Raw genomic sequence first — 55146 nt, 5'->3', positions numbered from 1 at the left:
TGCGCTGGAACTGGCCATGGTGACGGTTTCCAAATTGAACGCCTGTGACTACTGCGTCTCGCATCATACTCCACTGTTGACGGTTGCAGGTCTCAGCCCCGAAGGCGCGGCGCGTTTGCCAGATGTCGACAACCACCCCGAACTGGACGCGTGCGACAAGGCCGTCGTGCGATACGCCGAGGCTGTAACGACACGATCAGGCCGTATACGCGACGCCGAGGTTTCCGGCCTGCGGGACTGGTTCAGCGATGCCCAGATTGTCGAGTTAACCTGGCGCATCGCATTGTGCGGTGCATTCAACCGGTTCAACGATGCGCTTCAGATCCAGATCGAACCAGAGGTTGAACCGGTTTCGGCCTAGTATCCGCGCCAGATCCAGCCGCCACCAAAAATGCGGCTGCCTTCCGAGGCATAGAAGACGCAGGCCTGACCGGGCGAGATGCCTTCTTCGGGTGTCAGCAATTCAACTTCGGCAGTGGTGTCGGACAGCGGTCGAATAATGGCCTCGCGCGGGGGGCGGGTCGAACGGACCTTGACTGAAAGGTGCCATTCTTCGCGCGAAGTGAAGGGTTCATCGCCCAGCCAGTTGATCTCACGCACGGGAACGACACGCGTTGCCAGCATCTCTTTGGGGCCGACGACGACCTGTTTCTTGTCCACGTCCAGCTTGACCACATAAAGCGGCTCGCTCAGGCCGCCGATGCCCAGGCCGCGCCTTTGGCCGATCGTGTAGTGGATCACACCGTTATGCTGTGCCAGTACGTGGCCATCGGCATGAACAATCTCGCCCGGTTCCGCAGCACCGGGGCGCAGCTTTTCAATGACGCTGGCATAGTTGCCGTCGGGCACAAAGCAGATGTCCTGACTGTCGGGCTTGTCCGCCACAGACAACCCATATTGAGCCGCCATTTCGCGGGTCGCGTCTTTTGAGGGCAAATGACCAAGCGGGAAGCGCAGGAAATCAAGCTGTTCCGGCGTTGTCGAAAACAGGAAATAGGATTGGTCCCGGTTGGCATCTTCGGCGCTGTGCAGTTCCGGGCCGTCTGGCCCCATTTTGCGCTGGATATAGTGCCCGGTGGCCATACAGTCGGCCTCAAGATCCTTGGCGGTTTCCAGAAGGTCCTTGAATTTTACCCGCTCGTTGCAGCGAATGCAGGGGACGGGTGTTGCGCCTGCCAGATAGCTTTCCGCGAACTCATCGATCACCGCGTCTTTGAAGATGTTTTCGTAGTCCAGAACATAGTGGGGAAACCCACGCTCTTCTGCCACGCGGCGCGCATCGTGGATATCGATCCCGGCACAACACGCCCCTTTCTTGGCCAGAGCCGCGCCATGGTCATAGAGTTGCAGTGTCACCCCCACCACATCATAGCCCTGATCGGCCAAGTAGGCCGCGACGACAGAGCTATCGACGCCCCCTGACATGGCCACAACCACCCGCGTTTCCGACGGCGGTTTGGCAAAGCCAAGCGAGTTCAGCGGGGTCTCGGTGTCGAGGGCCATTGGCGGTTCCTGTCCGGGTTAAGAAAGACCGGCAGAATATAGGAAAATTCTACACACTCTCAAGAGGCGGTTTCATACGACCTTAAGTAGGCTGGCGTCAGCTTTGATGCAGCAAAAAGGGTAAAGCGATGTATTTGCACAAAGTGGAAGGGCCAAGGTCTGTTTCTCTGCCGGACGGGTCCATACTGACGCGCGCCGATCTGCCGCCAACAAGCACAAGGCGGTGGGTGGCCTCACGCAAGATTCTGGTCGTGCGTGGGGTGCTTTACGGGCTGATCAGCCTGTCTGAGGCAAAACAGAAATACGGCATAAGTGACGAAGAGTTCAACGGCTGGGTTTCCCTAGTCGCGGAACACGGTGTCGAGGCTTTGAAAGCCACGGCCTTAAAAAAGTATCGACAACCTAAAGGAGAGCGAGAATAAATGATTCAACGCTAACGTCAGATTAACCATTCTTGGTCAGGTTTGATTTTAATTGGAATTATTGACCCGAATTGGAGCAGTGAAAATGCGTATACTTCTTGTCGAGGATGATCCGACCACGTCTAAAAGCATCGAACTGATGCTGACGCATGCGAACCTAAACGTTTATGCAACGGATCTTGGCGAAGAAGGTATCGATCTGGCAAAGCTCTACGATTACGACCTGATCTTGCTGGACCTGAACCTGCCGGACATGAACGGGCATGAAGTGTTGCGCCAGTTGCGGATTTCCCGGGTGGAAACACCGATCCTGATCCTTTCGGGCGCAGATGATACGGACAGCAAGATCAAAGGTTTCGGGTTTGGCGCGGATGACTATCTGACCAAACCCTTCCACCGCGAAGAACTGGTGGCCCGCATTCATGCCATCATCCGCCGGTCGAAAGGGCATTCGCAGTCCATCATCCACACAGGTCGCGTGGCCGTAAATCTGGACGCCAAGACCGTTGAGGTGGACGGAAAAACCGTGCACCTGACAGGAAAAGAGTACCAGATGCTGGAATTGCTCAGCTTGCGTAAGGGTACGACTCTGACCAAGGAAATGTTTCTGAATCACTTATACGGCGGCATGGATGAACCTGAGCTGAAGATCATCGACGTCTTCATCTGCAAACTGCGCAAAAAGCTCAGCAATGCAACCGGTGGTGAGAATTATATCGAAACCGTTTGGGGGCGGGGCTACGTGTTGCGCGACCCGCAAAGCAACACTCTGGACGAGACGCGAATGGCGGTCGGCCTCTGATTTGAACCGTTTGTGTCGCTGGTGGTCCAGGGCGGCACATTGCACTCACGGCTCAGCACATCTGGACCTGGCCATGACCTCGCCCTATCACTGAGGTCCAAGAACGCGTGACAGGGCGAGGCCATGAGCAATTCCATTCCCATATCAGACCTGACGGATGATGAGGCGCGTGCCGAACTGGCGCGGTTGGCGGACATCCTGTCGCGAGCCAACACTCTGTATCACGCAGAAGATGCGCCCGAGTTGTCGGATGCGGATTATGATGCCCTCAAACGCAGAAACGCCGAGATCGAGGCGCGTTTCCCCCACTTGAAACGTGCTGACAGCCCAACAGAGCAAGTCGGTGCCAAACCGGCGGACGGGTTTTCGAAAGTTACTCATGCCGTCCGAATGATGTCACTGGGCAACGCGTTCGACGATGGGGACATTGCCGATTTCGACACCTCGATTCGCAAATATCTGGGCCTTGATGCAGGCGCGCCGCTGGCTTTCACAGCCGAACCCAAGATTGACGGCCTGTCTTTGTCCTTGCGCTATGAGAGCGGACAGCTGGTTCAGGCCGCAACGCGGGGCGACGGTGAAGTTGGCGAGAACGTGACGGCCAACGCCTGCACTGTCTCTGATATTCCACAGCAGATTGAAAACGCGCCTGACGTTCTTGAGGTTCGGGGTGAGATTTACATGTCCCACTTTGATTTCGAAGCCTTGAACACGCGACAAGCCGAACGGGGGGGCAAACCCTTTGCCAACCCGCGCAATGCGGCGGCAGGGTCGCTGCGCCAGCTGGATTCGGAAATTACCCGATCCCGCCCATTGCGTTTCTTCGCCTATGCCTGGGGTGAACTGTCAGAGCCTTTGGCGGATACCCAGATGGGAGCAATTGAGCGTCTTGCGACGCTTGGGTTCCCCACGAATTCCTTGACGCGCCTATGTGCCACGACTGAGGACATGATCGCTCATTACCGGGATATCGAAGCGCAGCGTGCGACTTTGGGGTATGACATCGATGGGGTCGTCTACAAGGTAAACGATCTGTCTTTGCAGGTACGTCTGGGTTTCCGCTCAACGACGCCAAGATGGGCAATTGCGCATAAGTTCCCAGCCGAACTGGCCTGGACCAGATTGGAGGCGATCGACATTCAGGTTGGTCGAACAGGGGCGCTTAGCCCCGTGGCACGGTTGCATCCTGTAACGGTTGGCGGAGTGGTAGTCTCCAATGCCACATTGCACAACGAAGATTACATCGCAGGGCGCGATGCCAAGGGCGGCGCGATCCGTGAAGGAAAAGATATCCGAGTGGGCGATTGGGTTCAGGTTTATCGCGCTGGCGATGTGATCCCCAAACTGTCGGATGTCGACTTGTCCAAACGCCCCGCCGATGCACGCCCTTTTGCCTTTCCGACACATTGCCCCGAATGCGGGAGTGATGCGATCCGCGAAGAAGGCGACGCGGTTCGACGGTGCACCGGCGGCCTGATCTGTCCCGCGCAGGCCGTTGAAAAACTAAAACATTTCGTGTCGCGCAAAGCCTTTGATATAGAAGGGCTGGGCGCAAAACAGATTGAAATGTTCTATGGGGATCCAACCCTTCCGATCAATGCGCCAGCTGATATTTTCACGCTGGAACAGCGGGACGCAGCCAGTCTGACGCGGTTGAAAAACCGGGACGGGTGGGGCGAAACATCTGCCAGGAACCTGTTCGAAGCCATTGATGAAAAGCGGAAAATTCCCTTTGCGCGCTTGTTGTTCGCACTGGGCATTCGACATGTTGGTGAAGTCGGTGCGCGCGATCTGGCGCTTTTTTACCGCGATTGGGATGCGATGGCACTCGCGTTGGACACTGCGCGCCCGGCCGCGCTGGCCCAACGGCAGGCCGATGAGGCGGAAGATACAGAGCGTACGGCAGCGCAGCTTGAAGGGCGTCGCGCGCGCGTGAAAGAAGTGCGGGACGCAGCCACCGCGGAGGCCAATGTCGCAGCCGACGCCAATGCCGCCTGGGCAGAGCTGATCGGCATCGACGGTATTGGCGCAACGCTTGGCCTTTCATTGTCGGACGCATTTGCCAATGAAGAGGAACGACGGGCTTTCGACACGCTGCGCAACGAATTGACGGTTATCGCCCCCGACGCGCCAGCCTCGGACAGTCCGGTGGCGGGTAAAACCGTAGTGTTCACCGGAACGCTGGAAAAGATGACCCGCGCCGAAGCCAAAGCGCGAGCCGAGGCGTTGGGCGCTAAGGTTTCCGGCTCTGTCAGCAAGAAAACCGATATTCTGGTCGCGGGGCCCGGGGCAGGGTCAAAGGCGAAAAAGGCGGCGGAACTTGGGATCGAAACTTTGGACGAGGATGGCTGGCTTCAGCTGATAGAAGGCGCATGAGCGGACGCCCCGAACAGCTTTTCCCGCTATTTGCGGGGCTGGAAACGTTGGATGGCGTCGGCCCCAAGACGGCACAGGCCATGGCGCAGACCGGGGTGGAATCCCCGCGCGATGTTCTGTTCAGCCTGCCTTATGCCGTGGTGGATCGGCGCAGGCGGGATACAATTCAGGGGGTGGACCTGCCAGCCACTCTGACCGTGGAAGTGACAGTCGGCCCGCACAGGCCGCCTCACAACAAGGGAGGGGCTTATCGCGTTCATGTCGAAGACAGTCAGGCCGATTTCCAGCTGGTCTTTTTCCACGCACGTGGTGAATATCTGAAAAAAGTTTTGCCGCAAGGATCTCGCCGCGTGGTTTCCGGCAAGTTGGAACTGTTCGACGGCATGGCGCAGATGGTGCACCCTGACCACATGCTGCCCGTTGAACAAGCCGGAGATATCCCGGAATTCGAACCGGTCTACCACCTGACGCAAGGGCTGACCCAGAAAACAGCGTTCAAGGCCAGCCGCAGCGCATTGGCACGCGCACCCAAGCTAGAGGAATGGATCGATCCGGCGCAGGTGTCACAGCAAAACTGGCCGAGCTGGTCTGCGGCCATTCACGCCGGTCACAATCCGCGCGGCGCTGATGATGTCGCGCCGTTTGCCCCTGCGCGTCAGAGATTGGCGTATGACGAATTGTTTGCGCATCAGCTGACGCTCGCTCTGGCCCGGCAGCGAGAGCGCAAGTCGCGGGGGATAGTCAGCGTGGGAACCGGGGCACTGCAATCTAAAGTGCTGGCAAGCCTTCCCTATCGCCCGACTGATGCACAAACGCGCGCTATTGATGAGATTTCGGCTGATATGGCGTCTGACGCCCGAATGAACCGACTGTTACAGGGCGACGTCGGCGCCGGTAAGACGCTGGTGGCCTTCATGGCGCTTCTGATCGCCGTTGAGGCAGGCGGGCAGGGCGTGATGATGGCCCCGACCGAAATTCTGGCACGCCAGCATCTGGAAGGGTTGCGCCCACTGGCCGAGCAGGCCGGAGTGGTTCTGGAACTGCTTACCGGACGTGATAAGGGCGCGGAGCGGCGTGCCAAGCTTGAGGCACTTAAACAAGGCGATATTCACATTCTGGTTGGCACACATGCAGTGTTTCAAAGTGATGTTGAATTCAAGGCGCTGAGATTGGCCATCGTCGACGAACAGCACCGGTTTGGCGTGCGGCAGAGAATGGAATTGTCGGAAAAAGGCAAGGGGGCCGATGTTCTGGTAATGACCGCCACTCCGATCCCACGTAGTCTTGCGCTGGCGCAATATGGCGACATGGATGTTTCGGTGCTGGATGAAAAGCCTCCGGGGCGAAAACCGATCAAAACGGCGATTGTCAACACACAGCGCATGGACGAAGTCATCGCCCACCTGCGGCGAGCGATTGATGAAGGGCGACAGTGTTACTGGGTGTGCCCTCTGGTCGACGAATCCGAAGTTTCGGACCTGACGGCGGCCGAGGAACGCTTCAAACGTTTGCGGGCCATTTTAGGCGAGGGAGTGGTGGGACTGGTTCACGGACAGATGCCACCCGCCGACAAAGACGCCGCGATGAGCGCGTTTCAGAACGGGCAAACAAAGGTCCTTGTTGCCACGACGGTGATCGAGGTCGGCGTGAACGTACCCAACGCAACGATCATGGTCATTGAACGGGCCGAGATCTTTGGGCTGGCGCAATTGCACCAGTTGCGGGGGCGCGTCGGGCGCGGGGATGCGGAATCCACTTGTTTGCTGATGTATCAACCACCGCTCAGCGACGGAGGGCGCAAGCGGCTGGAGGTTCTGCGCGAGACAGAAGATGGCTTCCGAATCTCGGAAACTGACCTTGACATGCGAGGCGCGGGCGATCTGATCGGGACTGCGCAATCCGGGTTGCCAAAATTCCATATCGCGGACCTGGAACGTCAGGCAGGATTGATGGCCGTCGCCCAATCCGATGCGCGGGCGCTGCTAACGACCGATCCCAAACTGACCTCTGACAGGGGACGGGCCGCACGCGTACTGTTGTGGTTGATGAAACAGGATCAGGCGATCCGTTTGATTTCAGTGGGTTAGCTGTAATGTTCTTCAAAGTTCACAAATGTTCTCAAAAAGTTCTTTACCTACATCAAAAAATATGAGAACAAAAGGTCAACAAAGGATTAAAGCTCTGACCGGAGGTGACCGTATGCTGACCCAGATCAAGACCGCTTTCAGCCGCGCGCAATCGACCATCCTGCAGGATGCCGTTGGCGTGTTGTCTTTGGTCGTGATGCTGATGGTGGCCCTTCACCTGCCGGTTGGTTTCTAAGCCTTTCTGCCTGCGATCTCGTGCCGAAAAATCCGCGCTGTCATCCCCATTTCAGTCAAGGGTGACCTGCCTGTCCCAAACCCCTTGAGGGGCCATGCCTCGGCCCCGCGCGGTACACCGGACCCCACGCGAGACACGCAATACCTGCCGCCGCCCTTTCGCCCGGAAAGCGCGGCGGCTTTTTTTACAATTGGCCGGTTTTGAAGATTTCCAACAGCGCGGACAGGACTGAGTTGGCAGCAACCGAGGCCAAAATCATCCCCATAACACGGCTGACGATCGCCGCGCCTGAATGGCCGATCAGCCGAATGATGGGCTCGGCCAATAGCATCAGTACAAACGCAACCAGCAATACAGAAAGCATGACAAGCGCTGTGATACCCTGATCAGCGATACTGTAACGGTGGTTGTCGGTCAGGATAACGATTGCCAGCATCGCGCCAGGGGATGCCAATGAAGGCACGGCCAGCGGGAATATCGCCGGGTTCTGCTGGTGATACGCGTCTTCACGATCTTCTTCGGCTTGCCGTTGTTCGACCTCTTGTTTGCTTTCACCAAAGATCATCGTCAGGGCAAACAGAAACAGGATAATGCCGCCAGCGACCTGAAACGAATTCAGCCCGATATCCAGCGCTTCGATCAGCACCTGACCAAATACAAGGAAAAACAGCAATACGGCAGCACTTATCACGGCTGCTAACAGCGCTGTCCGCCGCCGGCCTGCCGCGTCCAATCCCGCAGTAACGGCGATGAAAACGGGAATTGTTCCAATCGGGTCGATAACGACCCAAAGCGTCACGAAATGCTCGAGCAAATTATTCAAACCCATCCCTCCTGAAATCTTGGCAGAGGGTAAACGGGTTTCCGCCAAATAGCTATAATCAGGCGCAGTTTGCCTGTTCAGCCTTCGCCATGGCCTCAGCCGTGGCATCCAGTACCAGCAGGATCGACGCATGGCGGTTCTTATAATCCCGAGCAGGCATCAGCACCTCAAGCCCGTCAAACGGTGCATCGGGTGCAGGACCGCCATTCTTGAGCATGGCCGCCAACTGATCACGCGCAGCTTCGACCTGCGCCCGCGACGCTCCAATTATTGCATCCCCAACGACCGAGGCAGACGCTTGCCCCAAAGCACAGGCCTTGACGTCCTGACCAAAGGCACTGATCTGACCGTCGCGAACCTTGATGTCGACAGTTACACTCGATCCGCATAAAGGTGAGCGTTTCTTGACGGTTGCATCAGGATCTTCCAGTCGCTCAAGATGCGGAATATCCGCAGCCAGCGCCAGAATGCGCCCGGAATACAGCTTAATCAGGTCGTTCTCGCCGCTCATGGCTTTCCCTCGTCGTGTGTTACCCATACATAGTGGCCAGCCCACCGGATGCAAAAGGTTTTTCAGATGTCTGACCCAGTCGTGTTTGACCCCTCTAAATTGAGATTTAATGAGGCGGGTCTGATCCCGGCGATTGCGCAGGATGAAGCATCAGGCGAGGTTCTGATGATGGCCTGGATGAACGTGCAGGCGGTTGAAAAGACCCTCGAAACCGGGCGGGTAACCTATTGGTCGCGCTCCCGGCAGGCCTTCTGGATCAAGGGCGAAACCTCGGGCCATGTGCAGGAACTGGTGGATTTCCGGATCGATTGCGACCGGGATTGTCTATTGGTTCTGGTCCGTCAAACCGGTGCAGCCTGCCATACCAACCGACGAACCTGTTTTTTTACCGCCGTTCGGGATGGGGTCGAGGCTAAACTGATGGCGCCAATGGAGTAGGGGTCAAAGCCCAACCATTCGGCGTATGTCGCCCGGGCTAGCCCCTTCGGCCCGGTATTTTGAGATCGCGCGGGCATCATCGCGTTTGGCCAGCCGTTTGCCTGCATCATCGCGGATCAGGTCGTGGTGGAAATACTCGGGTGTCGGCAGGTTCAGTAACACCTGCAACAGAACGTGGATGCGGGTCGCGTCAAACAAGTCCCGTCCCCGTACCACCTGTGTTATACCCTGAGCCGCGTCGTCAAGTACGACGGACAAATGATACGACGTCCCCATGTCACGGCGGGACAGAACAACATCACCTATGGTGGTAATCAACTCATCAGGCGAAAAGGTGATAATGCCGGTTTCGCCGCCGGGACCCGAACCCAGCTCAAGAAACTGATACCTGTCGGGGTTGTGGACCGCCTGACACGCCTTGACCACGTCCAATCGCAATGGGTCCTGAGTTGGACGAGGAAGTTCCGATAAATCTTTGCCAACAAACCTTTTTCGACAAGTCCTAGGGTAAACAAGCCCGTCGGGTCCAAGCATGGGTGCGCCTTCCTGCGGCGCACTGGTTGCAGCGGCGATATCTTTGCGATTACACGTGCATGGATACAAAAGACCCTGCGCCCATAGCTGATCCAGCGCCTTGTGGTAAAAGCCCAAACGATCCGATTGGCGCATCACGGGCTCCGGCCATGTCAGCCCCAACCATCTGAGGTCGTGGTAAATCTGATCCTCCCATAGCCGTCGCGAGCGGGATTGATCGATATCCTCAATTCGCAGCAGGAACCGGCCGCTTTCAGAAGCAGCCCGATCGCTGGCAACCAACGCAGAATATGCGTGCCCAAGGTGAAGGGGGCCTGTTGGGGATGGCGCAAAGCGCGTTACGAGAGTCACGCTTTTTCTAATACATACACGTCAGAGTTAAGGTTGATACCGGGCAGGTGGGGGCCGTGTTCACGAAATAACAAACGTGCGGCCCCCATGTCGACCCAATCCGTCAGACGGCAGGTGAATTTATGGTCCGCCAACGCATGATCGTTCAGCGAAAAGCCAAGCAAACCACCCTTGGGCAACGCGTGCATCAACAAATCCAGTGTCTCGGGCGGGGCAGCACCTTTTCCGATCACTCCTATGGCAGTAATCATCGTGTACTCCCCACGCTTCAACGGCGCGGGCTTGGCGATATCGAATCCGGTCAGTGTTCGATAAACGCCCTTGCTGGCGGCTTCCTGAAGCATGTTCTCTGTTGGGTCCATCCCATCGATGACTTCAAAGCCAACAGCGCGCAGAGCAAGCCCCGACAACCCGGTGCCGCAGCCGTAGTCCAGAATTGGGATCTGCGGCTTCGGTGCGAAAGACCACAAAGCCGCTGCTACACGGCCCGGCGTGGCGTAACCGTGTTCACCAACTTCCTTTTCATAGGTTGCAGCCCAGTTCTGATAGTGCGCTTCAGTCGCTTCAGGCGTGCCGAGGTTGTATGTGCTGTTCAGAAACGTGTCGTTCATTCCAGCATGCTAGGCCGAGTCCGCATTACGCGTCCAGTCAGCAATGTTCCAACCAGGTACTCCATTCAGCTTTGGCCCGGTCGGTATAGGCCTTGTACCGGTCTTTACGACCCCGACGCCCGCCTTTCAGGCCATCCACGGGGCGAAACAGGCCGAAATTCACGTTCATCGGCTGAAAGGTCTTGGCCTCGGCACCACCCGTAATGTGGTGAATCAAAGCACCCATTGCGCTGTCTTGCGGAACAGCGGGCAGGTCACGCCCCAAAATCTGAGCAGCGGCAAACCGACCAGCCAGCAACCCCATCGCGGCGCTTTCTACATAGCCTTCCACACCCGTGATCTGTCCAGCAAACCGAATGTTGGGTTTGGATTTCAACCGCATTTGCGAATCCAGAAGCGTGGGAGAGTTGATGAACGTATTGCGGTGAATGCCGCCCAACCGGGCAAAGCTGGCATTCTCCAAGCCAGGGATCATACGGAACACGTCGGTCTGGGCGCCGTATTTCATCTTTGTCTGGAAACCCACGATGTTAAACAAGGTGCCCAATGCGTTATCGCGGCGCAACTGCACCACTGCATGTGGTTTCACGCCGGGCTCATGCGGGTTGGTCAGCCCGACCGGTTTCATCGGACCATGGCGCAGCGTTTCGCGACCGCGTTCGGCCATAACCTCGATGGGTAGACAGCCGTCGAAGTAACCTGCTGCCTCGCCTTCGTGAAATTCGGTTTTTTCTGCTGCCAGAAGCGCGTCTATGAAGGCCTCGTACTGATCCCGGTCCATCGGGCAGTTCAGATAGGCCGTCCGCTCTTCTTCAGTCTCGCCCTTGTCGTAGCGTGATTGCATCCACGCTTTGCTCATGTCGATGCTTTCGGCATAGACGATCGGTGCGATGGCGTCGAAAAAGGCAAGTGCGTCAGACCCTGTCTCGGCCTGGATGGACTGACCCAGCGCGGGCGACGTCAGGGGGCCGGTCGCAAAGATCCACTGGCCATCGCTGGGCAGGGTCGTCACTTCTTCGTCGGTTACCGTCACGCGTGGGTGGGCGCGAAGTTTTGTGGTCACACTTTCTGCAAACGGGTCACGGTCCACAGCCAGCGCGCCACCGGCTGGCAGGCGGTGTTCATCGGCTGTTGTCATGATCAACCCATTGGCGGCACGCATTTCCCAATGCAGCAGACCCACTGCGTTCTGCTCATCATCATCCGAGCGGAACGAGTTCGAGCACACCATTTCCGCCAGATTGCCGGTCTGATGTGCAAAGGTGCCGATGGTCGGACGCATTTCGTGAATCACAACATCCACGCCCATTTCAGCAGCTTGCCAGGCCGCCTCTGACCCGGCCATGCCGCCGCCTACAATATGCAAAACTTGTGTCATGCGATGCCACATAGGGCAGACCACAATCGGGCGCAACTGAGGCAAAGCGGTTTCACGAATTTTATGGAAGGGGTCTTGGGGTCGCCGCTGCGGGATTGTCAGCGCTGGTGAGAGAGACCAGCTGGAGGGACCTTCCGCCCACGGCGACCCAAAAGTGTCCTGAGGCCTTGGCCTCGACCCAGCTTTGCCACAGTGTCGCCCTTTTGGAAAGTGCAAAATTCAAAACAGTGGCGAAAAATGTGCAAAACAATTGCATTATTGGGACCAATTTGGGGGACGTTTTTCGATAAAGGCTGAAATGCCTTCTTCTGTATCCCGATACAGCATGTTCTGCGCCATGACGTCACCGGCATAGGCATAAGCCTGATCCAGCGGCATAAGAAGCTGTTGATAAAACGCCTCTTTACCGATTTTGACAGCGGATCCCAGCTTGGAAGCAACCAGTTCTGCCAGCGCATTGGCTTCGTGTTCAAGACGCGTCTCGGGGACAACGCGGTTGACCAAACCCAAATCGGCAGCACGTTCGGCTGATATGAATTCACCAGTCGTCAGCATTTCAAATGCCTGCTTTCTGGGGATATTGCGGCTGAGGGCCACCATGGGTGTCGAGCAGAACAAACCGATATTGACGCCGTTCACCCCAAACCTTGTGCCTTCCGCGGCGACGGCCATGTCACAGGTGGCTACCAGCTGACACCCGGCGGCGGTTGCAATGCCGTGGACCTGTGCGATGACGGGCTGGGGTAGGGACTGGATCGACATCATCACTTTCGCGCAGCGCGAAAACAGGTCATTGAAATAAGCTTTGCCACCATCTTCGGACTGGCGTCCGGCCGTCATCTGTTTCAAGTCGTGCCCGGCGCAAAAAACCTTACCCTGACCCGCCAGGATCACAGCCCGGATCGACGTGTCTTCACGCAACGTGTCCAGTTCAGCCTGAAACGCCGACAGCATCTCGTCACTCAGCGCGTTCAGCCGCTCTGGGGCGTTCATTGTAAGCCGTGCAACAGCGCCGGTGTCGTTACGTTCCAGAATTGCCATCTTGCCCTCCGATCCCATGTTGGGCCAACTCTAGGTCGGTATGAGCAGGAGGGAAAGCATGGCTTTGGCAATGAACCGGGACGAACTGTCACAATACCTAAAGGAGGTTTTCCCGCAGGTGCATAAAGACTTTGTCGTCGAGGACCTGACCGAAGATACAATCACCATGCGCCTTGTTGTGAAGGATCAGCATCTGCGGCCGGGGGGTACGGTTTCGGGACCATCCATGTTTGGGCTGGCTGATGTTTGTGTATACGCGATGGTTCTGGCGCGAAAAGGGCGTCAATCCCTGGCGGTCACAACGAACAGTTCCCTGGATTTTCTACGCAAACCAGCAGGCAACACGGACATGATTGCTATATGTCGCCTGCTGAAACTGGGCCGGACTTTGGCCGTCGGTGACGTACTTATGTATTCCGATGGCGCGGAAGACCCTGTTGCCAGAGCGACGATGACCTATTCCCTGCCACCTGCAGGGTCCGCGGCCGCGAAATTCGGATAAAAAAGACCGGGGACAAGCCCCGGCCCAGGAAGAGGTCCCAATAATGGGACTGGGGATCAGTTATATCTGCCAAAAATGGCGCTTTACCTCGCGGCGCGCATCATGGCGTGTCAGACCGACGTCTTTCAGCAAGCGGTCATCCAGATAACTAAGATTGACGCGGCTACGGCGACGACGCTCCCATTGAGTGACCGCTGCCGCAAACCGCACGGCCAGTGCAGCGGCCAGAGGCAGCCGGGGGCTGTCGGTCAGCAGCAGAAGGGCGGGGGTGTGCATTGTGCGTGTCATCTCGGAATTCCTTTCAATTGTATTGACACAAATCAGTTGTACTTGGTACACGTGACTGATACATTCGAAATTGTGTCAAAAGCAAAGGAAGAATTGTAATGGATACAATTTGGCCAGAGGCGCTACCGAAATCCAAAGGACCGAAATACACTCTGGTTGCTGACACAATTCGAAAAGCCATAGATAACAAATCTTTGGAAGTGGGCGTCAAACTTCCTCCGGTGCGCGAACTGGCGTATCGCCTGCAAATAACGCCTGGTACAGTCGCGCGCGCCTATACAATCCTGACAGATGAGGGGTTGTTACAAGCCGAAGTCGGGCGTGGTACATTTGTTGCGCCGCCAAAATCGCCCATTCTTGACGACGTTTGGGCGCGGCAACTGCATCTTCGGGACGACAAATACAATGCCAATGTAAGTCTGTTCAGCCCTAGGTTGGCAGATATGGGGCAGGTGTCCCTGATCCGTGAATGTCTGAAAAAGGTGTCGCAAGCCGATCCGGGTTTGTTTCTGAATTACCCGACGCGTGACGCGTACCAGCCCGTGCGACAGGCGGTTGTGGACTGGTTGTCAGACCTTCCGCTGGGCGCACTGACCCATGATGATATTGTGTTGACACATGGCGGCCAGAACGGGCTTTGCGTTGTGTTTCAAACGATCCTGCGCGGGCCCAAACCTGTCGTACTGGTCGAGGACCTGTCTTATGCCGGGTTCCGTCGCGCAGGCGAACTGATGCGCGCGGAAGTGGTCGGTGTGAAGATGGACAGATGGGGTGTCGATCCGGCAGCGTTAGAACATGTTCTGCGCCACACGACAGCGCAGGCCGTCTGCGTGTCGCCAGAAGTTCAAAACCCAACGGGCGCACACACACCGTTGGAGCGGAGGAAAGAGATCGTTGAGATTGCCCGTCGCTTTGATTTGCAGATCATTGAAGATGATTGCTATCGCATGGGCGATGCCCGAGAGCCCAGCTTTCGGGCACTGGCGCCTGAACGGGGATGGCATGTGTCATCAATCTCGAAGATTCTGACACCGGCATTGCGTGTGGGTTTTGCTATCGCCCCCAGAGAAAAAAGTGTGGATCTGCGCCGGTCCGCTGAATACGGATATTTCGGATTGGCCCAGCCCTTGGCGGAATTGACCCGCCTTCTGCTGTCCGATCCGCGTACGCGTCAGATCGCCAAGGATGTGCGCACGCGGATGGGGGATTATCTACGCGTTGCTGTCAATACCCTGGGTGGGTTTGATCTGAACTGGGCCCCGGACGTTCCCTTTGTCTGGCTGAGCCTTCCGTCTGGCTGGCGGTCGGCTGCATTCAGTCGCGCGGCCGAGCGGGAAGGGATACAACTCCGATCCGCCGACGAGTTCGCGCTGCGCGATGGGCGCGCGCCGAACGCGGTACGTATTGCCATGAATGGTCATGTGTCACTGGAACGGTTCGAGGACGCGATGCAGCGCCTGCGTGTTCTATTGGACAATCCGCCTGAACAAATCAGCGTTTGAATATGGGGTAATATAATACCTATTTTCTAAGTATTTGGTTTTACGTGCATAAATAAGACTAATGCCGCTTGACCTGCGTGCAGGCACCTCATAAAACCCGTCCATCGAATTCGGGCCGCTCCGCTGGGGCGGTCTTTCACATCAAACAGGACTATCCTGCCATGAAAACCTTTTCTGCAACACCTGCAGACATCGACAAGAAGTGGATCCTGATCGACGCCGAAGGCGTTGTTCTGGGCCGTCTTGCTTCGATCGTCGCCATGCGCCTGCGTGGCAAGCACAAAGCGTCGTTTACTCCGAACATGGATATGGGCGACAATGTCATTGTGATCAACGCTGACAAAATCCAGATGACCGGCAAGAAGCGCGAAGAAAACTTCTACTGGCACACTGGCCACCCGGGCGGCATCAAATCGCGCACCAAACAGCAGATCCTGGATGGCGCACACCCCGAGCGTGTTGTCTTCCAGGCCGTCAAGCGTATGCTGCCAGGCAACCGCCTGTCGCGCCAGCAGATGACCAACCTGCGTATCTATGCCGGTGCCGAGCACCCGCACGAGGCCCAGGCCCCCGAAGTTCTGGACGTCAAGTCCATGAACAAGAAAAACACCCGGAGCTAATGACCGATGGTTGATCAGATCAATACTCTCGAAGAGCTGAGCGCCGTCGCAGGCGTTGAAACCGTGGCCGAAGAAGTGATCGTACGTGAACCCGTACGTGACGAGCTGGGCCGCTCCTATGCCACTGGCAAGCGTAAAGATGCTGTTGCCCGCGTTTGGATCAAGCCGGGTTCCGGCAAAGTCACCGTAAACGGCAAAGATCAGGACGTCTATTTTGCACGCCCCGTTCTGCAGCTGATCCTGCGCCAGCCGTTCCAGGTTGCCGGCGTAGAAGGTGAATTCGACGTTGTTGCAACCGTCAAAGGCGGTGGCCTGACCGGTCAGGCCGGTGCGGTTAAGCACGGCATCTCGAAAGCGCTGCAACTCTATGATCCGAACCTGCGTGGCGCACTGAAAGCCGCTGGCTTCCTGACCCGCGACAGCCGCGTTGTGGAACGTAAGAAATTCGGTAAGCGCAAAGCCCGCCGTTCGTTCCAGTTCTCGAAGCGCTAACGCTGAACGACAAAAAAACTCTTGTAAAACAAACGGCTGCAAGATTTTGCGGCCGTTTTTTATTGTTAGCAGATTGTTAGCAGCACACTGATATCATTGACGTCTTGGTTTAGCGAAATTAGCATAATTTTAGCGTTTGCAGCATTGGAGAAACGGGCAGGGCGTGGCTTACTACAAAAATAGACAAGAACACTACGATGGTGCGCTCTTGTTGTTTCAACGCAATCTAGACGTAGCCGTTCCCAACTCAAAAACACATCGCGCTGCAAGCTGGTACATGCGGCTAAAGATAGCTGGGCAAAAAGGCTACTACACCCGCAGCACTAGGCGCACGAAGTACGAAGAAGCGTTTGTTCATGCACAAGCTGAGTTCTTGCGTTTGCAGCAGGCTGCAAGGATGGGACACAGCTTAGACGAATACACTTTTGAACGACATTGGAACGATTGGTATGAGCGCAACGTAAGTAATGAAACTTGGGCTGAAGCACGCGCACGCTGGCACAAGATGTATTTTAATCGTTACTTCAAAGACTATTTTTCCAACAGCGACGGAACTTCAAAACTTCTCAACGAAATCACCCCGCAGTATGCGCATGGCTATTGGGATTGGAGAAAGTCGTATTGGACAAGAGACGAGGCAAAAAAGCTACTCAGCTACAATCCAAAAAGGCGAGGTAGCAAAACTCGTGGCACAGCAAACGCCAAGCGTTTACCCGCATTGAAAACGCTGCAAATGGAGCAAAACGCTCTTAACCAAATCTTCCATGATGCCTTTGAGAAGGGCCGCATGCAGCAAGTGTTTAAACTGCGTGTTGCGAAAAAAGGAGAAGCACCAAACAGGCGTCCGGCCTTTGATAGTGAGAGAGAACGGAAGATGTTATCTCAGAACTTTCGACGCTACAGAGAATGCAAAGGTCGGTTTGCAAGTACGGGTTTGAACAAATGGCATGTCCTGCACCGTGCCCAACTCTCATACTTCGTTTTGTTCCTAATGCACAGTGGGTTGCGTGTTGGTGAAGCGCGAGAAATGAAGTGGGTCGATGTGCAACTTAATGAAGAAGTAGATGGGGAAGATGAGCGTATTGCTGAGGTGCGCGTGAGCAAAGCTACGAAAAAGGGAATAACGCGGCTCGTTCAAACTCAGCCCGGCGCAAACGAAGCGCTTATTAAATGGAAAGAACTTTCGCCGCACACCTCTGAAAGTGATTGGGTTTGGTTTGGTCAACAACTTGATGCTGACGGCAAAGCAAAACAGATTGGGGATTTAAACAAGAGTTTTCAACGCGTTCTGCGAGAGATTGAAATTGACGATAGGGAAGGTGGTTTACTTTTTGACAGGGACGGTGACAGGCGCAGCTTATACAGCTTGCGCCACACCTATGCGACAGTACGGTTGGAGAAAGGCGATGTGAACGTTTACGACTTGGCGCTGAACATGGGGTGTGAGGTTAAGCAGATCGAAAAGCATTATTCCCATGTCACATCTAAGTCGCGCAGGTCACAGATCACTCAGACAAAACGGAAAAAGCGCAAAGATGCAGCAGATTCTGGGGCTGCTATGCAAGATGATGCGTTCTTAAAAGAAGCAAGTAGGCGTTACAATGCAGGCGAACTGACTAAAGAAGCGTTTTTGGAAATTGCAAATTCTTCGCAAAAGAATTCAGTATGACCAACAACCACTACCGAAAAAGATCTTCCCTTTTTTTCGACCTGTGTACGTTCGCGTAGTACACAGTACCCGAGCGTATTGCACCAGGTCCTCGGCTGTTGGCTAGGTAAGTACCAAAACTAAAGTAATTCTTGTTGGACCTTTTGCCGTCTTCATTGATGTTGTTCGGATCAAGATTCGGGCCGCGATGTGTTAGTTTGCGATCACCATCAATGTAAACTTCAATGACGCCGTTGCCACTGTCACTCCAATTCACAAACATTTCGACACGGGTCCATTTACCTTTAACAGTCGGCATTTCAACGATTTTCTTAACCGCGACCCCGTCACAGTCGTGGTTTTCCCGCGTGCCTACGCTCTTGAAGGTAACCAAAAACAGAGCGTTTCCGTGACCGGGGCGAGTCCAGTGTCCCACTGCAGCATGTGGGCAGCGTTCTGATTTCCATTGCGCAAAGATATTCCACGCCGATTTTTGCTGCCCTTGTGTTGGATAGCTTTGAGGAATCAAAATATCAAAGCCGTACCAGACAGGACTGGGTTGTGGAAAAGCGCTGTAGAATGATTTTCCATTTTTCTTTTCTCTAAGCTCGCTTCGCACGCTGCCGTAGTCGCAATCCCCCTTGCCGCTGCTATCTGGAAGTTTTTTGGATTTGCACTCGCCGCCGTAGATTGAGAATGAATGCACATACTTTGCGTCGATACCCTCAACCTTTTTGAGTTTTTTGTATGACTTGGGAAGATTTTGTTGTTTCTGTTTGAAACTGTCGAAGTCAACGTCTGCGGTGACTAGTGTCGGGCTGAATAAGGCAAGGGCTGCAGAAATGAGAAATGCTCGAATAAACATATAACATCCTGATATTATGTAACAATGATGCTAGCTGAAACATATGAACTAGCAAACCTATTTTTTGTGAGATTGAGCAGAGCAAAAGAGCTTTGCGGTTCATTCAGTTTTGAGCTCAGAGCACATTTTGGGGAGCTACAAGTGAGAGGATTCACAGGTAGAGAAAGCGTGCAAAATGACTGCAATCAACCGCCGGTTAGTACGAGCGTGTGGTGTACAGATGATGCTATACCCGCTGTTAAACATAAAGATGATTTTTGGGCGTTTGTAGAAGCTGGCCGTAAGCTGGGTGATTTGCACGTAAACTATGAGAGTGCGGAAATGCATCCAGTTACAATTGCTGAGGGCGACCTGCGCTTGGCTAATATAGACGATCCCGTAAGCTACTTCCGTGTCGAGCAGATGCGTTATGGCGGTAAACGCGGCAGTGACAAGACAACGCTTCACTACAACAACAACATCACGCTCGTCGACATACCGCTTGCGGCATATGAATATGTTGTAAATGGCAAGCCAGCGTTGGATTGGGTTGTTGAGCGGCAGCGTGTGAAAACCGATCCCAAAAGCGGAATTGTGAACGACGCGAACGATTACGCGAACGAGACAATGCAAGACCCTGCTTATCCGCTAAAACTGTTTCAGCGTGTCATAACGGTAAGTTTGGAAACGATGAAATTGGTGCGGAGTTTGCCTAAGCTGGAGCTAAAGGAAGTCTAAGGCGATTGTGGTATAACGATCATCAAGAACTCTGACATAGTTGATCGGCGATTAAGTCCGAGCCGACTTGCCTAAAGCAGTTCTATCGCGTTGCGAAGCTTGCTTTCGTTGTAGTCAATGTAGCGTTGAGTGGTGCTAATGTCTTTGTGTCGGGCAAGTGCTTGTATGACCCGGACGTTTACCCCCTTGTCAGCAAGCTCGGTCAAAAACTGTCGGCGGCCACTGTGGCTGCTGGCACCTTTGACGCCTGCAAGTTCGTAAAACCGAGCAAACAGGTTGACGATGGTTTGAGCGCTGAACCCGCCGCGCTTGGCGCTAAAAATTAGCGCTGCTTGCGGATTCTTGATGTGGCGAGGGTAGGTGGCAGCGTATTTGGCGAGGATTTTGGCAAGCCGCTTGCTTACTAGCACGGTGTTTGCTTCGTCGCCTTTGGTTTGTCCCGCTACTAAGAACAGCGTGTCGCGCACTTGTCCTTGTACATCGTATACGTCGCCAACTTTCAGTCCTGCTATCTCGCACGCACGAAGACCGGCAAAAAAACTGAGTGCAAAAATTGCACGGTTTCTTGACTTGTACCGATGTGCGTCGATTACCGCATATACGCGCTTTCGTTCTACCTCTGTCAGTAACTTGGCTTGTTTCATAACTCACCTAAAATGTGTGGTTTCGTTGTAATGTATTGTAAATTCACACATTTTGGCGGACGACCGAAAATTTAACTCAAGTTAAGCCTTTGGCCGCAAATGGAAAATTTCAGAAATATTAGAGATTATACAATTCATAACATTTTCGGTTTTGGCGTTTTTGCCGGAACGACGGACAAAATGCTGTGCTGTTCCTGCAAGTAAGCTTCCAAGCTGGCTATCACCTCTCGCAGTGTACCGATTTCTGAATCGACTATGCTGCCTACGTGCTTTTTGCGTAGATGGGTCAGCGCAAGTTTGATCTGAGCAGTTTGGAGACAAGCAATGGCTGCTTGTGCGCTGAGATCACTGTTGCTGTTTTTCTGGACGGCAAACCAGCTTCGGCTTCGTCGGCACCAGTCCTGGCTGAAGTCCTCAGCAGATTCGACCAGAGCTTCAGCTTTAAGATCAATGTAAATTTTCTCCATCAGTAACATATGGGTTCTCCTTGATAATTTGGGTTTTGTTGAAAAAGGTTTTTATGTTGATGCTCTGCATCAACAGCCGGCACTGTTCATAGCTTCGCTCTCGCTTCGCATTCACAGCATCAGCCTTTTTGGGTTTTCAGGCAAAATGTCTGAAAAAAAATTTCAGTTTGTTTGAAGGGCTTTATTCTGAGCAAACAGATCGCGCCTGTCTTTGGCACGATCCAGTTGCGCGGCTTTATTCGTCGCTTAACAGGCTACACTCACCAAACCTTAAAGGAAGAGCAGGTTTTGCTATCATCTCTATTACTGGGCATCATACGCACGCGCTGGAGCTGGTGTAGCGAAGCTAAACCCAGCGCGATGACGGGTACTGCAATGCAGCGCGTCGGTCCGTCTCACTAAAATTCACGCATTGCTGCGCTACAACCACTACGACAACAATAAACGCAGTTCCGCATAGGCAGCGCGTTTTAGGCATCCTGCGCGCGATGGCAGGGTAGATTGTTGAAGCGGACAACTGAAAAGTCCGTTTGCTACCGTCTCACATCAGAACGGGTTCACAGCACAATAATATCCGGCGTGCTAACCTTTCGATCAGTTTGTAACGAAGGAAGGCTTGTGCCTTAGCTTCTTAATGTATTTACCACGTTCAGGCAGAAGGGGCGTGATTACCGGAATATTTCGGCTTTTTGGGCCTACTCGGTTCAGCAACACGCACGGGCTTCGTAGGTGGCTTGGGATCAAGCTCAGTTTCACGTTTCTTAGCCTTGCGTCTATTCGCTGCAGTGGTGCTATCCTGTTCTTGCAGTCTCACTCCCTCAATGCAGTAGTCAGCGGTATCTAGCAGCCACTGTGTAACTCGCACCTGTTCATGCTTGGGCAGCGTGCCGAAATCCTTGCGTAACTCGAAAATGGTTTTCTTAATTTCTCTTAACGACATGTTGTACCTCCTCAAGCTATTTAGCTTGAATGAGCTAAGGAGTTTCGTTTGCGTGGATTTTAGTGAGCACGCCCGAGAATTACTCCATTATTTGCCTAGACATGTGGGCTTAATCGATCAGAAAAAAGTAGCGGCCGTTAAGTAATCAAACGGCTTTCGTAGCTTGGTCGGTCAGTGCGTAGGACACACTCATCACAAAAACAGCTGTTCTCGCAGGACGCGTTCGATCACTGGTCCGAGCCCGCTCGCTGCCGCAGCCACTACTACGGAACGTTTTTTCGCAATCACAACCAATACGGGCGTGCACCGCCGCATGAACATTGATAAGTTGCCCGCGATTTGATGAGGGTACAGAGCGTGACGACTTACGACATAAGGATCAAAAACTGCAACAGCATTGATGAAGCGAATGTTCAAATCGAGAAAAACCGGCTGAATATTAAGTACGGGCCCAACGGACTGGGAAAAAGCACTATTTCGAAAGCGATAGCTGGGCACATAAGCGGCGATGGCAGTTTGAAGGACTTGCTCCCTTTCAAGTTGCGTAAAGTTAAAAACTCAACTTTGCCTTCGGTAGATGGTACCGGCGACATTCAATCAGTTCTGATTTTCAATGAGGATTACGTTAATCAATTCGCGTTCCAGCAAGACGAAGTTGTACAGAACAGCTTCGAAATATTCATAAAGACCCCAGAATACGATACCGCAATGGACGAAATCACAGCGTCCTTTGATGGAATAAGAAAAGCATTCCTGAAAAGCGAAGAGATTGAGCAGACAACCAAGGACTTGAAGGACCTTAGAGACGCATTCGGAAAGGCCAACAAAGACGGGACAATTTCGAAAAGCAGCAAAGTTCTCAAAGCTTTCGGCTCCGGCAATAAAATAGACAACATTCCTGATGAACTTTTACCTTTCGAGACCTTCATCAAAGGTGAAAAGCCCTCAAAATGGATCGGATGGCAGATCAAAGGAAACGAGTTCATGCAGGATGGCGACACCTGTCCTTACTGCGCCACAGAACTGCCAACGCAAGAGCAAAAGAACACGGTGCAAGCAGTTTCCCAACAATACAACGCGACCGCGGTTGATCATCTGAACAACCTAAAAGCGGTTATTGAACGACTTGGGAAATACTTCAGTTCAGCATGTCAGGAAAATTTGGAAAAAGTTGTAAATGCAAAAATCGAGCTGACAGCGCCGCAGGAGAGCTTTCTCAGTAGCCTCAAGACTTCGATCACCGCACTTATCGAACAACTTGATGGTCTCCGAACAATTTCCTTTTTTTCGCTTCGCGACGTTGATGAAATTGACGCCAAACTCCAAGGACTAAAGATCGACCTCGGTATGATCGATAAGTTGGACTCTGAGGAAACGAGAAAGGTCACAGACCCGATCAACGCTCAACTCGAAGAACTCTTAAAGAAAGTCGGCATTCTGAAAGGGCTGGTTGGCAGACAAAAAGCTAAAATCAAAAAAGCCATCGAAATAAACCAGTCCAGCATTAACGGCTTTTTGAAGTCGGCAGGCTATCGCTATTCTGTGTCGATTGTGCCTGAGCCTGACTCTTACAAGATGAAGCTCGAGCACGAAGACCTCAACGAGCATATCGAGATGGCGGGTCGGCACTTAAGTTTTGGCGAAAGGAACGCATTTGCGTTGGTGCTTTTTATGCATGAAGTAAACAGTAAAAGACCCGACTTAGTCGTCTTAGATGACCCTATTTCATCCTTCGACAAGAACAAGAAGTTTGCAATTATGCATGAACTTTTTCGTGGAAAAGGTAGTTTGCGAGACTGCACATCAGTAATGTTGACCCATGATATCGAACCTGCGATTGACGTCGTCAAAAGTACGGCAGGGCTTTTCGCGGGATCAAATCCTCAAGCCACTTTCCTTTCATCAAAGCAAAACGTAGTTTCCGAAGTAGCTATCACGAAAGGTGACATCAAAACTTTCGGACAAATCTGCAATGAAATTGTATCGGGCGAAGCTAATCCACTGATCAAAGCGATCTATCTACGCCGACATTTCGAGATCGCGAACAACGTGGGGTTGGAGTACAATCTCTTGGCCAGTCTTTTGCACAAGCGAGCAGTGCCAACGCTTCAAGATTCAAGTGGATCGCGAGAAATGACAGTTTTGGAAAAAGCGGAAGCAGAAACCGCCGTCAGTGGTAGAATTGAAAACTTTGACTACGATCAACTCCTGGTTCAGCTGAACGACACCAACGAAATGATTGATCTGTACCATTCGACAGAAGTGGGTTACGAAAAAATTCAGTTGTTTCGGCTTATTAACGGTCGTCACGACGATGATGTGATTTCTAAGTTTATCAATGAGTCGTATCACATTGAAAATGAATACGTGATGCAGCTAGATCCGCGGGTATTTGACAGCATTCCTGAGTATGTTGTGAAAGAATGTGACAGGTTGCTTCCAACAGTGGTCAAGGTGGCCTAGCACGCGATCAACTCTTACACACTTGCCACGAAATGCGCTGACGCACCATGAAACGTGAAGCTAAGCTGAAAAAAATACACGAGCAGCTTACACGTGGAAAAATCGTGCAAAATCGCCAGTTGCGAACTTGGTTGACCGCTGAAGAGTATTCACGGTTTGAGGAGGATTGGCGCGAACAGATTGAACTGCGTCAGTACTTAAAAAACAAACCCAAGCAAATCTTGGAGTATGAAAAGCGGTTAAAGCGTGCGAGTCTCACATACGGCAGAGCGGACAGTTTTAGCGGGCGGGGTCGCCACAAAGCAGCACAAAAATTGCTCGACCAAGCCGAAACCGAGTTTGAGCGCCTCGCTGAATTCCTGTCTGAAATACTAGAAGGTGATGCGACCTTAGATCATTGGTTCGACAGAGAAGCACGTTTTGACGCCACCAATACACCGCACAGCAGTTCTGAGAATTTTCCCCGCGTCATCACTTCCCGCAGCCTAGAAAATCAAGGTGGCGGGCATTTGACGGGAATGAAGACAAAGCGCCAAACCAAGATCGATGCTGTAGAAAGAGCATTAGAATCCATGCAGCATAAAGACGAGGATGATGCGGCGAAGTTTGCGGAACGCATGTCAGTTGCACGTAAGCTAAAGAAGCTCGCGTCCGATTAAAAAACGCGCTGTGGCGCTCAAAGAAGGTCATACAGCGCCCATAAGCAACTAATACGCTATGTGCACCGTTCAGGCTGGATTGTTTGATTGTATGTTGGGCAAAATACGTTTTTGTGTTTGGCGTAAGGGTTTGTTTTTGGTCGCTAATATTAGAAAGAGACAGCAAAATTGTGTTCAATGCACAAGGAGTGAAGCATGTCTAATCTATCAAAACTCGCCATTAAATCCGTTGTCCGCACCAAAAACCAAGACCCAACGCGTCAGCGTAGGTTGAAGCTCGTGGCTGCTTTGGAAGAGCAAATGAAAGTAGCGGATGCAGCCCTAAAAAGAGAAGACTACACGGTTGAACGTAAAGCTTGGGTAAAAAACGAAGCTGGCGAAAAAGTGCTTGTTGATCGCATGTGCAAGGTTCGAGCATGGTTTTTTGAACAAGACGGTGGGTGGTATGTGCAGTGCAAATACGGAAACAAAGCGCTCGCACTGGCGGGCGGCAATGCAGTTTTGGTAAAGGCGCTGAAAGACGTGAAAGCTGCGTTGGTGACTTTGAAGGCAGCTGCTGAGGCTGGTGAGTTAGATGAAGTCATTGAAAATACGATAAAAAAGCGCGAGAAAGTGGAGGCGCAGTTTCAACGTAATCGTTAGCAGTTTATTAGCAGAATTTTATTGATACTGTAGCTTATCGTAAAATATATAAAAATTAGACGTTCAGGTTAGCGAAGCGTTAATTCGCCGGGAATACCCAAAAGAAAGGGCTCGCACTTGCGAGCCCTTTTGCTTTGCGCGGGTCAGGGATTCATTCTTCGTAAACGAGTTTCCACGCACCGTTTTCAACAACGTTGACGAACACAGTATCCGCGCCCTGATGGTCTTCAGGACCATAGGTTATGTGGTTGCCAACCAGATCGTCCTGATAATCCAGCGTTTCCATCGCTGCGATGAAACTGTCCTGCGTCAGATCAGGGCCTGCGGCCTCCAACGCCTTAACCATCATTTCAGCCGCCGAATAACCCAGCATGGCAAATCCGACCGGATCTTCGCCTGTGGCTGCCTTGTATTCCTCGATAAATGCGGTCGGGGCAGGTTGATCCGCACGCGCCCAAAGATCCTGCCACGAAGCTGCCGCGTAGAATCCATCGGTCACGCCACCGGGCACCTGCGCCACGACCGTCAGGAAACTGGCCGAGGTGCCGAGAAATTTCATATCGGTCAGACCCATTTTCTTAGCGGTGCCCACGACAGTGATCGCCTGCCGCACCCCAAGCGCCATGGTGACGATATCACAACCCTCTTCCTTGAGCTTGCTCAGCGATCCAACGAAATCCGTCTCATCCGGTTTATGGGTGGTTTCTGATCCAAAAGTGAGCCCGGCTTCTTCGGCTCCGGCCTTGCTGCCTTCTAGAATTTCCTCACCAAAATCTGTCGGCAGGTACATGGTGCAGACCGTCTTTGAGCCAAACTCGCCAGCCAGATAGTTCACACCGACACGCGCCTGATCGAAATAGGTCGAGAAGGAGGTGAACTTGTTCCGCATGGGTTCCTGCAACATCTGACGCGCAGCTGTAAGAGGCGCTACGTTGGGAATGCCTTTGGGATCCAACAGCTTGAACCCTGCCATGTTCATCGGCGTGCCAAGCGATTGCAGCATGGCAAATACCTTGTCGCGATTGAGCAGTTTGTTATAGCCCTGCATCGCACGTGGCATCTGATAGCCGTTGTCTTCGACCACGTAACGAATTTTTCGCCCGTGCACGCCACCGGCTGCATTCACCCGATCAAAGACGACATTTGCACCTTTGGTTGCCGGAACACCCACTGCGGCGAATATCCCGCTCAGGTCGTTGACAGAACCAATGACAATCTCATCATCGGTCACGCCCTGTGTTTGCGCCCAACCAAGTGTTGCCGATGCTGTCAGCAGTGATGCAGCCGCCAGACTGTTGCGTAATTTCTTCATCTCTTTCCTCCCGTTAATCTTTTGGTCAAGTGTACATGTCTTCGATCAGATGCCCGTGTTTCTTTTCAACCAGTCCGCGTTTCAGCTTCATCGTGGCTGTAAGCTCGTCGTCTTCAGCGGTCAGCAGGACGTCAATCAGACGGAAATCTTTGATCTGTTCGACCCGCGCAAATTCTGCATTCACTGCGGCAATTTCCGAACTGATCAACTGCCTGATTTCCGGTGCCGCGCATAGCGAGGCAAAATTCGAGAAGGGGATTTTATGGCCCTGCGCGTATTTTTCGACATTTTCCTGATCAATCATGATCAGTGCCGTCAGAAATTTGCGCCTGTCCCCGATGATGATTGCGTCCGCGATATAATGACTAAACTTAAGGCGGCTTTCGATCTCGGCTGGGGTGATGTTCTTACCACCTGCGGTGATGATGATATCCTTCAGGCGGCCCGTGATGGTGACATAGCCATCCTTATCTATTGTTCCCATATCCCCGGTACGCAGCCAGCCATCGGCGGTGAAGGTTTCTACCGTCTTCGCGTTGTTGCGCCAGTATCCCTGAAAAATGTTCAGGCCCTTTAGTTGGATTTCGCCATCGTCCGAGATGCGAATGTCGCACCCTTCGACAGCTTTGCCTATGGTTCCGATCTTATTGCTGTCTATGGTGTTGAGCGTGGCGAGGCCCGAAGTTTCGGTCATCCCGAACCCTTCCACCAACGACACGCCGATGGACCAGTACCATTTCAGCAGATCGGTCGAGATTGGCGCGGCGCCTGTTCCGCCTCGTCGCAGTTTGTCCAGACCCAACATTCGGCGCAGGTTTTTCAAAACCAGCTGATCCCAGAACCAGAATCTGGTGGCGACGCCGTATGGAACTGGTTGGCCTGCGCTCAGATATCCGGCACGGCGCGCACCAGTTTTTAATGCCAGGCCGAATGCCAGCCGCCCCAAAGGCGTGGCTTCCTGTGTCAGGATCTGGACGTGTGAGTAGATCTTTTCCCAAACCCTTGGCACCGCTGTGAAGGTTGAGGGCGAAACCTCCTGAAGGTTTGCGAAAACAGTTTCAGGGCTTTCGGCAAAATTGACAGTGCAGCGGGCCGCCAAGGGGAAATAGACCGAAACATCGCGTTCCAGAATGTGACACAGAGGCAGGAAACACAGCTGTTCATCGCTGGGCAGCGCTGGCAGCACCCGTGCAGCGGATTCGATGGCGGCCAGGATGTTTTCATGGCTAAGCATTGCGCCTTTCGGCTGACCGGTTGTACCCGACGTATAGACCAGCAAGGCAATGTCCTGCGGTTTGGCCAATGCGATTTCCGCTTCGAAGCGCCCGGGCTCGGCCAGTTCCGCCTCTTGGCCCAAGGCGAACAACTCGTCGATCATCATGCAGCGCGGATGGTTCAGGTCATGCAGCCCTTCGTCCTCGAGGATGATCACCTTGATCAGATCGGGAGCCTCGGCCTCAATTCCCAGAAACTTGTCCAGATGCTCTTCATCCTCGACAATCAGAAACCTGGTGCCGCTGTCGTTGACCAGGTATTGCAACTGACTGGCGGAATCCGTGGTATAGACGCCGGAAGCGATACCGCCAACGCCCTGAATGCCCATGTCGAGCCATGCCCATTCCTTGCGGTCCTCGGACAGGATTGAGACCACGTCGCCGCGTTCCAGTCCCAGCTTGCGCAAGGCCAGCCCGATCCATTTGGCATGCTGCCAGTAATCGGCCCAGGAATAGGATCTCCAGATACCCAGGTCTTTTTCGCGATGCGCCGTTCGGCTGCCCAGTTCGGCACATCGGCTTTGGAACAACTCTGCAATGGTGATGCAGCCATCAACGCGTACCGGGCGCTGCCCTGCCGTTGCGTTGAACTGAACGCCGTTTATCATGACCTGAGGGGGTAGGGGCGTGGCGTCCATCCGTCTTACCTCCACGTCTTTTTCCGCTTCCAGCGGCGGCTTTCGCGCGCGCCTTCTTCCTGTTTTCCAAGATAAAAGCTCTGAATATCCTCGGATTGCAAAAGCGCGTCCGCGGCACCGTCCATGACGATGCGACCCACCTCCATGACATAGCCATGATGTGCCAGTTCCAACGCCGCATTGGCATTCTGTTCAACCAGCAACATTGTCATGTTCTGTTCTTCGTTCAGACGTTTGAGAATGCCGAAGATCTCTTGCACCAGCAGAGGGGACAGTCCCAGAGACGGTTCATCCAGCAACATGATACGAGGCCGGGCCATCAATCCGCGCCCTATGGCCAGCATCTGTTGCTGTCCGCCCGAAAGGGTTCCGGCCTCTTGCGACCGACGGTTTTTCAGAATCGGAAAATAACGGAAGACCAGCTCACGATCCTGTTCGATCTGGTCTTTGTCTTTGCGGGTGTAGGCGCCGAGACTTAGGTTTTCATCAACCGTCAGCAGTGGAAAAACTTCGCGCCCTTCCGGGATGTGAACCACCCCGCGCTGGACAACCTTGTGCGGTTCCCAGCCCTGAATGTCGCCGCCATCAAAGGTGATTGTTCCCTTTTCCGGGTCCATCACGCCAGAGATGGTTTTCATCAATGTGGTCTTGCCCGCGCCGTTTGCGCCAAGGATCGACACGATTTTCCCTTCGTGAACATCCAGCGAAACGCCCCGAATGGCCATAATGGGGCCATAAAAACTTTCGATATTGCGGACTTGCAAGATCGGGGCGTTCATGAGGCTTTCCCCAGATATGCCTCGATCACGGCTGGATGCGATTGCACGTCTGCCGGAGACCCGAGGGCCAGCTTTGCCCCATCTGCCATGGCCAGGACCCGGTCGGACACGCCCGATACCAATCCCATGTCGTGTTCGACCATCAGCACGGTAATTCCTATTTGGCGCCGGATATCGTCGATCCACCAGCGCATATCGGTCGTCTCTTCCACCGACAGTCCCGAGGCTGGTTCATCCATCAACAGCAGCTTGGGATCGGTCGCCAGGGCACGTGCTACTTCGACCACTTTGCGTACGCCATAAGGCAGCCCTGAAATCATCTTGTCGCGATAGGCCTGCAGGTCGAGGAAATCGATGATCTGTTCGACTTTTTCCCGGCTCTCCAACTCTTGCCGTCGGACCGCAGGGGTGAACAAAAGTTCTGAAATCAAGTTCGTTGTCCGATGCCTGTGTCTTCCGACCAGTAGATTTTGCAGGACAGTTGCGTGTTCGAACAGCTCGATATTCTGGAAGGTTCGCGCCACCCCAAAGGCAGCCACGCCAGACGGTTTAACCTGAAGCAGATCGTGACCATCAAACCGGATCGACCCTGAAAACGGTTCGTAAAAGCGCGAGATCAGATTGAAGACCGTCGATTTGCCCGCGCCATTCGGCCCGACTATGGCAAAGACTTCGCCCTGCTGAACCTCGAAGGACAAGTTGTCCACGGCTGTCAGACCACCAAATTTCAGGGTAACGTTTTCAAATTCCAGCAAGTTCATCTCAGACGCTCCGTCTTGAGATAGGATTTCTGCCGTTTGAACATGTCCTTGCGATAGAAAGGAAACAGTTCGAACCAGGTGCGGATTTTCAGCCAACGACCATAGATGCCCATGGGTTCGAAAAGGATGAAGCCGATCAGGATCATGCCAAAGATGCCGAACTCCAGCCCCGGAATGGCAACGGTGTTTCCGCCGATGATCGCGCCGACATATTCCTTTGAAATCGATAGAAACTGCGGCAAAAACCCAATCACAATCGCGCCCAGAAACGCGCCGTGGATCGAACCCAGCCCGCCAATAACGATCATCATCAGCAATTGGATCGAGATCAGGACGCTGAAGGTTTCGTTGTTAAACGCACCGGCAAACAGCCCCATTAACGCGCCGGCCCAACCTGTAACCGCACAGGACAGGGCAAATGAAATCATCTTTGTTCGCGCGATATCGATACCCATTGCCTGCGCCGAAACCTCGGAGTCGCGCACGGCGATGAAGCTGCGTCCCAAAGGGGCACGCAGCAGGTTTACGTAACCCAACGTGACCAGAATGGTGACAGACAGAACCAGCCAGAAAAAAAGATCAGGCGTCCCCCAGCGGTCAACCGTAAGGCCAAAGACCTCGACCCCGCCGATATATTTACCCGCGACACCACCAGTGATCGGCTCGGACAGAACAATGATGTCATCCATCAGGATGGACAGCGCCATTGTAAAGATCGCCAGGTAGATACCATGAAGCCTCAGGGCAGGGACTGCGACGGTCACGCCCGCGATCCCGGTCAGAATTCCGGCCAGCGGAAACGCGACCAGAAAAGGCGCGCCTGCCTCAATCAGGGCCACGTTGGCGTAACAGCCGAAGGCCAGAAAGGCCGCATGGCCCAGACTGACTTGCCCTGTATGTCCAGTCAGGATCATCAGACCCAGACCAGCAATGGCCCAGATCAGAACGTTTGTCAGTTCACCCAGATAGAAATCGTCCAGCACGAGAGGCGCAGCCGCGACGACAAACAGAAGAAGCAGATAAAGGCGCAACTGGAACCCGTCTTTCCACGGGCGGATATCCTGCATGTAATCGGTTTTGAAAACAATACGCATGGCTCAGACTTTCTTGACCCGGACCTGACTGAACAGCCCGTTTGGTCGGAAGATCAGGACGGCAAGCAGCAAAGCGTATGGCGCGACCTGGCTGTAGCCTGCCGCGATGTACCGGCTGGCGAATGGCTCGATAACGCCTACAATCAGCCCTCCGGCCAATGCACCCGGCAAACTGCCGAACCCGCCGATCACGGCCGCGGCAAAAGCCTTGATGCCCAGCAATCCGGTTGTCGGATCCACAGCACCTTTTGCAGCAAAGAGAATTCCGGCAATTCCCGCAACACTTCCGGCCAGAGCCCAGACCCATCCCTGAACACGCCTGACGGGAATGCCCATGTAATAAGCTGCCAGCTGGTTTTGCGAGGCGCCCTGCATCGCCAGCCCCATTTTGGTGCGGCTAAAGAAAACATAGAGTGCCCATGTCAGCAGCACCGTGACGACGATTATCGCGACATCTTCCATCCCCAGCACAAGACCGCCCATGCGCACTTCTTTGCCCGCAAGCGGGTTCTGCAGCGTTTGCGGCTCGTGCCCCCAGATCAGACCGGCAATGAAACGGATCACAAAGCCCAAAGCAATGGTCAGTATGACAACGGCGGTCTGGCTTTCACCAAACAGGCGGCGAATGATAAGGCGATCCAGAAGATAACCGAGCGCGGCCATTATTCCCAATGATACCGGCAGAGCGAGCCAGAACGGCAACCCCATATATTCGGTATTTGTCAGGCCGATGGTCACAAATGCGCCCAGCATCATGAAATCGCCCTGAGCAAAGTTTACCGCTTCGGTCGCCTTGTAGATCAGAACAAAGCCAAGTGCGATCAGGCCGTAGACACACCCGTTCGCCAGCCCGCTAATCAGCAGCTGCGCGTTATCCACACTGTCCTCCCTCCACCGGTTTTCCCGCGTCTTGTTCCGCCCGCGTATATCCTCCGGTAACGCAGGTGAGTTCTACTATGGGGTGATAATCACCTTTCCGTCACTCTTTTTCAGCGCGTCAGCCAGATTCGGCACAAGATTTTCAAGCGTAAGGTGTTCGGAAACATCCGTTTTCCAGCGACCATCGGCAAAGCGGGCCTGAACTTCGGCCACAACCCGCATCTGGTCAGCGGGCGGTGTCGACATCATCCATTGCGTCAGCCAGAAACCTTCGATCCGTTTTCCCATGAAGATCAGCTGACCTGTCTGAAAAAGCGTTGGCGCTTGGGTCGAAAGTTTGCCGTAGCTGACCCAGCGCGCCCGGTTTGGCATGGTGCAGAACAGTTTCTCGGACAGTTGATCCGTCACCGCATCAAGGAAGACCCGAGGTTTCAGCGTGGCGCTTATCGCGGCAAACTTCTCGACGACTTCAGGATCGGACGTCACAAGCACTTCGGCTGCTCCAAGACTTTTCAGCATTTCGACTGTCTCGGCCCGGCGCACCAGCGCGATGGGTTTCAACCCCAGATCACGCCCGAGGCTGCACATCAGTTTTCCCAACTGGCTGGACGCAGCGGATATCACAAATGCATCGCCGTCTTCCCTTGCCATGTCCACCATCGCCATCGCGGTAAGCGGGTTGACGATTTGCGCGGCCCCGTCATCATCTGAAATATCCGGACGCAAGGGGATGCACATTTGCATCTGCGTCACGACGTATTCCGCCCAAGCACCGGATCCAGCGGCCACGAAAGCGACACGCAGCCCCTTCAGCGCCTCGGCACCTTTTCCGGTTGCAACGATGTCGCCACAGCCTTCGAATCCGGCCGCGGCACCTTTGACGCGCGGCTGGCCATATTCACCCTTGATAAAGTGGAGGTCGGACGGATTGACCGACGACGCGCGCAGGCGGATCAAAACCTGACCGGGGCCGGGATTGGGAACGGGCAGTTCCGCTGCTTCAAGCCAATCAGCCGCATCCTCGATGACTGGTCCGGTCGAAGTGTCCGAGTACCCGCCGTGTTTCAGGATAGCAGCTTTCATTATTTTGGGCAGGTCAGTCATGGGATCATCCTCTAGATGGCGTGTTCAAAGCGCACACCTGTCTAAACAGGAAACTGCCGACTGGTGACATTGAGCGCGGATATCGTGTCGGAGCAGCCAATCAAATGCCGCACACTGGGTCAATTCAGAGAAACGATAACGTAAGGGCACGCCCGAAAAATAGGCGTGAGGGGTAGGGGCCGGGAACGGGCTACCGGCCCCTTCTTTGTTATTGCTGCGTCAACAGCGCGGTCAGTTCCTGAATCTTCAAGGCGATGGTTTCAGGCGACTCTTTAATGTCATTTACGATCTTGATCGCCTGTTCTTTCAGATCCGTGGCCAATGTGCTGTCCTGAATCGAGGTCATGATGCCTTCATAGTCGAAATTGGTGGCGTCCAGCTTGCCTTCCTGAATCCAGGAGTTCAGCAATTCCTGTCCCTGACCCGCCAGCGCCGCCACCTGATCACCGGCCTGCTGTGCTGCCTCGGATGCTTGTTCCGCGACAGACGAAGCCGCCTCGCTGGCTTGATCGGCAACCGACGATGCGGCTTCCTGAGCCTGTTCGGTAAAGGATGAAGCTGCCTCGCTGGCCTGTTCTGTTGCGTCTTCAAGCGCGTCAGTCGCAGCTTCCTGAGCGGTTGCCGCGGCATCAGCCACTGCATCGCCCGCCTCCTGCGTTGCGGATTGCACTTGTTCAGCCGGGGTTTGTTCGGACTGGTTGAGATAGTAGTAACTACCAACACCGACAGCGGCGATGATGATCAGGATAAGAATACGCGACATGTGTGTCTCCTTTGGAAAATGTGTCGCCGGGATGCGTTAAATATAGCGGATATACAAAGGGGAATTCCTGTGAATTCTCAGCAGAATAGAGGTTTGAGCCGGGCTACGCTGATTGCACTCGAATTCACGGCAAGAACACGCCGGGCGACCTAGGCCACTACAGTTTCTGACAACGGACCACTTGCAATTTTGCTGAGAACCCAGATCCGACCGGAAGACGTTTTCTAACGGCTTTCGATATTGGAATTGTGGCGGAGAGACAGGGATTCGAACCCTGGGTGGGCTTGCACCCACAACGGTTTTCGAGACCGCCCCGTTCGACCACTCCGGCACCTCTCCGCGGGGGTCTGTGAGGGGGGGATTTAGTCAGGAACGAACGGGGGTGCAAGCAGAAAATTCCGGAAATCGTGAATGCCGGGATTTTCCGTTGCCTGCCAGCGTAAAACACCTACTCTGATTGCTATGACACAGTTTGCACACCGCATCGCCTTTTGGTTTCTTGCCCCGTTTCTGGCGCTTGTTCTGGTTCCTCTTGAGCTTTCTGCAGCGAACCGGGATCGGATCGAGGCCTTTCTGACCACAACCGGGTTTGACGTGGCTCTTGAAAGCATCGCCCTGAGTTCACGGTCCGCGCCGCAGATGTTGGGTGTTGACCCAGAGGGGTTCGGCTCGGACTGGACCCGTTTGACGGACGAGGTTTTTGAAGTCGATGCAATGCACGACACCGCTGTTTCCATTCTGGAGCAGACCCTAAGCGACGAGGCCCTGGCACACGCTGTCGAGTTTTACGCGTCTGATCTGGGGCAACGTCTGGTCGAGGCCGAGAATGCCTCACACATGCAAGAAGACGATGACGTCAAGCAATTGGCAGGTCAAAGGATTATCTCTGACCTGATCAAGAGCGGGTCGAAACGGGTCGAAAGTTTTAAACGCATGAACAACGCGATTGATTCCACAGGCACCGCACTGCGTGCCTTGCAGGAAATTCAGGTGCGTTTCCTTCTGGCGGCCAGCGCGTCGGGGGTCATCGAGCTGCAGTTGGGCGGGGATGAACTGCGCGAATTGATGAAGCAAAATGAACCGGCAATGCGCCAGTCGCTGCAACTGTCTAATCTGGCCGGTGCGGCTTACACCTATCAAGGTTTTTCCGACGCTGATGTGGATACATATGTTGACGCGCTGGAACAGCCGCTGATGCAGGAAGTCTACGAGCTGTTGAACGCCATCCAATATGAGATCATGGCCATGAGGTTCGAGGTTCTTGCCGCACGGATGGCCGAATTGCACCCGGCACAGGACATATGATGCAGCGCGTAGTTCTGGCATTTGTGGTCGCTCTGAGTTGGGCCCTGCCGCTGTATGCCGATGGAAAAGTCGACCGACTGGCAAAAGCCATGCGTCTGACGCAGGTGATGGAAATCCTTGTTCACGAGGGGCAGGGCCATCGCGAGACTCTTGATGATACCTTTTTGGACAACAAGGGCGGCGCTTATTTCGAGGCGCAGGTCAATCGTATCTACGATCCCCTTTGGATGCGGAAACATCTGACGGACGCCTTCGTGGCGGGCATGTCCGATGTTCAGCTTGATCAGGCCATCTTGTTTTTTGAAAGCGATCTTGGCCAGACCATCGTAACACTGGAAAACTCGGCCCGGCGCGCCCTGTCGGATCAGGCAATCGAAGACATGGCCCGAGAAGCCTACAAATCCGCAGAACGCAGCACCGCTCAGTTTGCTTTGGTCAAGGAATATATCGAGGCAAATGACCTGATCGAAAAGAATGTTCAGGGGGCATTGACGTCTGACTACAGCTTCTTTCAGGGACTTGATATTGATGCGCGGACCGATGATCAGGAACTGCTGGCAGAGCTTTTGTTGCAGAAAGACAGCCGGGCCGAGGACACCGAAGAGTGGCTTTTCTCGTTTCTTCTTATGGCCTACCGCCCGTTGGACGAGGCTCAGATGCGCGAAAATATCGCGTTTTCCAGAACCGAGACGGGACAGGCCCTGAATGACGCCGTGTTTGACGGCTTTGATCGCATGTTCAATGATATTTCCTATCGCCTGGGGCAGGCGGTTGCACAGGCGCTGAGGGCGTCCGATCTTTGACACCGCTTTGGTGTTGACTTTTACCTGTAATCTATGGATAAGCGCGCATCCCGGCCGGTTTTCCGCGCCGGGTATCGTTATTATTTGGCCCTCATGACGTTGTCAGGGGCCATTCACACAGCCCGAAAAGGGCGCGCTGTTCGAGGTGGCTTTCAAGTTTCTTGGGGCCAAAACACCCAACCGGGGACCACAGAACGCGGGTTAGAAAAGGAAAGACGCATGTTTGCGGTCCTCAAGACTGGCGGCAAGCAGTACAAGGTTCAGGCGGGCGATATCCTCCGCGTTGAAAAACTGGCTGCCGACGCAGGTGAAAAAGTTCAATTCAACGATGTTCTGATGCTGGGCGGTGACGCTCCGGTTGTTGGCGCACCTTTCGTTGCAGGCGCAGGCGTTCAGGCCGAAGTGATCGAACAGATCAAAGGTGACAAGGTCATCAAGTTCGTCAAACGCCGTCGTAAGCACAGCTCGAAGCGTACCGTTGGCCACCGTCAGAAACTGACACTGGTCAAAATCACCGACATTCTGGCGTCGGGCGCCGACAAATCGGGCATCAAAGCTGCAACCGGTTCCGCTCCGGCTGGCGAGGCGGCACCCGCTGCAAAGCCTGCCAAGAAAGCCGAAGCCAAGGCTGAAGCACCCGCTGCTGCCGTTGCTGACGATCTGACCCAACTGAACGGTGTCGGCCCTGCCGCCGCCAAGAAGCTGGTTGAGGCCGGTATCGAGAGCTTTGCCGCTCTGGCCGCCTTGTCGGATGAGCAGATTGCTGCTATCGAAACGGTCAAAGTGAAACCCGAATGGGTTGAGCAAGCCAAAGAATTGGCTAAAGGCTAAGGAGAGAGAGAATGGCACATAAAAAAGCTGGCGGTTCCTCCCGTAACGGTCGCGACTCAGCTGGTCGTCGCCTTGGCGTAAAACTGTATGGTGGCCAGGCCGCTATCGCAGGCAACATCATCGTGCGTCAGCGCGGCACCAAGTTCTGGCCGGGCGAAGGCGTAGGCATTGGCAAAGATCACACCATCTTTGCAACTGTCGATGGCGCCGTGAAGTTCCACAAGGGACTTAAAAACCGCACCTTTATTTCGGTCCTGCCAGTGGCGGAGGCCGCAGAGTAAGCCGAGACCCAGAAGGTTTAAGAAAAATTCATGGGGGACCGGCACAAAGTGCCGGTCCCCTTTCTCGTTTTAACGCAGTCGTGACCGAAAGAACCGATGACAGTCGCAACCACCAGTTTCCTGATCTTTGCCGCCTCTCAGGTCGGTACGCCGGGGCCGGCCAACATGGTCCTGCTGGGAACGGGTGCGCGCTATGGGTTTCGTGCCGCATTACCTTTTGTGGCCGGTGTCGTGCTTGGTAAGCAGCTGATTATCTGGCCCGTGGGCTTTGGTTTGCTGCAACTGGCGGAACAGGTTCCGACGGCCTTTGCGGCGCTGAAATATGCTTCGGCTGCATATATTTGCTGGCTGGCGTGGAAGATCGCGAATTTGCGACTGTCGCGCGAAACTGCGGTTGGTGATGTTCCGGGATTCTGGGCGGGGTTGATCGTGCATCCGCTGAATCCAAAAGCCTGGGCCATGATTGTTGCAGGTTTTACGGGCTTTGTCACGGCGGGGACGTCCAGCTTTGACGCAACGCTCACGATCGCTCTTAGTTTGTTGATCTGCCAGATTTTTTTGCACCCGATCTGGACTTTTGCGGGGGATAGAATCGCGCATGCGGTTGAAGGTCGCCCGGCGGAAAAATATCTGATGTGGACGTTGGCGGGTCTTACGGTCGCGTCCGTACTATTCGTGTTGTTCGGAGGAGGAACACACCAATGAAGCTTGAGACAATAATAAATCAGCCGGTCATTGAAACCGAGCGGTTCGACCTGCGCCCCCTGCGCCGGTCGGATATGGGCCTTATCGAGCATTACGCAGGTGATGAGCGCGTGGCGCGGATGACCACCAGTATTGCACATCCACTGGCCCCCGGTTCGATCGAAGCCTTTGTGACCCGTTCGATGGCTGACAACCGGGACGAGGACGTCTGGGTCATGGATGCCACCAAGGACGGTGGCCCGGAACTGATCGGTGTGATTTCGCTGAAACGGCTTGATCGGAATCAGTCTGAAGTCGGCTATTGGGTCGCGCCGATCTATTGGAACACGGGCATTGCCTCGATGGCTGTGGAAGCGCTTGTTAACGCCAACCCGCTGGAAAACGCGACGATGTTTGCCAGTGTGTTTCAGGATAATCCGGCCTCGGCCCGGGTCCTGACCCATTGCGGGTTCCAGTATCTGGGCGATGCGGAAAGCTATTCGGTGGCGCGCGATGCGAATGTGCCCACCTGGACATACAGTAAAAAACTCTGACTTGTGGCCGATGGGGCCTTTGCAGTAGGGGACACACATGAAATTTCTCGATCTCGCAAAGGTCTACATCCGGTCCGGGGCCGGCGGTAGCGGCTGCGTCAGCTTCAGACGCGAAAAGTTTATCGAATACGGCGGCCCCGATGGCGGGGACGGCGGCAAAGGCGGGTCTGTCTGGGCCGAAGTTGTGGATGGGCTGAACACCCTGATCGACTTCCGCTATCAGCAACACTTCTTCGCCAAAAACGGGCAACCGGGCCGGGGGCAGCAACGCACCGGCAAGGATGGGGACGATATCGTTCTGCGTGTTCCGGTTGGCACTGAAATCCTGGACGAAGACGAAGAAACCGTCATCTGCGACCTGACCGAAGTCGGGCAACGCGTTCTGCTGGCCAAGGGCGGCAATGGCGGCTTTGGCAACCTGCATTTCAAGTCCGCCACCAATCAGGCCCCGCGCCGCGCCAATTCGGGGCAGGCGGGGATTGACCGCACAATCTGGCTGCGGCTCAAGCTGATCGCCGATGTGGGTCTTTTGGGTATGCCGAATGCAGGCAAGTCGACCTTTCTGGCGGCCACGTCGAATGCGCGGCCCAAGATTGCCGACTATCCGTTTACCACGCTGCACCCCAATCTTGGCGTTGTCGGCGTGGACAACGTCGAATTTGTTGTGGCCGATATCCCGGGCCTGATCGAAGGCGCTCATGAAGGCCGTGGCATTGGTGACCGTTTTCTGGGTCACGTGGAACGCTGTGCCGTGTTGTTGCATCTGGTCGATGGCACCTCAGAGACGGTCGCCGATGATTACCGCACGATCATTCACGAGTTGGAAGCCTATGGCGGCGAGCTGGCTGAAAAGCCCCGGATCACTGTTCTGAACAAGATCGACGCGCTGGATGACGAAGAACGTGCCCTTGCCGTCGCAGAGCTTGAGGAGGCCGTGGGCGGCCCCGTCATGACGATGTCCGGTGTGGCGCATCTGGGTGTAACCGAAGTTCTGCGGGCGCTGCGCAGCCAGATTGACGACAACCGTGTGCGTCAGAAACCCGCTGAGGAGGTACAGCCTTGGCAACCCTGACCTCGGCACGCCGTCTGGTGGTAAAAATCGGGTCGGCTTTGCTGGTTGATCGCGACACTGGCCTGCTGCGGTCTGACTGGCTGCTGTCGTTGGCGCAGGATGTTTCCTGGCTCAAGGGGCAGGGGAAAGATGTAATCCTTGTTTCGTCCGGTTCGATTGCACTGGGTCGCGGCGTTCTGGGCCTGCCGATGGCGGCACTGCCCTTGGAACAGTCACAGGCTGCTGCTGCGGTTGGGCAAATCCGGCTTGCACGCGCTTATGAAGAAGCGTTGGCACCCCATGGGATCACCACGGCGCAGGTTCTGGTGACGCTTGAAGACAGCGAAGATCGCCGCAGGTATCTGAACTCACGCGCAACCTTGGAAACTTTGCTTGGGTTGGGCGTCGTTCCGATCGTCAATGAAAACGACACGGTCGCAACGGACGAAATCCGGTATGGCGACAATGACCGCCTTGCCGCGCAAATCGCCGTGACAGTAGGCGCCGACCAACTGATTCTGCTGTCGGATGTGGATGGTTTCTATTCCGGTAATCCAAAAGAAGATTCCTCGGCGACGCGCTTCGAGACAATCGACAGGATCACACCTGAGATTGAAGCTATGGCTGGTGATGCGGGATCGGGCCTGTCCAAAGGCGGGATGAAGACAAAGCTGTTGGCGGCCAAGATGGCAACCGCTGGTGGTTGCGCCATGGCAATTACTGAAGGGTCGGTTCTGAACCCTCTGAAAACGCTCGAAAACGGTGCCAATTCCACATGGTTTACTGCGACATTGGATCCACATGCAGCCCGCAAACGCTGGATTTCGGCAATGAAACCTCGGGGTGAGATCACAGTGGACGAGGGGGCGGCCAAGGCACTGGCCAATGGCAAAAGCCTGCTACCTGCCGGGATTGTGGAAGTGACCGGAGATTTCGGTCGTGGCGATCCTGTCGCCATCCTTGATCTGGAGTCCCGTCGTCTGGCTCAGGGGATCAGCCGGTATACGGCGCAGGAAGCCGATGCGATCAAGGGGCGTAAGTCTTCTGAGATTGAATCGACGCTGGGCTATCCAGGCCGCGCAGCCCTCATCCACCGGGACGACCTGGCCCTTTAACTTTCAATAAGATGATCTGAAAGGCACGCGATATGAAAGACTTCGACAGCATTCCTGCTCTGATGGAAGATCTTGGGAAACGTGCCAAAGCCGCTTCGCGTGAACTGGCTTTCGCAACAGCTGAACGAAAGCACGCAGCGCTGATTGCAGCCGCAGATGCGGTTTGGGCCAATCGGGCACGGATCATCGAAGCCAATCAAAAAGATCTGGAATTCGGCCGCGACAAGGGTCTGAGCCCCGCAATGATGGATCGCCTGATGCTTGATGAGGCGCGTATTCAGGGCATGGTCGACGGGCTGAGAACCGTCGCAGATCAGGCCGACCCGGTGGGTGAGGTTCTGTCAGAATGGAATATGCCCACGGGCCTTAACATCCAACGCGTCCGGACACCGTTAGGGGTTATTGGCGTGATCTACGAAAGCCGACCCAACGTGACTGCGGATGCCGGGGCGCTGTGTCTGAAATCGGGCAATGCGGTAATCCTGCGCGGCGGATCCGAGAGCTTTCATTCCTCAGCCGCGATCCATGCCTGTCTGGTCGAAGGGCTGAAGGCCGCGAACCTGCCCGAAGACGCCATCCAACTGGTGCCCACACGCGACCGCGCTGCAGTGCAGGAGTTGCTGACGCTGACCGACTATGTCGACGTCATCGTTCCACGCGGTGGCAAGGGACTGGTGGGCCTTGTACAACGAGAAGCCCGTGTGCCGGTCTTTGCTCATCTCGAAGGCATCGTGCACATTTATGTCGACAAGGCTGCTGATCCGCAGAAAACGCTGGAAGTGGTACTGAATGCCAAGACCCGCCGCACTGGTATTTGCGGAGCCGCTGAATGCTTGCTGGTTCATCAGGATGTCGCCGACACACTGGGGCGTGACGTCGTTGCGGCACTGGTCCAGTCAGGTGTCGAGGTTCACGCCGACGGTGTTCTCGCTGGAGAGAGTACAGTTGCTGCTACGGCGGATGACTGGGGAAAAGAGTTCCTCGACAGCGTGATCGCGGCGAAGCCCGTTGCCGATATCGACGCTGCGATTGCTCATATTCAGCAATACGGCTCAAACCACACTGATTGCATCATGACCGAGGATGACGCAGCAGCAGCCCGTTTCTTTGAGCGTCTCGACAGCGCAATCCTGATGCATAATGCCTCGACCCAGTTTGCGGATGGCGGTGAATTTGGCATGGGGGCAGAAATCGGAATCGCGACGGGCAAGATGCACGCGCGCGGGCCGGTCGGGGCGGCGCAATTGACCAGTTTCAAATATCTCGTACGCGGGAACGGAACGATCCGGGCTTAAAACCGAAGTGACACGCGGGTTGCCGAGGTTTCAACGGCAATCCGCCGACCCATCGCAGCCGCCGTTTTAGGCAGCAACGCGAATTGAACGTGCGCGGGCGTGATTTTGGTGGGAAAACGACCTGTCACGACGTTCTTCCAAAGATCACCATCGACATTCAACCTGTCTGCAACCCCGGTCACGATCCAATTGTTGCCCTGATTAACGATCTCGACCGCGCCGCCAAGCGGCATGGCGCTTTCACAGCACATAAGCGCCAGAAAGGCCAGTTTGACCTGATTACGGGGCACTGGCCCGGTCAGGTTCCAATTGACCCGTATCCGCCCCGCACGCTCGATATCTTTCAGCAGTTCGGCTACTTCGGCCCGACCAAGCGGGTGATCACTGCTCGAGCCAAAGGCAACACGGAAAAAGCGAATACGTGCCCCGGCACTTCCGACGCTGCCCGAGATCAGCTCCATCTCGGGCCCCTGTACGGAGCCCACCATATCCAACAGCTCAAGCCCGTTGGTGATCGCCCCGATCGGGCTGATCAGATCATGGCAAATCCGCGAACCGATCAATTCGGCCAGGTTGACGTTGCTCTCGCCCATGCGTACCTCCGACTGTATCTGCCGCACGTCCCGGAGGCCCCTATGACAGACATGAATGCTATACTTGCACCGGGCATGTTTGTCCGCCACCCGGATTTTCCCGAATGGGGCGTCGGACAGGTTCAGTCCAACATTGCAGGCAAGATCACCGTGAACTTTCGCGAGCAGGGGAAAGTGGTGATCGACGGTACGCGCATCGCCCTGATGCCGGTCTTTGATCCGTGAAAGTGGTTTAGGAAAGGTTAACAGCGCTGACCGAAGCGGGGCTTGTTGCCTTTGGCTGAAAAACTGCGGTATCAGCAGCCAAAAGAACACGGATCACCCCATATGCCGGATACTGGCCCTTCTTTCACTGTAAAACTGGCCGAGACCGAAGCCGACCTGCAAGCAGCTCAACGCCTGCGCTATGACGTCTTCGTGCGTGAGTTGGGGGGCGGCGGAGAGATGGTCGATCACGATGCTGGCCTCGAGAAAGACCGTTTCGACCCGTATTTCGATCATATGTTGGCCTATGATGATCACACCGGCGAAATCATTGGCGTCTACAGGATGTTACCGGGCGAACGTGCTGCGGAACTGGGGCAATTCTATTCCGAAGACGAGTATGACCTGACCGTTCTCAAGAACAGCGGGCGCAAACTGCTGGAGTTGGGACGGTCGTGCCTGCACCCCGACTACCGTGGGGGTACGGCAATGTACCACCTGTGGAACGGTTTGGCCGCTTATGTAGCGGAACGTGACATTGAGGTGCTGTTCGGCGTTGCGAGTTTTCACGGAACAGACGTGACCACATTGGCGCAGCCCTTGTCGATGCTTCACCACAACCATCTGGCTCCGCCAGAGTTGCGCGTACGGGCGCAGCCCGATGTTTTTCAGTCGATGGACCTAGTGAAACCAGAGGCTTTGGACCGCCGCGCCGCCATGGTTCAGGTGCCAGCATTGATCAAAGCCTACCTGCGCTTGGGTGGTTTCGTGGGCGAGGGCGCCTTTATCGACCACACCTTCAACACAACGGATGTTTGCCTGATCCTCGACACGACGCGCATGAATGAACGGCAGCGTCGAATTTATGGCGGGGCGTGACGCTGTGAACGACCCGCTCTGGAATAGTGAAGACGCGCCCGATCCGATCGAGCTGGGCGTTACCGGATGGGTTCTGGTCATTCTGCGCGGAGTCCCGCTGGCGGCCCTTGTCTTTGGTGGCCTGATCATCCTTCTGGCCGTTCGTCTGATCGAGTATCCGATTTTCGGCGTCCGGCGACCTGTGACGCCGTTCATCACGCAGTTTGTCTGCCGCAACGCGTTTCGAATTCTTGGCATCGGGTTCCGCACATCAGGCGCGCTGATGAAAGAGAGGGGGGCGGTGGTGGCAAACCACACGTCCTGGCTGGATATCTTTGCTCTGAACGCGCGCAAGCGGGTCTATTTTGTCTCCAAGGCAGAAGTTGCCAAATGGCCCGGTATCGGCTGGCTGGCCCGTGCGACCGGGACACTGTTTATCGAACGGGATCGCAAGAAAGCCAAGGAACAAACCAAGCTGTTTGAAACCCGCCTGAAAGTGGGTCACAAACTGTTGTTTTTCCCCGAAGGCACCTCAACCGACGGGCTTCGCATTTTACCTTTCAAAACAACGCTTTTCGCCGCGTTCTTTGCAGATGAGTTGCGTGATTTCATGTATATCCAACCCGTTTCTGTGGTGTTTCACGCGCCCATAGGCCAGCCAAAACGCTTTTATGGCTGGTGGGGGGATATGGAGTTCGGACCGCATTTGCTGAAGACCCTTGGCGCACGTCGGCAAGGAACGGTTGAACTAATCTATCATGCGCCAGCGCGGGTCAGCGACTTTGAAAACCGAAAGGCTCTGGCCGCCCATTGTGAAGACGCCGTCAGGCATGCGCACGCATTGGCGCAGCTTGAAAAATAGGGGCGATTGGCCCTTGCGTAGCGCGCAAACCTGCCTTATACGCGCGCCATTCAAACCCGCAGGCGGGGTTTGGCCTTTTTGAGGGAGACATCCTCATCAAGACCGCCGGTTGGAGCGTCCGCTTCTTTCACCCCCGCCCAGGCGTAAACCGGAAAAGGAAAATTGCATGGCTCTTCCCGAGTTCACCATGCGTCAGCTGCTGGAAGCTGGCGTTCACTTTGGTCACCAGACACAGCGTTGGAACCCCCGCATGGGCCCGTTCATCTACGGCTCGCGCAATGGTATCCACATCATGGACCTGACCCAGACCGTTCCGATGCTGGATCAGGCTCTGCAGGCTGTTCGTGACACCGTCGCAAAAGGTGGCCGCATTCTGTTCGTTGGTACCAAGCGCCAGGCCGCTGGCCCGATCGCTGAAGCGGCCGAAAAGTCGGCTCAGTACTACATGAACCACCGTTGGCTGGGCGGCACGCTGACCAACTGGAAAACCGTTTCCCAGTCGATCAACCGTCTGAACCAGATCGACGAAGCCATGGAATCGGGCGCAGAAGGCCTGACCAAGAAAGAGCGTCTGGGCATGGAACGTGACCAGGGCAAACTTCAGGCGTCGCTAGGTGGTATCCGCGAAATGGGCGGCGTTCCGGACCTGCTGTTCGTCATCGACGTCAAGAAAGAAGCATTGGCCATCGCAGAAGCCAACAAACTGGGTATTCCGGTTGTGGCTGTTGTCGACACCAACTGCTCGCCCGACGGCGTTGACTACATCATCCCCGGCAACGACGACGCAGCACGCGCAATCGCTCTGTACTGCGATCTGGTCGCACGCGCCGCTCTGGACGGCATGACCGCACAGATGGGCGCAGCAGGCGTAGACCTAGGCGCATTCGAAGAAGCTCCGGTTGAAGAAGCTCTTGCGGAAGAAGCCGCAGAAGCCCCTGCCGAAGCGTAAGCTGCCCGTCACGTAAATGACATATGGGGCAGGGTATGACCTGCCCCAATTCCGTTTGAATTGAGGAGAGCCAAAAGATGGCAATCACAGCAGCAATGGTTAAAGAACTGCGCGACTCGACCGGCGCAGGCATGATGGACGCAAAAAAAGCGCTGACCGAAACCGGCGGCAACATGGACGACGCCGTTGACTGGCTGCGTACCAAAGGCTTGGCCAAAGCAGCCAAAAAATCTGGTCGTACCGCGGCAGAGGGTCTGGTTGCTGTTCACGTTAGCGGTGGCAACGGTGTTGCTGTCGAAGTGAATTCGGAAACCGATTTCGTTGCTAAAAACGCTGAGTTCCAGGAAATGGTCGGCAAGATCGCAAACGCTGCTGAAGGTGTGGACAACATCGAAGCACTGCTGGCTGCTGATCTGGGCGGCAAAAGCGTTGCCGACACTCTGACCGACAAGATCGCCACCATCGGCGAAAACATGTCGGTGCGCCGCATGGCCAAGCTGTCGGGCGACACTGTTGTGTCTTATGTGCACAACGCTGCGACCAACGGCATGGGCAAAATCGGTGTGCTGGTTGCACTGTCGGGTGGTGATGAGGCTATCGGCAAGCAGGTTGCGATGCACATCGCCGCTGTGAACCCGGCTGCCCTATCTGAGGCCGACATGGACCCGGCAATTGTCGAGAAGGAAAAGCAGGTTCAGATGGACATCGCCCGCGAATCCGGCAAGCCGGAGCAGGTGATCGAGAAGATGATCGAAGGCCGCATGAAGAAATTCGTCGCCGAATCGACATTGCTGAGCCAGCAATTCGTTGTGAACCCTGATCTGACCGTTGAAGCCGCTGCAAAAGAAGCAGGCGCAACCATCACCGGCTTCGTTCGCTTGGAAGTTGGCGAAGGCATCGTTGTGGAAAAAGAAGACTTCGCTGCCGAAGTCGCAAAAGCCGCTCAGGGCTAAAGAATGGCTCCGACTGGGGCCTTGCTGAACAAAATGAAAGGGTTACGCATTGCGTAGCCCTTTTTTGTTAGTGGTACATCATAGAATTGGCAAAGAAGTGAAGGATTGGAGGGCCCCGCATGATGGGGATGGTCGAGGCCCCCCAAAATTCCGACACAGGTACGCGGACGAATAGGCGCCCCCTTGTCAGAGTGATTGGAGAGCTTTGAAATCGCAAAGATCCAATCGAATGTTCCCTGGCTAAAGCCACCACTCACGGAACACTCTCACTTTGCAACTTTTAGGTTAGATTTGAAAAGTAGTGATTTCCTTACCTAGGGTAAACTGACGCTGGATGGCGTCACAAAAACACTCCTAAACTTCCATAATGAACATCTGATTATGCAAAGATGCCTTTAAAACAGCCTGAGCCGTCGTTTCGACCGACAACGCCTCACGGGCGAGTCGAAGATGCTTTTCGACAGTTGCCGCTGTCAGGCCCATCAGCAGGGCTATGTCCTGCGTGGTTTTGCCGTCACCGACCCATTGCAACGCCTCGCGCTGACGCTTTGTCAGGGCCCGGTTCGGAGGGTTGAAAGGCAAGGTCAGGATCTTCAGATGCGCAACGTTGTTCATCAAAAGAATATCTTCGCCGTGCTCCTGCCAGATTGCGTCAATGTCTTCCTGGCTCATCCCTTCCTTGGCGGACAAGGAAATCGCCCCTTTGGAGCGCACCGAGACTGAGTTGAAGCTGATGGTGTAACCAGAAACAACACCCATGGACTTGTTGAACTCGAAAACTTCGCGCTCTTTATCGGTCATCGACCCGCGAGAGTGCATGTCCAGCAACATTCTCCAGCTGGCGGCGCCTTCATTGTCCAGCGCCCATTTCAACATGGGGGCGTGAAAATACAAACCGTCCTTGATGAAACCGTCCACATAGGCGCGGTTATGATTGGTCAGGATGACAAAATCCTCTGGATCGCCCAATGAGGTTGCCGTCCTGTATTGCGTATGGCCGTAGATTAAACGATCAAGCCCGTATTCCGCCATTTGTCGGCAATGCGCATCCCACAGGTCTTCCAGGGTTTTGGCATAGCTGACAAATCGCAGATATTCCCTGAGGGTCATGCCGTATCACCTGCTTTCAGATGGGCGGCCAGTGCGTCCAGTGCAAGAACATAACCTTGGGCGCCAAATCCACAGATCTGCCCCAGAGCGACAGGCGCGATATAGGACTTGTGCCGGAATGCTTCCCTTGCATGGATGTTGGACAGGTGAACCTCGACAACCGGCAGTTCAACTGACGCGATGGCATCCATCAACGCAACCGACGTGTGTGTGAACGCCCCCGCATTGATCACAAGGCCATCCTGCGCACCGCGTGCGCCATGGATCGCATCAATTAACACACCCTCATGGTTGGATTGCAGATGCGAGACTTCAAGGCCAATGGACGCACCATGGCGCAGGCAATCTTCCTCGATCATCTTCAGAGTGGTGCTGCCGTAAACCTCGGGCTGCCGTGTGCCAAGCAGGTTGAGGTTTGGGCCATTCAATACCAAAACGTTGTGCATGTCTTCACGATCCCCATTAATGGTACATAGACGCCTTGAGGTTGGGTTGTCTACCTGCCTTTGCCGGATCGAGTACAGTCGAAAAACCGGTGTGCGAAGCGGGCCGCCATTTTATTCCCGGCCTTAACTTACCGACATCGTGACAACGATTTTTCCCAGAACGGATCGTTGCGACAATTGTTCAAGCGCCTCGTGCGCGCAGGCAAGCGGGAACCGGGCGCTAATTCGGGGTTTGATTTTCCCGGCTCTGTACAGATCGAACAGGTTCTTGACGTTGTCAGCATGGCCGATTGGATCGTGGAATACTGACGCGCCCCAAAACACACCAACGATCTGACATCCTTTCAAAAGGGCCAGATTCAAGGGAATCCGCGGAATGCCCGCTGGGAAACCGACGACAAGGTAACGACCGTTCCAAGCCATGCTGCGCAGGGACGGTTCGGCCAGCGCACCCCCAACGGCGTCGTAGACGACGTCAACGCCATCAGAACCTGCGAGTTTCTTAACTTCGGTTGAGAAGGCTTTTTGCGCATCCTTGTCCATGTCGCGCGGGTAAATCACCACGTCATCGGCACCAATCTGGCTACAGAATTCGGCCTTTTCAGGTGATGAAACGGCCGCGATCACCCTGGCACCCATGGCTTTGCCCAGTTCAATGGCGGCTGACCCCACACCTCCGGCGGCACCCAGTACCAACAGGGTTTCACCGGGTTGAATCTCCGCCCGATCCTTCAACGCGTGGTAGGACGTGCCGTAGGTGAAAATGAAACAGGCGGCATCTTCATAGGGCATCGCATCAGGAATTCGGATTGCAGTGTCCGCCTTGAGTGTGACATGGGTCGAAAACCCACCATGCCCGGTTAGGGCCAAAACACGGTCGCCTGGCTTAAGTCCATTGACGCCTTCGCCCACAGCCAGAACTTCACCCGCAATTTCACCGCCCGGAGCAAAAGGCCGTGGCGGCTTCATCTGGTACAGATCGCGGATAATCAACGTGTCCGGAAAATTCACGCCCGCTGCTTTCACACCGATCAAAAGCTGACCTTTGCCCGGTTTCGGGTCGGGTAGGGTCGTAAGCTCCAGGGTTTCGGGACCGCCCGGTGCGACGCTGAGTAATGCTTGCATACCGCCTCTGATCTGCCTGTACTTTGTGTCGAGGAAGTTTTGGTGCAGCATGGTTTTTTGTCAACGCTACGGTCCAACGCCTGCCGCAACGGCAAGAGGAACGCAATATGTATCACGATGAACTGGTGCCAAAGAAACTGAGGAGCACAAAATGACCCCCGACACCTTCTTTTCGCTTCACGGCAAAACCGCTTTGGTAACAGGTGGAGCGACAGGTATTGGCCGCATGGCAGCCGAGGCGCTGGTACGGGCCGGCGCGCGCGTGCTCATTGCCTCAAGAAAAGGAGACGCCTGTGCCGAGGTCGCCGCAGAACTGAACGCGCTGGACGTGCCGGGCAGCGCCGAAGGTTTTGCCGGTGACATTGGCAGCGCAGCCGGTATAGGCAAGCTGGTCTCAGACATTCAGGAGCGTACGGAAAAACTGGACATCCTGATGAACAACTCGGGGGTGTCCTGGGGTGCCCCTTTGGGGCAGTTTCCCTACGATGCATGGGAAAAGGTCATGTCTGTCAACGTGACAGGGGTATTCGAACTAACCCAGCGGCTTTTGCCAATGCTAATGAAATCAGCCACCGCCGAAGACCCGGCGCGCGTTGTCAATGTGGGGTCAGTCATGGGTGAAGTCCCTATGGGCGATGGGGCCTACAGCTATTCGGCCTCAAAGGCTGCTGTTTTGCACCTGACCAGGGTCTTGGCCAAGGAACTTTCACCGCACCACATCACAGTGAACGCGCTGGCGCCGGGGCCGTTTGTGTCGCGCATGACTGCCTTTGCGACAGCCGATGAGGATACCAGAGAACGGGTTGGCAAGTCTGTACCTCTGGGTCGCGTCGGACGGGACGAGGATATTGCAGGCTGTATGTTGTTCCTGTGCGGTCGCGGCGGCAGCTATGTGACAGGCGCAGTGATCCCGGTTTCGGGTGGGATCAACGTTGTGACCGCCGGAAACATCTTTGCCGAGGCCCTGTGACGGGAAGACAGCCAATGAAAACCGAGACTAATCTGGATCTGGCAGCCGTAGATACGTATCTGAAAGCGCATCTTTCCGGCTACAACGGGCCATTGGAGGCGAGGAAATTTGACGTAGGGCAATCCAACCCGACGTTTGAGTTACGCACGCCGGAGAAAGCCTATGTGCTGCGCCGAAAACCCGCCGGAATATTGCTGAAATCGGCACATGCCGTTGATCGCGAATTTCGGGTTCAAAGCGCCCTTGCCGGAAGCGAGGTTCCGGTGCCCAAGATGTATCTGCTGTGTGAAGACGACAGCGTCATCGGCTCGGCCTTTTATGTGATGGAGCGTTTGCAGGGCAGGGTGTTTCCAGACCCAACCCTGCCCAAAGAAAGCAACGAAACTCGCGCCGCCATCATTGACGAGATGAACAGGGTTCTTGCCCAGCTGCATATGATGGATATCGATGCCGTTGGCCTGTCTGACTATGGGCCGGTTGGCAACTATTACGAGCGTCAGATCGCTCGCTGGACCAGGCAATACCGCGCGTCCGAAACCTCGGCCATTGCGGAAATGGATGCACTGGCCACTGCGCTCGAAACCTCGGTACCGGCCGATGACGGGCAGCGCACGCTGGTGCACGGGGATTACCGCATCGACAACCTGATGTTCGCGCCAAACCGGGCGGATTGTATCGGGGTGCTGGATTGGGAACTGTCAACGATCGGTCACCCTTATTCGGATCTTGCCGCAGTAATCATGCAATGGCAGTTGCCGCCGGGAAAACAGGGCCGGGGGCTGGCAGGTGTGGATCGAAATAGTCTGGGCCTGCCCAGCGATGAGGCATTCATTGCCCAATACTGCAAACGTCGAGGCCTGGATGGCATAGACAATTTCGGCTTTTATCTGGGCTTCAATTTCTTTCGTATGGCGGGCATTCTACAGGGTGTCTACAAACGCGCGCTGGATGGGAATGCGTCAGACCCCGACCGCGCAAAGGCTTTTGGCGCATATGTTCCTATATTCGCCCAGCACGGCCTGAAAGCTCTTGAGTCCACATTAGAGTGACGACCTATCAAGCTGTTTTTATGTCACTATCTTGCCTTGAAAGCTCAACTTCAAGGTTTGGCAGACTGTTCTTTCCAAAAAACAATTCGGCCCCGGTGAACATGCTGGGAACCCCAAACACGCCACGCCGAACCGACGATTTAGTTTTCTCTTTCAGTTTCAGTTTAACGTCGGGACTTGTCATGGCTTCGCGAATTTTGCGAACGGGCAAGTCGTTTTCGTTCAGAATATCCGTTAGGACACCGATCTCGTCCGCCTTCTGACCATGTACCCAAATAGCATCAAAAATCGCGTTTATATATTTGACTTCCCAAGGTTTTCCATTAGAAAAACACGCGCCTCGCATGGCAAGTTTGGTATTGATCGGAAAATGCGGGCTCATATGAAAGCTCAGCCCACGACGGCGGGCAAACCTATGCAGATCATGCGTCAAATAGGCCGTTTTCTGGCGGTTTTCGGAATATGCCTGAAACGGGCTTTGGTTATGCGTCGCTTTGAACACCGCAGGCAACAGGACAGGAACATAAGTAATGCTTACGTCATAGCGCTCGGCAAGATCGGGGAGCATTTTATGGGCGAGAAACGCGTTCGGGCTGCAAAAATCGTAAATAAAATCTATGGTCCGCGTCATAGGGTTCCTCCGTTTCGGTCCCTTGAAATCTTGTTCATTGAACTTCAGGCGAATCTGCGTCGAAATCAGTCTAACATTTCATTGTGAGGCACGCTGAGGAAGTCTGATCACGAATTTCTCTGCAACACGCAGCTTTTTGCTGTTATTTCAGGTCACAAGCTTAAACAGTCACTGCTTAACACCGAACGGAAATATCTAAATGTCCCACAGGCAATCCATGTTTGATCAAACCCGGCTGGATCGGCTTAGCCATTGGATGGAGAGCTATGTTGAGCAGCGCAAATATGCCGGATCATCCTTTTTGCTGCGCCACAAAGGGGACGAAGCCTTTTTTCATGCCAGTGGTGTCAGCAGTCTGGAGACTGGCCGGCCATTCCAACGCGACACGCTGGTGCGCATTTATTCCATGACCAAACCGGTCACATCAGTCGCGTTGATGACATTGGTCGAACGTGGACTTGTTCACCTGAACGCGCCTGTTTCTGAATTTCTACCTGAATTCAAAGATATGCACGCGCTGGTACCGGGGGCGGAGAGACTGGATCAGACCGAGGCTGCACCGTCTCCCACTCTGCATCAGTTACTGACGCATACCAGTGGGTTAAGCTATCCGTTCAACCCTGGGCTTTTACCCCATGCGATGGATGAACGAGACCTTATTTTCAAACCCAATCAGGGGCTTCTGGAACATATTGTGCGCGATCTGGCAGGGCTGCCACTGGCGTTTCAGCCCGGCACACGCTGGGAATACTCGGTCGGTATTGACGTGCTGGGTCGTGTGATCGAGGTGGTCTCGGGCCAGTCATTGGAGCAGTTCTTTCGAAGCGAAATCCTTGAGCCGCTGGACATGCGAGAAACAGGTTATTCCGTACCCGCTGGGGCAGGGGATCGTTTCGCATCGCTCTACACCCCATTGGCTGGCGACGCGATGGCGCTGAATTCCGCGGATCACGGCAGCGAAAGCCTGAGACTATTCGATTCCCACCTAGAATCCCCGTTCGAAAACACGACGACCTTTTCCGGCGGTGGCGGTCTGATCTCGACGATTGATGATTATGCAAAATTCGCGGACATGCTTCGAAACCGGGGGGCCGGGAACGGGTGCTGTATACTTGGTCCGAAAACAGTTGATTTCATGATGCGCAATCACCTTCCCGGCGACATTGCATCAATGGGTCCGCAGAGTTTTGCAGAGCAACCGATGGAAGGAATGGGCTTTGGGCTGGCCGGTGCGGTTGTTCTGAATCCCGGTCTGGTAAGGGTTCCCGGCTCTATCGGGGATTTCAGTTGGGGTGGAATGGCGTCGACCTATTTCTGGATTGACTGGCAGAATGACCTGACGGCGATTTTCTTTACCCAATTGTCCCCGTCAAGTTCGTACCCATCCCGTGCCGAACTCAAGGCGCTGGTTCATGCGGCCATGATTGAATGATTTCCCCTGTACTGATACCCGGTGCCGGACGACACAACTTGCGAGCAGACGATGACCGAAGCGGAACGTATCTTACTGGATCTTCTGGATATTGAACGGCTTGAGGTCGATCTGTTTCGCGGGACGGGGTCGGGCGGTGAAACGCCAACACGCATATTTGGCGGGCAGGTCATTGCGCAAGCGCTGGCTGCGGCATATCGAACTGTTGAAGAACGGTTGTGTCATTCGCTGCACGCCTATTTCATTCGCCCGGGCGATCCTGAGAAACCCGTTATTTATCAAGTTGATCGAGCGCGAGACGGAGGTTCTTTCACAACCCGCCGCGTGGTTGCAATTCAGCATGGAAAACAAATCCTGAACATGTCGGCGTCCTTTCATGTCCGGGACGAAGGCTGGGACCATCAGCATCCGATGCCCGTCGTGAACGCACCAAAAACGTACCCGTCCCGATCTGAATTGCGTAAAACATACGTTGAACGTGTTCCCGAAAGGTTGAGGGGCGAATTGCTGCGCGAACGCCCGATCGAGGTCCGGGAAGTCGATCATCTGGACCCATTCACACCGAAAGTCTCTGATGATCGAAACCAGACCTGGTTTCGTATGCCCGCTGCCGCTTCGGTCGATGCCAGAACGCAGCACTTACTGCTGGCTTATGCGTCTGACATGAACCTGATGTCCTCTGGATTGCGGCCTCACGGTCTGAGCTGGTTTAGCGGAGAGTTCAACGGCGCAAGTCTGGACCACGCGCTATGGTTTCACGCGCCGGTGAATTTTCAGAACTGGCATCTGTACGTGATGGATTCGCCGTGGACGGGGCAGGGACGCAGCTTTAACCGTGGATCGATCTATTCCGAGGACGGTTCACTTGTTGCATCTGTTGCACAGGAAGGATTGATGCGCAGAGTTCGCGCGCAACCTTAAGTGTTGTCTATAAATCTCTGATTTAACTTCTGCATTCCACTTAGCCACCGGTCATAGTCAGCCGCCTTGAACTGCAAATAGTCAGCGACTTGTGGATGAGGTAGAACTAAAAATTGTTGATTTCTAATAGCTTGTACGCAGGAGTCAGCCACATCGCTGGGCTCGAGCATTCCATCAATCGAAGCTACTGAGATTTCATGTCCTTCGGTCATTCTTGAACGCACAGCCTGCGGACACAGGACCGAGACTTTCAATCCTTCAGCGCCATATGTCAGCGAAAGCCATTCGGCAAATCCTACAGCGGCGTGTTTAGTAACCCCATACGGGGCTGCACCAGGTTGGTTCAGCAAACCTGCCGCAGACGCAGTTATCATAATATATCCGCCGCCGCGACGAACCATGCGTGGAACCAGATGGCGGGCAGTCCAAACATGGGACATTACATTGATCTTCCAGATCCGATCCCAATCTTCGTCCGCAACATCGAGACCACCAAGCGTCAGAATTCCGGCATTTGCGCAAAACAGGTCAATTGGACCGACAGTTTCTTCTACAAAATCAATGAGATTCTTGATCTGCGCTTCGCTGGAAACGTCGCAGGGATACGCCTGACCACCGGTTTGTTCCGCAACCAATTTAGCACCAGCGATATCGACATCCGAGCAAACAACACGTGCTCCTTCATGGGAAAACCGTTCTGCAAGACCACGACCAATGCCTTGGGCAGCGCCGGTGATAACGATAGTTTTGTTCTCAAGCTCCATGCGTATTCCGGGCAGGTTCGTTACAGTGTTTTCAAAGTGTTGGCTTGCGTTCCGTATTACAAGTCCTACTATTTTACCATAATACCAATTATACGTTATATGACTGTAGCCGCAAAGCTAAAATGTCACCCGTAAGCAAAGCAGAAGTGTCACTCTGCCCTCAAAACAAGAAGAGGACGAGCTGGCATGGGATGG

General features: G+C 54.6%; 60 protein-coding genes and 1 tRNA gene (1 of these 61 only partly in view). 34 read left to right on the top strand and 27 right to left on the bottom strand.

Features of this window, described 5'->3' with window-relative positions; genetic code table 11:
* Positions 1-361: the 3' portion of a carboxymuconolactone decarboxylase family protein gene (locus tag ACR0JI_RS11370; protein WP_480493210.1), read on the top strand. 185 nt of this gene lie to the left of the window's left edge; the window shows 361 of its 546 coding nt (coding positions 186-546); the start codon falls outside the window, past its left edge; its stop codon occupies positions 359-361.
* Here ACR0JI_RS11370 and mnmA read toward each other — a convergent pair.
* Entirely contained in the window at positions 358-1503 is a 1146-nt protein-coding gene (mnmA, locus tag ACR0JI_RS11365; protein WP_480493209.1) for a tRNA 2-thiouridine(34) synthase MnmA, read from the bottom strand. The genes ACR0JI_RS11370 and mnmA overlap by 4 nt on opposite strands.
* Before the next feature lie 128 nt (positions 1504-1631).
* On the opposite strand from mnmA, the gene sciP reads away from it, so the two are divergent.
* The 5 genes from sciP (at position 1632) to ACR0JI_RS11340 (ending at position 7425) form a co-directional block, all read left to right on the top strand.
* Positions 1632-1925, top strand: a complete 294-nt coding sequence (gene sciP, locus ACR0JI_RS11360) for a CtrA inhibitor SciP (RefSeq protein WP_267364743.1) — start codon at positions 1632-1634, stop codon at positions 1923-1925.
* 85 nt (positions 1926-2010) lie between these two features.
* Positions 2011-2727, top strand: coding sequence for a response regulator transcription factor CtrA (gene ctrA / locus ACR0JI_RS11355; protein WP_480485691.1), 717 nt, complete (start codon positions 2011-2013; stop codon positions 2725-2727).
* A gap of 123 nt (positions 2728-2850) precedes the next feature.
* Entirely contained in the window at positions 2851-5103 is a 2253-nt protein-coding gene (ligA, locus tag ACR0JI_RS11350) for an NAD-dependent DNA ligase LigA (protein WP_480493207.1), read from the top strand.
* The gene (gene recG, locus ACR0JI_RS11345) at positions 5100-7190 is read left to right on the top strand and encodes an ATP-dependent DNA helicase RecG (RefSeq protein ID WP_480493206.1); all 2091 of its coding nucleotides are present in this window, start codon (positions 5100-5102) and stop codon (positions 7188-7190) included. The genes ligA and recG overlap by 4 nt, the downstream gene beginning before the upstream one ends.
* Before the next feature lie 112 nt (positions 7191-7302).
* The gene (locus tag ACR0JI_RS11340; protein WP_267366389.1) at positions 7303-7425 is read left to right on the top strand and encodes a hypothetical protein; all 123 of its coding nucleotides are present in this window, start codon (positions 7303-7305) and stop codon (positions 7423-7425) included.
* 184 nt (positions 7426-7609) lie between these two features.
* Here the strand turns inward: ACR0JI_RS11340 and ACR0JI_RS11335 are convergent, their stop codons facing one another.
* Both ACR0JI_RS11335 and ACR0JI_RS11330 read right to left on the bottom strand, forming a co-directional pair.
* Entirely contained in the window at positions 7610-8248 is a 639-nt protein-coding gene (locus ACR0JI_RS11335; RefSeq protein ID WP_480493204.1) for a MarC family protein, read from the bottom strand.
* A 58-nt stretch (positions 8249-8306) separates the two neighbouring features.
* The gene (locus tag ACR0JI_RS11330) at positions 8307-8759 is read right to left on the bottom strand and encodes an iron-sulfur cluster assembly scaffold protein (RefSeq protein ID WP_480472689.1); all 453 of its coding nucleotides are present in this window, start codon (positions 8757-8759) and stop codon (positions 8307-8309) included.
* Positions 8760-8807: 48 nt separating this feature from the next.
* On the opposite strand from ACR0JI_RS11330, the gene hisI reads away from it, so the two are divergent.
* Positions 8808-9197, top strand: a complete 390-nt coding sequence (gene hisI, locus ACR0JI_RS11325; RefSeq protein ID WP_480472690.1) for a phosphoribosyl-AMP cyclohydrolase — start codon at positions 8808-8810, stop codon at positions 9195-9197.
* Between the two features lie 3 nt (positions 9198-9200).
* Here the strand turns inward: hisI and gluQRS are convergent, their stop codons facing one another.
* From gluQRS to ACR0JI_RS11305, 4 genes are all read right to left on the bottom strand, one after another.
* Positions 9201-10082 carry a tRNA glutamyl-Q(34) synthetase GluQRS gene (gluQRS, locus tag ACR0JI_RS11320; RefSeq protein ID WP_480493202.1) on the bottom strand — a complete coding sequence of 294 codons (882 nt, stop codon included), beginning with the start codon at positions 10080-10082 and terminating at the stop codon, positions 9201-9203.
* Positions 10079-10693: a class I SAM-dependent DNA methyltransferase gene (locus tag ACR0JI_RS11315; protein ID WP_480472694.1), complete on the bottom strand. Its 615-nt coding sequence runs from the start codon at positions 10691-10693 to the stop codon at positions 10079-10081. The genes gluQRS and ACR0JI_RS11315 overlap by 4 nt, the downstream gene beginning before the upstream one ends.
* Positions 10694-10730: 37 nt before the next feature.
* Positions 10731-12071: a methylenetetrahydrofolate--tRNA-(uracil(54)-C(5))-methyltransferase (FADH(2)-oxidizing) TrmFO gene (trmFO, locus tag ACR0JI_RS11310; RefSeq protein ID WP_480493200.1), complete on the bottom strand. Its 1341-nt coding sequence runs from the start codon at positions 12069-12071 to the stop codon at positions 10731-10733.
* Between the two features lie 255 nt (positions 12072-12326).
* Positions 12327-13112: an enoyl-CoA hydratase gene (locus tag ACR0JI_RS11305; protein WP_480493199.1), complete on the bottom strand. Its 786-nt coding sequence runs from the start codon at positions 13110-13112 to the stop codon at positions 12327-12329.
* Between the two features lie 58 nt (positions 13113-13170).
* Here ACR0JI_RS11305 and ACR0JI_RS11300 point away from each other — a divergent pair, with 58 nt between their 5' ends.
* A complete protein-coding gene (locus ACR0JI_RS11300) occupies positions 13171-13614 on the top strand; it encodes a PaaI family thioesterase (RefSeq protein ID WP_480472700.1) in 444 nt (147 codons plus the stop codon).
* Positions 13615-13674: 60 nt separating this feature from the next.
* Here ACR0JI_RS11300 and ACR0JI_RS11295 read toward each other — a convergent pair whose 3' ends face one another.
* Positions 13675-13902, bottom strand: a complete 228-nt coding sequence (locus ACR0JI_RS11295) for a DUF1127 domain-containing protein (RefSeq protein ID WP_480472702.1) — start codon at positions 13900-13902, stop codon at positions 13675-13677.
* Positions 13903-14000: 98 nt separating this feature from the next.
* Here ACR0JI_RS11295 and ACR0JI_RS11290 point away from each other — a divergent pair, with 98 nt between their 5' ends.
* From ACR0JI_RS11290 to ACR0JI_RS11275, 4 genes are all read left to right on the top strand, one after another.
* On the top strand, positions 14001-15404 hold the full coding sequence (locus tag ACR0JI_RS11290; protein ID WP_480472704.1) for an aminotransferase-like domain-containing protein: 1404 nt from the start codon (positions 14001-14003) through the stop codon (positions 15402-15404).
* A 161-nt stretch (positions 15405-15565) separates the two neighbouring features.
* Entirely contained in the window at positions 15566-16024 is a 459-nt protein-coding gene (gene rplM / locus ACR0JI_RS11285) for a 50S ribosomal protein L13 (protein WP_480472706.1), read from the top strand.
* 6 nt (positions 16025-16030) lie between these two features.
* Positions 16031-16516, top strand: a complete 486-nt coding sequence (rpsI, locus tag ACR0JI_RS11280) for a 30S ribosomal protein S9 (protein WP_209503959.1) — start codon at positions 16031-16033, stop codon at positions 16514-16516.
* A gap of 163 nt (positions 16517-16679) precedes the next feature.
* Positions 16680-18185: a tyrosine-type recombinase/integrase gene (locus ACR0JI_RS11275; RefSeq protein ID WP_480493197.1), complete on the top strand. Its 1506-nt coding sequence runs from the start codon at positions 16680-16682 to the stop codon at positions 18183-18185.
* 10 nt (positions 18186-18195) lie between these two features.
* Here ACR0JI_RS11275 and ACR0JI_RS11270 read toward each other — a convergent pair whose 3' ends face one another.
* Positions 18196-19029 carry a heparin lyase I family protein gene (locus tag ACR0JI_RS11270; protein WP_480493195.1) on the bottom strand — a complete coding sequence of 278 codons (834 nt, stop codon included), beginning with the start codon at positions 19027-19029 and terminating at the stop codon, positions 18196-18198.
* 24 nt (positions 19030-19053) lie between these two features.
* On the opposite strand from ACR0JI_RS11270, the gene ACR0JI_RS11265 reads away from it, so the two are divergent.
* The gene (locus ACR0JI_RS11265) at positions 19054-19746 is read left to right on the top strand and encodes a type ISP restriction/modification enzyme (protein ID WP_480493192.1); all 693 of its coding nucleotides are present in this window, start codon (positions 19054-19056) and stop codon (positions 19744-19746) included.
* A 71-nt stretch (positions 19747-19817) separates the two neighbouring features.
* Here the strand turns inward: ACR0JI_RS11265 and ACR0JI_RS11260 are convergent, their stop codons facing one another.
* The 3 genes from ACR0JI_RS11260 to ACR0JI_RS11250 form a co-directional block, all read right to left on the bottom strand.
* Positions 19818-20390, bottom strand: a complete 573-nt coding sequence (locus ACR0JI_RS11260) for a tyrosine-type recombinase/integrase (protein WP_480493190.1) — start codon at positions 20388-20390, stop codon at positions 19818-19820.
* A 134-nt stretch (positions 20391-20524) separates the two neighbouring features.
* On the bottom strand, positions 20525-20866 hold the full coding sequence (locus ACR0JI_RS11255; protein WP_480493188.1) for a DUF6626 family protein: 342 nt from the start codon (positions 20864-20866) through the stop codon (positions 20525-20527).
* 640 nt (positions 20867-21506) lie between these two features.
* On the bottom strand, positions 21507-21797 hold the full coding sequence (locus ACR0JI_RS11250) for a hypothetical protein (protein ID WP_480493186.1): 291 nt from the start codon (positions 21795-21797) through the stop codon (positions 21507-21509).
* A gap of 357 nt (positions 21798-22154) precedes the next feature.
* Between ACR0JI_RS11250 and ACR0JI_RS11245 the strand changes: the two genes are divergently transcribed.
* The 3 genes from ACR0JI_RS11245 (at position 22155) to ACR0JI_RS11235 (ending at position 25561) form a co-directional block, all read left to right on the top strand.
* Positions 22155-24260, top strand: coding sequence for an AAA family ATPase (locus tag ACR0JI_RS11245; protein ID WP_480493184.1), 2106 nt, complete (start codon positions 22155-22157; stop codon positions 24258-24260).
* A 47-nt stretch (positions 24261-24307) separates the two neighbouring features.
* Positions 24308-24919, top strand: a complete 612-nt coding sequence (locus ACR0JI_RS11240; protein WP_480493182.1) for a hypothetical protein — start codon at positions 24308-24310, stop codon at positions 24917-24919.
* 195 nt (positions 24920-25114) lie between these two features.
* The gene (locus ACR0JI_RS11235) at positions 25115-25561 is read left to right on the top strand and encodes a hypothetical protein (protein WP_480493180.1); all 447 of its coding nucleotides are present in this window, start codon (positions 25115-25117) and stop codon (positions 25559-25561) included.
* 151 nt (positions 25562-25712) lie between these two features.
* Here the strand turns inward: ACR0JI_RS11235 and ACR0JI_RS11230 are convergent, their stop codons facing one another.
* The 9 genes from ACR0JI_RS11230 to ACR0JI_RS11190 all read right to left on the bottom strand — a co-directional run bounded on the left by ACR0JI_RS11230 (position 25713) and on the right by ACR0JI_RS11190 (position 34504).
* The gene (locus ACR0JI_RS11230; RefSeq protein ID WP_480493178.1) at positions 25713-26873 is read right to left on the bottom strand and encodes an ABC transporter substrate-binding protein; all 1161 of its coding nucleotides are present in this window, start codon (positions 26871-26873) and stop codon (positions 25713-25715) included.
* 25 nt (positions 26874-26898) lie between these two features.
* On the bottom strand, positions 26899-28785 hold the full coding sequence (locus ACR0JI_RS11225; RefSeq protein WP_480493177.1) for an AMP-dependent synthetase/ligase: 1887 nt from the start codon (positions 28783-28785) through the stop codon (positions 26899-26901).
* A gap of 5 nt (positions 28786-28790) precedes the next feature.
* Positions 28791-29564, bottom strand: coding sequence for an ABC transporter ATP-binding protein (locus tag ACR0JI_RS11220; RefSeq protein WP_480472712.1), 774 nt, complete (start codon positions 29562-29564; stop codon positions 28791-28793).
* Entirely contained in the window at positions 29561-30325 is a 765-nt protein-coding gene (locus ACR0JI_RS11215) for an ABC transporter ATP-binding protein (RefSeq protein ID WP_480472714.1), read from the bottom strand. The genes ACR0JI_RS11220 and ACR0JI_RS11215 overlap by 4 nt, the downstream gene beginning before the upstream one ends.
* Positions 30322-31419 carry a branched-chain amino acid ABC transporter permease gene (locus ACR0JI_RS11210; RefSeq protein WP_480472716.1) on the bottom strand — a complete coding sequence of 366 codons (1098 nt, stop codon included), beginning with the start codon at positions 31417-31419 and terminating at the stop codon, positions 30322-30324. The genes ACR0JI_RS11215 and ACR0JI_RS11210 overlap by 4 nt, the downstream gene beginning before the upstream one ends.
* A gap of 3 nt (positions 31420-31422) precedes the next feature.
* Positions 31423-32298: a branched-chain amino acid ABC transporter permease gene (locus tag ACR0JI_RS11205; RefSeq protein WP_480472718.1), complete on the bottom strand. Its 876-nt coding sequence runs from the start codon at positions 32296-32298 to the stop codon at positions 31423-31425.
* A 75-nt stretch (positions 32299-32373) separates the two neighbouring features.
* Positions 32374-33402: an alcohol dehydrogenase catalytic domain-containing protein gene (locus ACR0JI_RS11200; protein WP_480493176.1), complete on the bottom strand. Its 1029-nt coding sequence runs from the start codon at positions 33400-33402 to the stop codon at positions 32374-32376.
* A 208-nt stretch (positions 33403-33610) separates the two neighbouring features.
* The gene (locus ACR0JI_RS11195; protein ID WP_480472722.1) at positions 33611-34165 is read right to left on the bottom strand and encodes a hypothetical protein; all 555 of its coding nucleotides are present in this window, start codon (positions 34163-34165) and stop codon (positions 33611-33613) included.
* Between the two features lie 249 nt (positions 34166-34414).
* A tRNA-Ser gene (locus ACR0JI_RS11190) sits at positions 34415-34504 on the bottom strand.
* Between the two features lie 123 nt (positions 34505-34627).
* On the opposite strand from ACR0JI_RS11190, the gene ACR0JI_RS11185 reads away from it, so the two are divergent.
* The 9 genes from ACR0JI_RS11185 (at position 34628) to ACR0JI_RS11145 (ending at position 42084) form a co-directional block, all read left to right on the top strand.
* A complete protein-coding gene (locus tag ACR0JI_RS11185; protein WP_480472724.1) occupies positions 34628-35470 on the top strand; it encodes a DUF2059 domain-containing protein in 843 nt (280 codons plus the stop codon).
* Positions 35470-36273, top strand: a complete 804-nt coding sequence (locus ACR0JI_RS11180) for a DUF2059 domain-containing protein (protein ID WP_480493175.1) — start codon at positions 35470-35472, stop codon at positions 36271-36273. The genes ACR0JI_RS11185 and ACR0JI_RS11180 overlap by 1 nt, the downstream gene beginning before the upstream one ends.
* A gap of 219 nt (positions 36274-36492) precedes the next feature.
* On the top strand, positions 36493-37104 hold the full coding sequence (locus ACR0JI_RS11175; RefSeq protein ID WP_480493174.1) for a 50S ribosomal protein L21: 612 nt from the start codon (positions 36493-36495) through the stop codon (positions 37102-37104).
* Between the two features lie 11 nt (positions 37105-37115).
* Positions 37116-37385, top strand: coding sequence for a 50S ribosomal protein L27 (gene rpmA, locus ACR0JI_RS11170; protein ID WP_050602452.1), 270 nt, complete (start codon positions 37116-37118; stop codon positions 37383-37385).
* Positions 37386-37481: 96 nt separating this feature from the next.
* Complete coding sequence (locus ACR0JI_RS11165) at positions 37482-38090, top strand: LysE family translocator (protein ID WP_480493173.1); 609 nt, start codon at positions 37482-37484, stop codon at positions 38088-38090.
* Entirely contained in the window at positions 38087-38623 is a 537-nt protein-coding gene (locus tag ACR0JI_RS11160) for a GNAT family N-acetyltransferase (protein WP_480472732.1), read from the top strand. The genes ACR0JI_RS11165 and ACR0JI_RS11160 overlap by 4 nt, the downstream gene beginning before the upstream one ends.
* A gap of 37 nt (positions 38624-38660) precedes the next feature.
* Complete coding sequence (gene obgE / locus ACR0JI_RS11155; RefSeq protein ID WP_480493172.1) at positions 38661-39695, top strand: GTPase ObgE; 1035 nt, start codon at positions 38661-38663, stop codon at positions 39693-39695.
* On the top strand, positions 39683-40789 hold the full coding sequence (proB, locus tag ACR0JI_RS11150; protein WP_480493171.1) for a glutamate 5-kinase: 1107 nt from the start codon (positions 39683-39685) through the stop codon (positions 40787-40789). Before obgE ends, proB begins: the two co-directional genes overlap by 13 nt.
* Positions 40790-40821: 32 nt before the next feature.
* A complete protein-coding gene (locus ACR0JI_RS11145; protein ID WP_480493170.1) occupies positions 40822-42084 on the top strand; it encodes a glutamate-5-semialdehyde dehydrogenase in 1263 nt (420 codons plus the stop codon).
* Here ACR0JI_RS11145 and ACR0JI_RS11140 read toward each other — a convergent pair.
* Positions 42081-42677 carry a histidine phosphotransferase family protein gene (locus ACR0JI_RS11140; RefSeq protein WP_480493169.1) on the bottom strand — a complete coding sequence of 199 codons (597 nt, stop codon included), beginning with the start codon at positions 42675-42677 and terminating at the stop codon, positions 42081-42083. The two genes, ACR0JI_RS11145 and ACR0JI_RS11140, sit on opposite strands and share 4 nt — an antisense overlap.
* 42 nt (positions 42678-42719) lie before the next feature.
* On the opposite strand from ACR0JI_RS11140, the gene ACR0JI_RS11135 reads away from it, so the two are divergent.
* The 5 genes from ACR0JI_RS11135 (at position 42720) to tsf (ending at position 46503) form a co-directional block, all read left to right on the top strand.
* Entirely contained in the window at positions 42720-42902 is a 183-nt protein-coding gene (locus tag ACR0JI_RS11135) for a DUF3553 domain-containing protein (protein WP_050602459.1), read from the top strand.
* A 102-nt stretch (positions 42903-43004) separates the two neighbouring features.
* Positions 43005-43760: an L-ornithine N(alpha)-acyltransferase gene (gene olsB, locus ACR0JI_RS11130; RefSeq protein ID WP_480472740.1), complete on the top strand. Its 756-nt coding sequence runs from the start codon at positions 43005-43007 to the stop codon at positions 43758-43760.
* Positions 43726-44601 (top strand): lyso-ornithine lipid O-acyltransferase, encoded by an 876-nt coding sequence (olsA, locus tag ACR0JI_RS11125; protein ID WP_480472742.1) that lies wholly within the window; start codon positions 43726-43728, stop codon positions 44599-44601. The genes olsB and olsA overlap by 35 nt, the downstream gene beginning before the upstream one ends.
* Positions 44602-44767: 166 nt before the next feature.
* A complete protein-coding gene (gene rpsB, locus ACR0JI_RS11120) occupies positions 44768-45550 on the top strand; it encodes a 30S ribosomal protein S2 (RefSeq protein ID WP_480472744.1) in 783 nt (260 codons plus the stop codon).
* A 77-nt stretch (positions 45551-45627) separates the two neighbouring features.
* On the top strand, positions 45628-46503 hold the full coding sequence (tsf, locus tag ACR0JI_RS11115) for a translation elongation factor Ts (protein ID WP_480472746.1): 876 nt from the start codon (positions 45628-45630) through the stop codon (positions 46501-46503).
* Positions 46504-46857: 354 nt separating this feature from the next.
* On the opposite strand, the gene ACR0JI_RS11110 is transcribed toward tsf, so the two are convergent.
* From ACR0JI_RS11110 to ACR0JI_RS11100, 3 genes are all read right to left on the bottom strand, one after another.
* On the bottom strand, positions 46858-47613 hold the full coding sequence (locus ACR0JI_RS11110) for an autoinducer binding domain-containing protein (RefSeq protein WP_480493168.1): 756 nt from the start codon (positions 47611-47613) through the stop codon (positions 46858-46860).
* Complete coding sequence (aroQ, locus tag ACR0JI_RS11105; RefSeq protein WP_480493167.1) at positions 47610-48059, bottom strand: type II 3-dehydroquinate dehydratase; 450 nt, start codon at positions 48057-48059, stop codon at positions 47610-47612. Before aroQ ends, ACR0JI_RS11110 begins: the two co-directional genes overlap by 4 nt.
* A gap of 123 nt (positions 48060-48182) precedes the next feature.
* Positions 48183-49184, bottom strand: a complete 1002-nt coding sequence (locus ACR0JI_RS11100; protein ID WP_480472752.1) for an NADPH:quinone oxidoreductase family protein — start codon at positions 49182-49184, stop codon at positions 48183-48185.
* 151 nt (positions 49185-49335) lie between these two features.
* Between ACR0JI_RS11100 and ACR0JI_RS11095 the strand changes: the two genes are divergently transcribed.
* The gene (locus ACR0JI_RS11095; protein ID WP_480493166.1) at positions 49336-50154 is read left to right on the top strand and encodes an SDR family NAD(P)-dependent oxidoreductase; all 819 of its coding nucleotides are present in this window, start codon (positions 49336-49338) and stop codon (positions 50152-50154) included.
* 14 nt (positions 50155-50168) lie between these two features.
* Positions 50169-51203 carry a phosphotransferase family protein gene (locus ACR0JI_RS11090; RefSeq protein WP_480493165.1) on the top strand — a complete coding sequence of 345 codons (1035 nt, stop codon included), beginning with the start codon at positions 50169-50171 and terminating at the stop codon, positions 51201-51203.
* Positions 51204-51210: 7 nt separating this feature from the next.
* Here the strand turns inward: ACR0JI_RS11090 and ACR0JI_RS11085 are convergent, their stop codons facing one another.
* The gene (locus tag ACR0JI_RS11085) at positions 51211-51834 is read right to left on the bottom strand and encodes a DsbA family protein (RefSeq protein WP_480493164.1); all 624 of its coding nucleotides are present in this window, start codon (positions 51832-51834) and stop codon (positions 51211-51213) included.
* Between the two features lie 199 nt (positions 51835-52033).
* Here ACR0JI_RS11085 and ACR0JI_RS11080 point away from each other — a divergent pair, with 199 nt between their 5' ends.
* Entirely contained in the window at positions 52034-53266 is a 1233-nt protein-coding gene (locus ACR0JI_RS11080) for a serine hydrolase domain-containing protein (RefSeq protein ID WP_480493163.1), read from the top strand.
* Between the two features lie 51 nt (positions 53267-53317).
* Positions 53318-54187: an acyl-CoA thioesterase gene (locus ACR0JI_RS11075; protein ID WP_480476735.1), complete on the top strand. Its 870-nt coding sequence runs from the start codon at positions 53318-53320 to the stop codon at positions 54185-54187.
* Here the strand turns inward: ACR0JI_RS11075 and ACR0JI_RS11070 are convergent.
* Positions 54184-54951 carry an SDR family oxidoreductase gene (locus tag ACR0JI_RS11070; RefSeq protein WP_480472762.1) on the bottom strand — a complete coding sequence of 256 codons (768 nt, stop codon included), beginning with the start codon at positions 54949-54951 and terminating at the stop codon, positions 54184-54186. The genes ACR0JI_RS11075 and ACR0JI_RS11070 overlap by 4 nt on opposite strands.
* Positions 54952-55146 lie beyond the last annotated feature (195 nt).

It is taken from the genome of Ruegeria sp. N10, assembly GCF_056531545.1.
The sequence above is the reverse complement of the archived record's forward strand: the minus strand, read 5'-3'. Positions and strand labels throughout refer to the sequence as shown.

Bases quoted from the DNA above. Each gene is read 5' to 3' on its own strand.
- mnmA (WP_480493209.1), bottom strand. From the start codon at position 1,503: ATGGCCCTCGACACCGAGACCCCGCTGAACTCGCTTGGCTTTGCCAAA.
- sciP (WP_267364743.1), top strand. From the start codon at position 1,632: ATGTATTTGCACAAAGTGGAAGGGCCAAGGTCTGTTTCTCTGCCGGAC.
- ctrA (WP_480485691.1), top strand. From the start codon at position 2,011: ATGCGTATACTTCTTGTCGAGGATGATCCGACCACGTCTAAAAGCATC.
- ligA (WP_480493207.1), top strand. From the start codon at position 2,851: ATGAGCAATTCCATTCCCATATCAGACCTGACGGATGATGAGGCGCGT.
- recG (WP_480493206.1), top strand. From the start codon at position 5,100: ATGAGCGGACGCCCCGAACAGCTTTTCCCGCTATTTGCGGGGCTGGAA.
- ACR0JI_RS11340 (WP_267366389.1), top strand. From the start codon at position 7,303: ATGCTGACCCAGATCAAGACCGCTTTCAGCCGCGCGCAATCGACCATC.
- ACR0JI_RS11330 (WP_480472689.1), bottom strand. From the start codon at position 8,759: ATGAGCGGCGAGAACGACCTGATTAAGCTGTATTCCGGGCGCATTCTG.
- hisI (WP_480472690.1), top strand. From the start codon at position 8,808: ATGCAAAAGGTTTTTCAGATGTCTGACCCAGTCGTGTTTGACCCCTCT.
- ACR0JI_RS11315 (WP_480472694.1), bottom strand. From the start codon at position 10,693: ATGAACGACACGTTTCTGAACAGCACATACAACCTCGGCACGCCTGAA.
- trmFO (WP_480493200.1), bottom strand. From the start codon at position 12,071: ATGACACAAGTTTTGCATATTGTAGGCGGCGGCATGGCCGGGTCAGAG.
- ACR0JI_RS11305 (WP_480493199.1), bottom strand. From the start codon at position 13,112: ATGGCAATTCTGGAACGTAACGACACCGGCGCTGTTGCACGGCTTACA.
- ACR0JI_RS11300 (WP_480472700.1), top strand. From the start codon at position 13,171: ATGGCTTTGGCAATGAACCGGGACGAACTGTCACAATACCTAAAGGAG.
- ACR0JI_RS11295 (WP_480472702.1), bottom strand. From the start codon at position 13,902: ATGACACGCACAATGCACACCCCCGCCCTTCTGCTGCTGACCGACAGC.
- ACR0JI_RS11290 (WP_480472704.1), top strand. From the start codon at position 14,001: ATGGATACAATTTGGCCAGAGGCGCTACCGAAATCCAAAGGACCGAAA.
- rplM (WP_480472706.1), top strand. From the start codon at position 15,566: ATGAAAACCTTTTCTGCAACACCTGCAGACATCGACAAGAAGTGGATC.
- rpsI (WP_209503959.1), top strand. From the start codon at position 16,031: ATGGTTGATCAGATCAATACTCTCGAAGAGCTGAGCGCCGTCGCAGGC.
- ACR0JI_RS11270 (WP_480493195.1), bottom strand. From the start codon at position 19,029: ATGTTTATTCGAGCATTTCTCATTTCTGCAGCCCTTGCCTTATTCAGC.
- ACR0JI_RS11265 (WP_480493192.1), top strand. From the start codon at position 19,054: ATGATGCTAGCTGAAACATATGAACTAGCAAACCTATTTTTTGTGAGA.
- ACR0JI_RS11260 (WP_480493190.1), bottom strand. From the start codon at position 20,390: ATGAAACAAGCCAAGTTACTGACAGAGGTAGAACGAAAGCGCGTATAT.
- ACR0JI_RS11255 (WP_480493188.1), bottom strand. From the start codon at position 20,866: ATGTTACTGATGGAGAAAATTTACATTGATCTTAAAGCTGAAGCTCTG.
- ACR0JI_RS11250 (WP_480493186.1), bottom strand. From the start codon at position 21,797: ATGTCGTTAAGAGAAATTAAGAAAACCATTTTCGAGTTACGCAAGGAT.
- ACR0JI_RS11240 (WP_480493182.1), top strand. From the start codon at position 24,308: ATGAAACGTGAAGCTAAGCTGAAAAAAATACACGAGCAGCTTACACGT.
- ACR0JI_RS11235 (WP_480493180.1), top strand. From the start codon at position 25,115: ATGTCTAATCTATCAAAACTCGCCATTAAATCCGTTGTCCGCACCAAA.
- ACR0JI_RS11230 (WP_480493178.1), bottom strand. From the start codon at position 26,873: ATGAAGAAATTACGCAACAGTCTGGCGGCTGCATCACTGCTGACAGCA.
- ACR0JI_RS11225 (WP_480493177.1), bottom strand. From the start codon at position 28,785: ATGGACGCCACGCCCCTACCCCCTCAGGTCATGATAAACGGCGTTCAG.
- ACR0JI_RS11220 (WP_480472712.1), bottom strand. From the start codon at position 29,564: ATGAACGCCCCGATCTTGCAAGTCCGCAATATCGAAAGTTTTTATGGC.
- ACR0JI_RS11215 (WP_480472714.1), bottom strand. From the start codon at position 30,325: ATGAACTTGCTGGAATTTGAAAACGTTACCCTGAAATTTGGTGGTCTG.
- ACR0JI_RS11210 (WP_480472716.1), bottom strand. From the start codon at position 31,419: ATGCGTATTGTTTTCAAAACCGATTACATGCAGGATATCCGCCCGTGG.
- ACR0JI_RS11200 (WP_480493176.1), bottom strand. From the start codon at position 33,402: ATGACTGACCTGCCCAAAATAATGAAAGCTGCTATCCTGAAACACGGC.
- ACR0JI_RS11195 (WP_480472722.1), bottom strand. From the start codon at position 34,165: ATGTCGCGTATTCTTATCCTGATCATCATCGCCGCTGTCGGTGTTGGT.
- ACR0JI_RS11185 (WP_480472724.1), top strand. From the start codon at position 34,628: ATGACACAGTTTGCACACCGCATCGCCTTTTGGTTTCTTGCCCCGTTT.
- ACR0JI_RS11180 (WP_480493175.1), top strand. From the start codon at position 35,470: ATGCAGCGCGTAGTTCTGGCATTTGTGGTCGCTCTGAGTTGGGCCCTG.
- ACR0JI_RS11175 (WP_480493174.1), top strand. From the start codon at position 36,493: ATGTTTGCGGTCCTCAAGACTGGCGGCAAGCAGTACAAGGTTCAGGCG.
- rpmA (WP_050602452.1), top strand. From the start codon at position 37,116: ATGGCACATAAAAAAGCTGGCGGTTCCTCCCGTAACGGTCGCGACTCA.
- ACR0JI_RS11165 (WP_480493173.1), top strand. From the start codon at position 37,482: ATGACAGTCGCAACCACCAGTTTCCTGATCTTTGCCGCCTCTCAGGTC.
- ACR0JI_RS11160 (WP_480472732.1), top strand. From the start codon at position 38,087: ATGAAGCTTGAGACAATAATAAATCAGCCGGTCATTGAAACCGAGCGG.
- obgE (WP_480493172.1), top strand. From the start codon at position 38,661: ATGAAATTTCTCGATCTCGCAAAGGTCTACATCCGGTCCGGGGCCGGC.
- ACR0JI_RS11145 (WP_480493170.1), top strand. From the start codon at position 40,822: ATGAAAGACTTCGACAGCATTCCTGCTCTGATGGAAGATCTTGGGAAA.
- ACR0JI_RS11140 (WP_480493169.1), bottom strand. From the start codon at position 42,677: ATGGGCGAGAGCAACGTCAACCTGGCCGAATTGATCGGTTCGCGGATT.
- ACR0JI_RS11135 (WP_050602459.1), top strand. From the start codon at position 42,720: ATGACAGACATGAATGCTATACTTGCACCGGGCATGTTTGTCCGCCAC.
- olsB (WP_480472740.1), top strand. From the start codon at position 43,005: ATGCCGGATACTGGCCCTTCTTTCACTGTAAAACTGGCCGAGACCGAA.
- olsA (WP_480472742.1), top strand. From the start codon at position 43,726: ATGAACGGCAGCGTCGAATTTATGGCGGGGCGTGACGCTGTGAACGAC.
- rpsB (WP_480472744.1), top strand. From the start codon at position 44,768: ATGGCTCTTCCCGAGTTCACCATGCGTCAGCTGCTGGAAGCTGGCGTT.
- tsf (WP_480472746.1), top strand. From the start codon at position 45,628: ATGGCAATCACAGCAGCAATGGTTAAAGAACTGCGCGACTCGACCGGC.
- ACR0JI_RS11110 (WP_480493168.1), bottom strand. From the start codon at position 47,613: ATGACCCTCAGGGAATATCTGCGATTTGTCAGCTATGCCAAAACCCTG.
- aroQ (WP_480493167.1), bottom strand. From the start codon at position 48,059: ATGCACAACGTTTTGGTATTGAATGGCCCAAACCTCAACCTGCTTGGC.
- ACR0JI_RS11100 (WP_480472752.1), bottom strand. From the start codon at position 49,184: ATGCAAGCATTACTCAGCGTCGCACCGGGCGGTCCCGAAACCCTGGAG.
- ACR0JI_RS11095 (WP_480493166.1), top strand. From the start codon at position 49,336: ATGACCCCCGACACCTTCTTTTCGCTTCACGGCAAAACCGCTTTGGTA.
- ACR0JI_RS11090 (WP_480493165.1), top strand. From the start codon at position 50,169: ATGAAAACCGAGACTAATCTGGATCTGGCAGCCGTAGATACGTATCTG.
- ACR0JI_RS11085 (WP_480493164.1), bottom strand. From the start codon at position 51,834: ATGACGCGGACCATAGATTTTATTTACGATTTTTGCAGCCCGAACGCG.
- ACR0JI_RS11080 (WP_480493163.1), top strand. From the start codon at position 52,034: ATGTCCCACAGGCAATCCATGTTTGATCAAACCCGGCTGGATCGGCTT.
- ACR0JI_RS11075 (WP_480476735.1), top strand. From the start codon at position 53,318: ATGACCGAAGCGGAACGTATCTTACTGGATCTTCTGGATATTGAACGG.
- ACR0JI_RS11070 (WP_480472762.1), bottom strand. From the start codon at position 54,951: ATGGAGCTTGAGAACAAAACTATCGTTATCACCGGCGCTGCCCAAGGC.